The organism is Acinetobacter johnsonii CIP 64.6 (genome assembly GCF_000368045.1).
Lineage (GTDB): Bacteria > Pseudomonadota > Gammaproteobacteria > Pseudomonadales > Moraxellaceae > Acinetobacter > Acinetobacter johnsonii.
Window position 1 is genome coordinate 981,293 of record NZ_KB849236.1, and the last position, 57,671, is coordinate 1,038,963.

The 57,671-nt window shown below is 40.7% G+C and carries 58 protein-coding genes and 2 pseudogenes (1 of these 60 cut by a window edge); 44 read left to right on the plus strand and 16 right to left on the minus strand.

Features of this window, described 5'->3' with window-relative positions; genetic code table 11:
* A pseudogene (locus tag F986_RS18650) lies at positions 1 to 233 on the plus strand (RNA chaperone Hfq); the annotation flags it as partial.
* A 111-nt stretch (positions 234 to 344) separates the two neighbouring features.
* Here F986_RS18650 and F986_RS15840 read toward each other — a convergent pair.
* Both F986_RS15840 and F986_RS15845 read right to left on the minus strand, forming a co-directional pair.
* Positions 345 to 1,649 (minus strand): peptidylprolyl isomerase, encoded by a 1,305-nt coding sequence (locus F986_RS15840; RefSeq protein ID WP_004696818.1) that lies wholly within the window; start codon positions 1,647 to 1,649, stop codon positions 345 to 347.
* Positions 1,649 to 4,108: an LPS-assembly protein LptD gene (locus F986_RS15845; RefSeq protein ID WP_004696819.1), complete on the minus strand. Its 2,460-nt coding sequence runs from the start codon at positions 4,106 to 4,108 to the stop codon at positions 1,649 to 1,651. Before F986_RS15845 ends, F986_RS15840 begins: the two co-directional genes overlap by 1 nt.
* A 121-nt stretch (positions 4,109 to 4,229) precedes the next feature.
* On the opposite strand from F986_RS15845, the gene F986_RS15850 reads away from it, so the two are divergent.
* The 28 genes from F986_RS15850 (at position 4,230) to pyrF (ending at position 26,390) form a co-directional block, all read left to right on the plus strand.
* Positions 4,230 to 5,246, plus strand: coding sequence for an aminoglycoside phosphotransferase family protein (locus F986_RS15850; RefSeq protein WP_004696822.1), 1,017 nt, complete (start codon positions 4,230 to 4,232; stop codon positions 5,244 to 5,246).
* On the plus strand, positions 5,243 to 5,932 hold the full coding sequence (murU, locus tag F986_RS15855; protein ID WP_004696823.1) for an N-acetylmuramate alpha-1-phosphate uridylyltransferase MurU: 690 nt from the start codon (positions 5,243 to 5,245) through the stop codon (positions 5,930 to 5,932). The genes F986_RS15850 and murU overlap by 4 nt, the downstream gene beginning before the upstream one ends.
* An 84-nt stretch (positions 5,933 to 6,016) precedes the next feature.
* On the plus strand, positions 6,017 to 6,649 hold the full coding sequence (gene rsmG, locus F986_RS15860; RefSeq protein ID WP_004696825.1) for a 16S rRNA (guanine(527)-N(7))-methyltransferase RsmG: 633 nt from the start codon (positions 6,017 to 6,019) through the stop codon (positions 6,647 to 6,649).
* A gap of 25 nt (positions 6,650 to 6,674) precedes the next feature.
* On the plus strand, positions 6,675 to 7,457 hold the full coding sequence (locus F986_RS15865; protein WP_004696827.1) for a ParA family protein: 783 nt from the start codon (positions 6,675 to 6,677) through the stop codon (positions 7,455 to 7,457).
* On the plus strand, positions 7,454 to 8,341 hold the full coding sequence (locus F986_RS15870) for a ParB/RepB/Spo0J family partition protein (RefSeq protein ID WP_004696828.1): 888 nt from the start codon (positions 7,454 to 7,456) through the stop codon (positions 8,339 to 8,341). The genes F986_RS15865 and F986_RS15870 overlap by 4 nt, the downstream gene beginning before the upstream one ends.
* Before the next feature lie 36 nt (positions 8,342 to 8,377).
* Entirely contained in the window at positions 8,378 to 9,031 is a 654-nt protein-coding gene (locus tag F986_RS15875) for a MotA/TolQ/ExbB proton channel family protein (RefSeq protein ID WP_004696831.1), read from the plus strand.
* Positions 9,032 to 9,039: 8 nt separating this feature from the next.
* Positions 9,040 to 9,462, plus strand: a complete 423-nt coding sequence (locus F986_RS15880) for an ExbD/TolR family protein (protein WP_004696832.1) — start codon at positions 9,040 to 9,042, stop codon at positions 9,460 to 9,462.
* Complete coding sequence (msbA, locus tag F986_RS15885) at positions 9,462 to 11,189, plus strand: lipid A export permease/ATP-binding protein MsbA (protein ID WP_004696834.1); 1,728 nt, start codon at positions 9,462 to 9,464, stop codon at positions 11,187 to 11,189. The genes F986_RS15880 and msbA overlap by 1 nt, the downstream gene beginning before the upstream one ends.
* A gap of 3 nt (positions 11,190 to 11,192) precedes the next feature.
* Complete coding sequence (gene lpxK / locus F986_RS15890) at positions 11,193 to 12,197, plus strand: tetraacyldisaccharide 4'-kinase (RefSeq protein WP_004696837.1); 1,005 nt, start codon at positions 11,193 to 11,195, stop codon at positions 12,195 to 12,197.
* 8 nt (positions 12,198 to 12,205) lie between these two features.
* Complete coding sequence (gene kdsB / locus F986_RS15895) at positions 12,206 to 12,967, plus strand: 3-deoxy-manno-octulosonate cytidylyltransferase (protein ID WP_004696838.1); 762 nt, start codon at positions 12,206 to 12,208, stop codon at positions 12,965 to 12,967.
* Between the two features lie 19 nt (positions 12,968 to 12,986).
* Positions 12,987 to 13,970 carry a DNA polymerase III subunit delta' C-terminal domain-containing protein gene (locus F986_RS15900; protein ID WP_004696840.1) on the plus strand — a complete coding sequence of 328 codons (984 nt, stop codon included), beginning with the start codon at positions 12,987 to 12,989 and terminating at the stop codon, positions 13,968 to 13,970.
* 14 nt (positions 13,971 to 13,984) lie between these two features.
* Positions 13,985 to 14,326, plus strand: a complete 342-nt coding sequence (locus F986_RS15905; protein ID WP_004696842.1) for a PilZ domain-containing protein — start codon at positions 13,985 to 13,987, stop codon at positions 14,324 to 14,326.
* A gap of 26 nt (positions 14,327 to 14,352) precedes the next feature.
* Positions 14,353 to 15,126, plus strand: a complete 774-nt coding sequence (locus F986_RS15910) for a TatD family hydrolase (protein ID WP_004696843.1) — start codon at positions 14,353 to 14,355, stop codon at positions 15,124 to 15,126.
* Positions 15,127 to 15,171: 45 nt separating this feature from the next.
* Positions 15,172 to 15,786 carry a TetR/AcrR family transcriptional regulator gene (locus tag F986_RS15915; RefSeq protein WP_004696845.1) on the plus strand — a complete coding sequence of 205 codons (615 nt, stop codon included), beginning with the start codon at positions 15,172 to 15,174 and terminating at the stop codon, positions 15,784 to 15,786.
* Between the two features lie 12 nt (positions 15,787 to 15,798).
* Entirely contained in the window at positions 15,799 to 16,368 is a 570-nt protein-coding gene (locus F986_RS15920) for a type II secretion system protein (RefSeq protein WP_004696846.1), read from the plus strand.
* 97 nt (positions 16,369 to 16,465) lie between these two features.
* Positions 16,466 to 16,879: a type II secretion system minor pseudopilin GspI gene (gene gspI / locus F986_RS15925; RefSeq protein ID WP_406935416.1), complete on the plus strand. Its 414-nt coding sequence runs from the start codon at positions 16,466 to 16,468 to the stop codon at positions 16,877 to 16,879.
* Positions 16,876 to 17,496 carry a type II secretion system minor pseudopilin GspJ gene (gene gspJ, locus F986_RS15930; RefSeq protein ID WP_004696850.1) on the plus strand — a complete coding sequence of 207 codons (621 nt, stop codon included), beginning with the start codon at positions 16,876 to 16,878 and terminating at the stop codon, positions 17,494 to 17,496. The genes gspI and gspJ overlap by 4 nt, the downstream gene beginning before the upstream one ends.
* Before the next feature lie 78 nt (positions 17,497 to 17,574).
* Entirely contained in the window at positions 17,575 to 18,525 is a 951-nt protein-coding gene (gene gspK, locus F986_RS15935) for a type II secretion system minor pseudopilin GspK (RefSeq protein WP_004696853.1), read from the plus strand.
* Between the two features lie 122 nt (positions 18,526 to 18,647).
* Positions 18,648 to 19,244 carry a 6-pyruvoyl trahydropterin synthase family protein gene (locus tag F986_RS15940; RefSeq protein ID WP_004696854.1) on the plus strand — a complete coding sequence of 199 codons (597 nt, stop codon included), beginning with the start codon at positions 18,648 to 18,650 and terminating at the stop codon, positions 19,242 to 19,244.
* Positions 19,245 to 19,285: 41 nt separating this feature from the next.
* Positions 19,286 to 19,999 carry a uracil-DNA glycosylase gene (gene ung, locus F986_RS15945; protein WP_004696856.1) on the plus strand — a complete coding sequence of 238 codons (714 nt, stop codon included), beginning with the start codon at positions 19,286 to 19,288 and terminating at the stop codon, positions 19,997 to 19,999.
* On the plus strand, positions 19,996 to 21,117 hold the full coding sequence (locus F986_RS15950; protein WP_004696858.1) for an enoyl-CoA hydratase/isomerase family protein: 1,122 nt from the start codon (positions 19,996 to 19,998) through the stop codon (positions 21,115 to 21,117). Before ung ends, F986_RS15950 begins: the two co-directional genes overlap by 4 nt.
* 5 nt (positions 21,118 to 21,122) lie before the next feature.
* Positions 21,123 to 21,623, plus strand: coding sequence for a tRNA adenosine(34) deaminase TadA (gene tadA, locus F986_RS15955; protein ID WP_004696859.1), 501 nt, complete (start codon positions 21,123 to 21,125; stop codon positions 21,621 to 21,623).
* Between the two features lie 75 nt (positions 21,624 to 21,698).
* A complete protein-coding gene (locus tag F986_RS15960) occupies positions 21,699 to 22,130 on the plus strand; it encodes an SRPBCC family protein (RefSeq protein WP_004696860.1) in 432 nt (143 codons plus the stop codon).
* A 17-nt stretch (positions 22,131 to 22,147) separates the two neighbouring features.
* Entirely contained in the window at positions 22,148 to 22,831 is a 684-nt protein-coding gene (gene cmk / locus F986_RS15965) for a (d)CMP kinase (RefSeq protein WP_004696862.1), read from the plus strand.
* A 113-nt stretch (positions 22,832 to 22,944) separates the two neighbouring features.
* Complete coding sequence (gene rpsA / locus F986_RS15970; RefSeq protein ID WP_004696863.1) at positions 22,945 to 24,621, plus strand: 30S ribosomal protein S1; 1,677 nt, start codon at positions 22,945 to 22,947, stop codon at positions 24,619 to 24,621.
* 161 nt (positions 24,622 to 24,782) lie between these two features.
* Entirely contained in the window at positions 24,783 to 25,088 is a 306-nt protein-coding gene (locus tag F986_RS15975) for an integration host factor subunit beta (protein WP_004696865.1), read from the plus strand.
* 17 nt (positions 25,089 to 25,105) lie between these two features.
* The gene (locus tag F986_RS15980) at positions 25,106 to 25,471 is read left to right on the plus strand and encodes a lipopolysaccharide assembly protein LapA domain-containing protein (RefSeq protein ID WP_004696867.1); all 366 of its coding nucleotides are present in this window, start codon (positions 25,106 to 25,108) and stop codon (positions 25,469 to 25,471) included.
* Positions 25,472 to 25,709: 238 nt separating this feature from the next.
* Positions 25,710 to 26,390, plus strand: coding sequence for an orotidine-5'-phosphate decarboxylase (pyrF, locus tag F986_RS15985; RefSeq protein WP_004696869.1), 681 nt, complete (start codon positions 25,710 to 25,712; stop codon positions 26,388 to 26,390).
* A 130-nt stretch (positions 26,391 to 26,520) separates the two neighbouring features.
* On the opposite strand, the gene F986_RS15990 is transcribed toward pyrF, so the two are convergent.
* Positions 26,521 to 27,429, minus strand: coding sequence for a LysO family transporter (locus F986_RS15990; RefSeq protein ID WP_004696871.1), 909 nt, complete (start codon positions 27,427 to 27,429; stop codon positions 26,521 to 26,523).
* Positions 27,430 to 27,474: 45 nt separating this feature from the next.
* A complete protein-coding gene (locus F986_RS15995; protein ID WP_004696873.1) occupies positions 27,475 to 28,980 on the minus strand; it encodes a flavin-containing monooxygenase in 1,506 nt (501 codons plus the stop codon).
* 148 nt (positions 28,981 to 29,128) lie between these two features.
* Between F986_RS15995 and F986_RS16000 the strand changes: the two genes are divergently transcribed.
* From F986_RS16000 to F986_RS16015, 4 genes are all read left to right on the plus strand, one after another.
* A complete protein-coding gene (locus F986_RS16000) occupies positions 29,129 to 30,136 on the plus strand; it encodes an AraC family transcriptional regulator (protein ID WP_004696875.1) in 1,008 nt (335 codons plus the stop codon).
* An 85-nt stretch (positions 30,137 to 30,221) separates the two neighbouring features.
* A complete protein-coding gene (gene zapE / locus F986_RS16005; RefSeq protein WP_004696878.1) occupies positions 30,222 to 31,373 on the plus strand; it encodes a cell division protein ZapE in 1,152 nt (383 codons plus the stop codon).
* A gap of 362 nt (positions 31,374 to 31,735) precedes the next feature.
* Positions 31,736 to 33,898 carry a malate synthase G gene (locus F986_RS16010; protein ID WP_004696881.1) on the plus strand — a complete coding sequence of 721 codons (2,163 nt, stop codon included), beginning with the start codon at positions 31,736 to 31,738 and terminating at the stop codon, positions 33,896 to 33,898.
* A gap of 260 nt (positions 33,899 to 34,158) precedes the next feature.
* Positions 34,159 to 34,821: an SOS response-associated peptidase family protein gene (locus F986_RS16015; RefSeq protein ID WP_004696883.1), complete on the plus strand. Its 663-nt coding sequence runs from the start codon at positions 34,159 to 34,161 to the stop codon at positions 34,819 to 34,821.
* 5 nt (positions 34,822 to 34,826) lie between these two features.
* Here F986_RS16015 and F986_RS16020 read toward each other — a convergent pair whose 3' ends face one another.
* Positions 34,827 to 35,291: a MarR family winged helix-turn-helix transcriptional regulator gene (locus F986_RS16020; protein ID WP_004696885.1), complete on the minus strand. Its 465-nt coding sequence runs from the start codon at positions 35,289 to 35,291 to the stop codon at positions 34,827 to 34,829.
* Between the two features lie 153 nt (positions 35,292 to 35,444).
* Positions 35,445 to 35,762 (minus strand): hypothetical protein, encoded by a 318-nt coding sequence (locus F986_RS16025; protein ID WP_004696886.1) that lies wholly within the window; start codon positions 35,760 to 35,762, stop codon positions 35,445 to 35,447.
* A 539-nt stretch (positions 35,763 to 36,301) separates the two neighbouring features.
* Here F986_RS16025 and F986_RS16030 point away from each other — a divergent pair.
* Both F986_RS16030 and F986_RS16035 read left to right on the plus strand, forming a co-directional pair.
* Positions 36,302 to 37,828, plus strand: coding sequence for a TerC family protein (locus F986_RS16030; RefSeq protein WP_004696888.1), 1,527 nt, complete (start codon positions 36,302 to 36,304; stop codon positions 37,826 to 37,828).
* A gap of 245 nt (positions 37,829 to 38,073) precedes the next feature.
* Positions 38,074 to 38,805 carry a hypothetical protein gene (locus F986_RS16035; RefSeq protein WP_004696889.1) on the plus strand — a complete coding sequence of 244 codons (732 nt, stop codon included), beginning with the start codon at positions 38,074 to 38,076 and terminating at the stop codon, positions 38,803 to 38,805.
* A gap of 24 nt (positions 38,806 to 38,829) precedes the next feature.
* On the opposite strand, the gene thiM is transcribed toward F986_RS16035, so the two are convergent.
* From thiM to F986_RS16050, 3 genes are all read right to left on the minus strand, one after another.
* Positions 38,830 to 39,705, minus strand: coding sequence for a hydroxyethylthiazole kinase (thiM, locus tag F986_RS16040; protein WP_004696892.1), 876 nt, complete (start codon positions 39,703 to 39,705; stop codon positions 38,830 to 38,832).
* An 11-nt stretch (positions 39,706 to 39,716) separates the two neighbouring features.
* Positions 39,717 to 40,874 carry a hypothetical protein gene (locus F986_RS16045; protein ID WP_017397110.1) on the minus strand — a complete coding sequence of 386 codons (1,158 nt, stop codon included), beginning with the start codon at positions 40,872 to 40,874 and terminating at the stop codon, positions 39,717 to 39,719.
* 184 nt (positions 40,875 to 41,058) lie between these two features.
* Positions 41,059 to 41,316, minus strand: coding sequence for a hypothetical protein (locus F986_RS16050; RefSeq protein ID WP_004696895.1), 258 nt, complete (start codon positions 41,314 to 41,316; stop codon positions 41,059 to 41,061).
* A gap of 423 nt (positions 41,317 to 41,739) precedes the next feature.
* Between F986_RS16050 and pepN the strand changes: the two genes are divergently transcribed.
* A complete protein-coding gene (pepN, locus tag F986_RS16055) occupies positions 41,740 to 44,349 on the plus strand; it encodes an aminopeptidase N (protein ID WP_004696897.1) in 2,610 nt (869 codons plus the stop codon).
* Positions 44,350 to 44,596: 247 nt separating this feature from the next.
* Complete coding sequence (locus F986_RS16060) at positions 44,597 to 44,812, plus strand: hypothetical protein (RefSeq protein ID WP_004696898.1); 216 nt, start codon at positions 44,597 to 44,599, stop codon at positions 44,810 to 44,812.
* 66 nt (positions 44,813 to 44,878) lie between these two features.
* On the opposite strand, the gene F986_RS16065 is transcribed toward F986_RS16060, so the two are convergent.
* Together F986_RS16065 and F986_RS16070 are read right to left on the minus strand one after the other, a co-directional pair.
* Entirely contained in the window at positions 44,879 to 45,322 is a 444-nt protein-coding gene (locus tag F986_RS16065; protein ID WP_004696899.1) for a universal stress protein, read from the minus strand.
* Positions 45,323 to 45,407: 85 nt separating this feature from the next.
* Positions 45,408 to 45,851 (minus strand): universal stress protein, encoded by a 444-nt coding sequence (locus F986_RS16070; protein ID WP_004696902.1) that lies wholly within the window; start codon positions 45,849 to 45,851, stop codon positions 45,408 to 45,410.
* A gap of 301 nt (positions 45,852 to 46,152) precedes the next feature.
* On the opposite strand from F986_RS16070, the gene F986_RS16075 reads away from it, so the two are divergent.
* The 3 genes from F986_RS16075 to F986_RS16085 all read left to right on the plus strand — a co-directional run bounded on the left by F986_RS16075 (position 46,153) and on the right by F986_RS16085 (position 48,156).
* A complete protein-coding gene (locus tag F986_RS16075; protein WP_004696903.1) occupies positions 46,153 to 47,166 on the plus strand; it encodes an alpha/beta hydrolase in 1,014 nt (337 codons plus the stop codon).
* Positions 47,167 to 47,248: 82 nt separating this feature from the next.
* Entirely contained in the window at positions 47,249 to 47,593 is a 345-nt protein-coding gene (locus tag F986_RS16080; protein ID WP_026056386.1) for a DMT family transporter, read from the plus strand.
* A gap of 5 nt (positions 47,594 to 47,598) precedes the next feature.
* On the plus strand, positions 47,599 to 48,156 hold the full coding sequence (locus tag F986_RS16085; protein ID WP_004696906.1) for a TetR/AcrR family transcriptional regulator: 558 nt from the start codon (positions 47,599 to 47,601) through the stop codon (positions 48,154 to 48,156).
* A 67-nt stretch (positions 48,157 to 48,223) separates the two neighbouring features.
* On the opposite strand, the gene F986_RS16090 is transcribed toward F986_RS16085, so the two are convergent.
* The 4 genes from F986_RS16090 to aceR form a co-directional block, all read right to left on the minus strand.
* A complete protein-coding gene (locus F986_RS16090; RefSeq protein WP_004696908.1) occupies positions 48,224 to 49,399 on the minus strand; it encodes a benzoate/H(+) symporter BenE family transporter in 1,176 nt (391 codons plus the stop codon).
* Between the two features lie 125 nt (positions 49,400 to 49,524).
* Positions 49,525 to 50,175 (minus strand): leucine efflux protein LeuE, encoded by a 651-nt coding sequence (gene leuE, locus F986_RS16095; RefSeq protein WP_004696909.1) that lies wholly within the window; start codon positions 50,173 to 50,175, stop codon positions 49,525 to 49,527.
* 70 nt (positions 50,176 to 50,245) lie between these two features.
* Positions 50,246 to 51,232 carry a transaldolase gene (gene tal / locus F986_RS16100; protein WP_004696911.1) on the minus strand — a complete coding sequence of 329 codons (987 nt, stop codon included), beginning with the start codon at positions 51,230 to 51,232 and terminating at the stop codon, positions 50,246 to 50,248.
* A 92-nt stretch (positions 51,233 to 51,324) separates the two neighbouring features.
* Positions 51,325 to 52,212, minus strand: a complete 888-nt coding sequence (gene aceR / locus F986_RS16105) for an HTH-type transcriptional regulator AceR (RefSeq protein WP_004696913.1) — start codon at positions 52,210 to 52,212, stop codon at positions 51,325 to 51,327.
* Between the two features lie 99 nt (positions 52,213 to 52,311).
* On the opposite strand from aceR, the gene aceI reads away from it, so the two are divergent.
* Both aceI and F986_RS16115 read left to right on the plus strand, forming a co-directional pair.
* Complete coding sequence (aceI, locus tag F986_RS16110) at positions 52,312 to 52,737, plus strand: chlorhexidine efflux PACE transporter AceI (protein ID WP_004696918.1); 426 nt, start codon at positions 52,312 to 52,314, stop codon at positions 52,735 to 52,737.
* A gap of 217 nt (positions 52,738 to 52,954) precedes the next feature.
* Positions 52,955 to 54,069: pseudogene (locus F986_RS16115) on the plus strand (OmpW/AlkL family protein).
* A gap of 129 nt (positions 54,070 to 54,198) precedes the next feature.
* Here F986_RS16115 and F986_RS16120 read toward each other — a convergent pair.
* Positions 54,199 to 55,716 carry an acetyl-CoA C-acetyltransferase gene (locus tag F986_RS16120; RefSeq protein WP_004696926.1) on the minus strand — a complete coding sequence of 506 codons (1,518 nt, stop codon included), beginning with the start codon at positions 55,714 to 55,716 and terminating at the stop codon, positions 54,199 to 54,201.
* 240 nt (positions 55,717 to 55,956) lie between these two features.
* Here F986_RS16120 and F986_RS16125 point away from each other — a divergent pair, with 240 nt between their 5' ends.
* Positions 55,957 to 57,348 carry a 3-oxoacyl-ACP reductase gene (locus F986_RS16125; RefSeq protein WP_004696928.1) on the plus strand — a complete coding sequence of 464 codons (1,392 nt, stop codon included), beginning with the start codon at positions 55,957 to 55,959 and terminating at the stop codon, positions 57,346 to 57,348.
* A gap of 149 nt (positions 57,349 to 57,497) precedes the next feature.
* Positions 57,498 to 57,671, plus strand: the 5' end (the start) of a protein-coding gene (locus tag F986_RS16130; protein WP_004696930.1) for a MaoC family dehydratase. It continues 681 nt past the right edge of the window; the window shows 174 of its 855 coding nt (coding positions 1–174); the start codon lies at positions 57,498 to 57,500; its stop codon lies beyond the right edge, outside the window.

The following is a 57,671-nucleotide window of genomic DNA, read 5'->3' on the forward strand; positions in this document are numbered from 1 at the left end:
GCTTTGGCGGTCAACAAGGCGGCTTTGGCGGTCAACAAGGCGGCTTTGGCGGTCAACAAGGCGGCTTTGGTGGTCAACAAGGTGGCTTCGGTGGTCAAGGTGGCTTCGGTGGTCAAGGTGGCTTCGGTGGTCAAGGTGGCTTTGGTAGCCAAGGTGGCTTCGGTGGTCAATCGACTGGTTTTGATGGTGAATCAAAATTTGAAGACACTCAAGATGACGAAAATAATCGTTAATTGATTGTTAAAAAAGCCTCTCACATGAGAGGCTTTTTTATGTCTAATTCTTAGTTTTCGTCCAAGCGAAAAAAGACCAGCATTCATGCTGGTCTTTTTATGTGTTCAAATTTATGACTTGTTGTTCTTACGGTCTAAGTTAGGATCTTTAATTTCGACATAAGCTCTGTTACGTGTTTCGCGTAACCAGCTATCAAGCTCTGCATCAAATTGACGCTCACCTAAAATTTGACGGGCCATACGCTCTTGGTATTCAGCAGTCATGTCTTGTTGACGTGTTTCAGTCACTTGAAGAATATGCCAGCCAAACTGAGTTTGAAAAGGTTTACTGGTTTGACCTACCGGTGTATTTTTCATGGTTTCTTCAAACTGAGGAACCATCACACCTGGGCTGACCCAACCCAAACTCCCGCCATCACGTGCTGAACCTGTGTCATTGGAGTAGGTGGAAGCCAAAACGGCAAAGTCTTCACCTTTTTGTACGCGGTTATACAAGCTTTCGATCATTTGTTTAGCATTTTCAGGGCTAACCACTTCAGACGGTTGGATCAAAATATGGCGTGCTTTGTATTGAGGTACAATCGCTTTTTGCTCAGCCCCTTTGCGTTCAACTAATTTTAAAAGATGTACACCATCTCGTACTGTAATTAAATCTGTGGTTTGTCCCACTTGGAGTGGACTCACACGTGCTGCAAGCTCGCTAGGGATGTCAGAAAGTGCTCTAAAGCCCATATCTGCACCTTCAACTTTGGTGCCAGCAGTACTGAACTTTTTAGCGATTGCAGCGACATCGTTGTCGTTTGCTAGTACTGTTTTAACTTGCTTAGCCACAGCGTCAGCATTGTCACCTGAAACACGCACATGTAGCACATGCACTTGGTTACCGAGTGCTGCTTGACCTTGTGGGGTATTTAAGAAGTTTTTAACGTCTTGATCTGAAATCTGGATACGAGAGGTAACGATTTGCTGGCGCAAACGATTGATTGCTAAATCTTCAGCAACGCGACTACGCAAAGAAGCATAGGTTCCGGGTGCCATTTTATCGAGCTTTTGTTGGAATGCTTCTAGGCTTGTGCTACCAGATTGTTTTGCAACATTTAAAACTGCTTCATTCAAGCTTTTTTCATCAGGTTGAATGTTGTAACGTTTCACTTGCTCAAGCTGAGTCTGACGAATAATCAGTTGCTCTAATGCTTGTTGTGCCAAATATTGCTCTGGTGGGACTTGTTTCTTTTGGCTCTCAAGTTGATGTTTGAGCTCAGCCATGCTTGCTTCTAAGTCACTCTTCAAAATGACACTGTTATCGACTACAGCAACAACTTCATCCGACGCATGTACAAAAGTTGGAATAGCGGTTGCGAGAGCTAAAGCCAAAGCACTCGCTTTAAAAAATTGTTTGAACTGTTTTGTCTTCATTAACGGTCTGTCCAAGTCTGATTAATATTGTTAAAGCCTAGAATACGATTTTCTAGTAATGATGAAAGTTTACTGTTGAGTCTGCCTAGGCCTTTAAGTGTAATTTCGGCCATAATTGCACGTTTAGGTTCTACACCTGCAGCATTGACGTCATCCAAGTCGTTATAGTACTCACGACCATAAACGGAGATTCCCCAACAGCAAGACTCGTAATTGACACCAAGGAGGTATTCACGAGCGACATTGTTGTCTAAGTCATATTGAGCATGGCCCATAATACGCCAGTTGTTATGGATCGGTTGTACAAAAGATGCAACCACTTGGTCGTAATGTTCTTGACGGTCTGCAATTTCTTTACGGTAGAAATAGCCAACGTTATAGAGGTTGCCTTTATCACCCGTAAAGTAAAGTTGTAAGTCGCGTTGCGCATTATCGCCATTCGCCATCCATGCTGAGTTTGCACCGAGGGTAAAGTTTTGCGAGAGCTGGCTAGATACGCTGACAATCGGACCAGAGTGATTTTCTCTGTCAAAGACATCTGCTGTTTGGTCAAGCGTTACGCGGCGGTCTTCGAAATAATAGCTTTGGCCCACACTGGCTTTTAAGCGCTCTAGACCCACAGTATCAAATAAGCTATAGCTTAAGCCTAGTGACAAGAAGTTATTGTCTTCTAGACGGTCATGGCCATAGAAGCGATTTGCACTAAATAACTGATCATAGTTGATCGATGCTGTTGCAGAGTCAAAGTTTGGTGCGCCATCTTGATTTTTATAGGGTGCATAGGCATAGAACATGCGTGGGCTTAACGTCTGTAAGAAAGTGCCTTCTTTTTCAAAAGTTAAACCTGCATCAAAAGTCACCTGTGGCACGACATAAGATTTGTCGTTCGATGAGCGGTTGGTGTTGTCAAACTCATTGATGGTGTCTTGATCGTAGAATGTGTTCACATTGCGAATAGATACTTCAGGAATGGCGAAAGCCCACGGTGTACGGTAGTTGTAGCGTACAGAAAAGTCATTATAGACACGGGTGCCGCTTGGTTCAAAGCTATCGTTGGTATCACCGTCGATAGTCCCAAAGTCCTTTTTAAAGTAAGCTGTATCGTTGTTGAACTCGTATTCTAAGCCCAGTGCATTACCCGCTTTGTAGTTGAGTAAGAACTGTGGTAAACGCGCATACGGACGGTCAACGTAGGGGGTGGTTTCGTCTAGTGTTTGGAAGTCTTCAACTTTCAGTTGGGCTTTTAGACCAGGAATTCCATTTTTATAGTTTAACTCCCACGCACGACGCAGATTTAAGTCTGTCTTAGTGTTTGGGTTATTGCTTAAGTCAGTAAAGTAGTCTTTGTCTGAAGCATAGTTATATTCAAGGTTGGTTGAGAACTGTTCATTGATTTGCCAGTTATGTAAAAAGTGCAAATCTTTACGGTCTTCATCGTCATATTTTCGGTCAGAAGCTAAGTAACCCCCCCAAATTTGACCTGAACCAAAGTTTTCGGTTAGATAGCGGAACTCACCCTCAAACATTGGGCCGCGGTCGCTGATATAGCGTGGCGTAACAGTCGCGTCGTAGTTAGGTGCTAAGTTGAGATAAACAGGCACTGCAAGCTCGACACCACCATCATTAGTGAAGCCAAAACTTGGTGTCAAAATACCGGTAGTACGACGGTCATCAATCGGGAAGTTAAAATAAGGTACAGCTAGAACGGGTACATCTTTGACATAAAGCTTTGTACCGCGTGTTTCACCACGTCCAGTTTCTTGATTTAACTTAATTTCGTCTGCTTGGATTTTCCATGTTGGCGATTGCTCTGGTGGACAGGTGCTATAAGTTGCATTTTTTAGCGTGGTGGTCGTTTGTGACTCACGTAGGATTTGGTCAGCCCGCCCATGCGCATGTTGTTCTTCTGAAATATAGAAACTGTTTTTCAGATCGCCTTGCTGAGTTTTTAGGTTGTAATTAATTTGGTCACTTTGCGCTAATAAGCCACTTTGCGCCATTTGCACACGACCTTCAGCATTGGCAAAGGTCTGGGTTTGATCAATTGTAATTTTATCGGCACGGATTTGACGACCTTCTTGATCAATCAGGACATTACCTTCAAGAACAGAGTCACCTTGTGGGTTGTAGTGACCATAGTCCGCTGTAATGGTAGATGTCGCATTGGCTGCGTCAGCGGCTTTGGTTTCAGGGCTTACAGGGGTTAGCCATGTGCCTTGGCAATACGCGGAGCTTAAGTAACGACCTTGGCGCTGTTGAGCTTCAGGAGATGACTTATCGACGTAGTATTGTTCGAAAAACTTTTGCCCAGGATAGCTTTCTTGTAGTGCTTGTTTTAGCGATTGTTGTTCGTCTGAAATAGACGTGGTTGGTGTTGCAGCATAGCTTGTGATTGAGCTACCACAAAGAAGGGTAAATATCGCAGTCGCTAAAGGATTAAATTTAAACTGATGCTTCATGTGTCTCATTTACCAAGTATGCTTAAAACGCAATTAATTATTGTCGCATCATAGAGAAAAAGTTGATAAGTGGCTACACTTAGCACTTTAAAAACTCAGCCTGTATTAGAATTTATCGCAAATGAATACACAACGTGAACAATTGATACAAACATGGATTTCATCTGTACTTGGTTCAGATCAATTTGAAATTAACTTTTTAGCAGGCGATGCAAGTTTCCGTCGTTATGCACGAATCAAGTTGAATAATAAAACATTTATGCTGATGGATGCACCACCAGAAAAAGAAGATTGTGTGCCTTTTGTGACGATTGATGAATTTTTTGATACGAACGGTGTTCGTGTACCACATATTGTGGCGAAAGATTTAGAGCAAGGCTTCTTATTGCTTGAAGATTTTGGTGATGTGCTACTGTCTACACAGCTCGATGACAAAACTGTCGATGCACATTATGAGCAAAGTTTTAAGCAGTTGATTCAATTGCAGTCTATTGATGGCGTAGGTCATTTCCCAGCTTATTCTTATGAAAAGTTAATGACCGAAATGTCGTTGTTGACAGATTGGTTATTGCCAAGTTTACAGATTCAACTTTCTGATGATGAGTCTGCGCTGATTAAACGTACATTTGCAATTTTAGCCAATGCTGCTTTGGCTCAGCCTCAAGTGATTGTACATCGTGATTTCCACAGTCGTAATCTCATGCTTTTGGTAGATGAGCAAGAGCAAGGCGTAATTGACTTTCAGGATGCTGTGATAGGTGCAGATACTTATGATCTGATCTCAATTACACGTGATGCGTATGTACAGTGGAATTCTGAGCGCGTTTATCATTGGTTTAAAGTGTTTTATGACCTATTGCCAGCTTCTGCCAAAGAAGGGCGTGACTTTGAACAGTTTAAGCAAGACGCTGACCTGATGGCAATTCAACGTCATATTAAAATTTTAGGTATTTTTGTGCGTTTATTTGAACGTGACGGAAAATCAAGTTATCTGAAAGATTTACCACGTGTGATGTGGTATTTACTTGAAGAAAGCAAACCTTATGCAGAACTACAACCTTTCATGCAATTTATTTGCGATAAAGTGATGCCGAAATTTGAAGCAAAATATGGCAAATATGAGGTTGTTACAGCATGAAAGCAATGATTTTGGCCGCGGGGCTTGGAAACCGTATGCGTCCTTTAACACTCTATAAACCGAAACCTTTGCTTGAAGTTGGTGGCAAACCACTGATCGTTTGGCATATTGAAAAACTTAAGCAGATTGGGGTCACAGAAATTGTGATTAATTCTGCCTGGTTGGCCGATGTGTTGATTGGTGCGCTTGGGGATGGTTCACAGTTTGGTGTGACTATTCGTTGGACGCGTGAAGAAGAGGGGCTTGAAACAGCGGGTGGTATTATTAATGCTCTGCCACTGCTGGGGACAGAACCGTTTATTTTAGTGAATGGTGATGTTTGGACCACTTTTGATTTCGAAGCTTTACTTGATGTGCAGTTGGACACCGATTTTGCGCATCTCGTATTTGTACCCAACCCGACACAGCATCCCAAAGGCGACTTTATCTTGAACCAAGGGCGTGCTTATACCTTTGAACAAGAGCAGTCAGGTGAAGCACTGACTTATAGTGGTGTTGCGGTTATTCATCCACAGATGTTTAAGGGCTTGGAAGCAGGTAAGCGTCCATTGGCTCCATTGCTAAAAGAAGCGATGTCTGCTGGAAAAGTTTCTGCTGAGAAAATGCAAGCCGTATGGGTGGATGTTGGCACACCTGAGCGATTAAGTGATCTAGATCTACAGATTCGTCAAGGTATGTACGTTTAAGTGCATAATCACTAAGCGTTAGCTACTGTTCCACGGCTGAGAAATCGGTATACTTCAGTTTAATTTTATTGAGATGTCTTCTTTATGCATCCATTTTTTCAAGACTTAAAGCAAGGTAGTCAAAAGCTTGGCTTAGATTTGAGTGAAGAAGCATTAAATTTATTGCTGAAGTATCAAGACGCACTTGTGCTGTGGAACAAAGCTTACAATTTAACAGCGATTCGCGATCCTAAAGAAATGCTGGTGAAGCATTTATTAGATAGTTTAAGTATTTTAAAAGATTTGCCGAAAGGTCGTTTGCTGGATATTGGTACAGGCGGTGGTATGCCGGGCATGATTATTGCTCTATGCCAACCTGAGCGCCAATGTGTTTTGCTTGATTCCAATGGCAAAAAAATTCGTTTTTTAAAGCAGTTTATTGCAGACTTAAAATTAACCAATGTAATTGCAGTTCAAACGCGTGTTGAAAATGAAGATAGCATCCATGATTTGGGTCAGTTTGATGTGATTACCAGTCGTGCATTTGCCTCTTTAACCGATTTTATCAATGCATCGAAGCCTTATATGCACCCAGACAGCATCATTGCGTCTATGAAAGGTTTGGTTCCGCATGACGAAGTTGAAGCGTTCAAAAACGAATTTAGTTGTGACATTATTGCGTTAAAAGTTCCACGTTTGGACGAACAACGACACTTACTTTTATTAAAACGTATCTAAAAAAATTCAAAGGATTGGGCGGGTCATGGCACAAATTATTGCGATTGCTAACCAAAAAGGTGGTGTAGGTAAAACCACAACCGCAGTAAATTTGGCTGCATCTTTAGCAGTACTTAAAAAGCGGGTTTTATTGGTTGATATGGACTCGCAAGGCAATGCGACCATGGGTTCAGGCATTCAAAAAAATGACCTACTGTATTCAGTGACCGATGTGTTACTGGGTGAAGTACCTATAGAGACTGCGATTACCAAGGCGGAAGTGGGTTATAAGGTCTTGGGTGCAAATCGTGATTTGGCGGGAGTTGAACTTGCGATTGCTGAGCAAGAAGGGCGTGAATTTATTCTGCGTGATGCGTTGCAAGAAATTGAACAAGCATATGACTACATCATCGTGGACTGTGCGCCCAGCTTAAGCTTGATCACGGTTAATGCACTGGCAGCCGTGGATGGTGTGATGATTCCAATGCAGTGTGAATATTATGCTTTGGAGGGCTTGGCAGATTTAACACAGACCATTGATCGCATTCAACAAGCATTAAATCCTGAGTTAAAAATTATTGGTGTTCTACGCACCATGTATGATGCACGTAACGCGCTGACACGTGATGTGTCTGAAGAATTAGAACAATACTTTGGCAAAAAACTATATGACACGGTCATTCCACGTAATGTGCGTCTAGCTGAAGCACCTGCGCATGGTTTGCCTGTGATTTATTTTGAAAAAAGCTCGAAGGGCGCAGTTGCTTATTTGCATTTAGCAGCTGAAATGATTAAGAAAAGCAAAGTGAAAAAAGGAAGTAACGCATGACCGTTAAAAAACGTGGGCTGGCAAAAGGTCGTGGTTTAGATGCCTTACTCGGTTCCATTCAAAAAGAGAAATTACAACTTGAAGCACAAGCTCTTGATCACGGTCAGCTAAAACAAATCGATGTGCATCTATTACAACGTGGTGAATATCAGCCACGTCGTTTTATTAATGAGCAAGACTTACAAGAGTTAGCGGCATCGATTGAAAAACACGGTGTAATGCAGCCGATTGTGATTCGTCCAATTGATAATGAAAAGCACCCCTATGAAATTATTGCGGGTGAGCGTCGTTGGCGTGCGGCTCAACTTGCCGGTTTAACGCAAGTTCCAGCCATTGTTCGTGATTTAACAGACCAAGTTGCAATTGCATTGGCGTTGATTGAGAACATTCAACGTCAAGATCTTAATCCGATTGATCAGGCGATGGCATTACAACGTTTTCATGAAGAGTTTGGTTTAAGTCATCAAGAAATTGCGGATACGGTAGGCAAAGCGCGTACCACAGTAAGTAATTTGCTACGTTTATTAAGTCTAGCTGAGCAAGTTAAAGACTTTATGCAGCAAGGTTTATTAGACATGGGACATGCTCGTGCCATTTTGACTTTGAAAGGGAAAGATCAACTGAAAGTCGCAGAATTGGTGATAGAGAAAAGCTTATCTGTTCGCCAAACTGAACAATATGTTCGTGATCTCAATGCGCCTAAACAAGAAAAATCCAAAACGGAAATTGCACCAGATCTTCAACAATTGACACAGCGCTTAACAGATCGTTTTAGTGCAAATGTCAAAATTGATCATAATAAACAAGGGAAAGGCAAGCTCACGATTCATTATCATTCACTCGACGAGTTGGATGGTATTTTGAATATTTGCTTAGCTGAATAATTTTATTTTCTATTTCTAAATACTTGGGGAAGTGTTATGTGGGAATTGGTAAAAGCAGGTGGGTGGCTTATGCTGCCCCTTGTGCTCTGTTCGATCTTTACTGTTGCGATTAGCTTAGAGCGTTTTATTCGCTTGAAGAAAACTACTATTTTACCGAAAGATTTGCTATTAAACCCAGCGCAAAGCGTACAAATGGTTTTGCCTAAACTTAAACAAAATCAGGATTTACAGGCAACGACATTGGGTCGTATTTTGGAAGCTGGTTACCAAAGTAAGGCACAAGGTGAACAGTTTGCACGTGCACAGATGGAAGCAACAGCCTCTCAGGAAATTGGTTATCTTGAAAAAAACATCAATTTTTTGGGAACATTGAGTGCTGTCGCGCCTCTTTTAGGATTATTGGGAACGGTACTTGGGATTATCGAGTCATTTTTAATGATTGATATTGGGAATAGTAGTAATCCAACACTGATGATTCCGGGGATTTCTAAAGCACTGATTACAACTGCGGCAGGAATGTTCATTGCGATTCCCGCATTATTTGCTTATCGTTATTTTCAGCGGTTAGTTCAAGAGTATGTTGCTGAATTAGAACAGCAATCGACTTTATTTCATGCGGCTTTATTTTATAAGCAAACAGAAACTGTGCTTGAAAACCATGATGATGTTGTTGTGAAGCAAGCGAGCTAAGGTGAAGTATGAAATTCAAACGTTCACAAGTTGAAGATGTTCATATTAACCTTACACCAATGATTGATTGCTTATTATTTATTTTGGTGTTTTTATTGCTGACCACCACCTTCAATCAATTTAGTCGTATGAATTTAACCTTGCCTGATGCGCAAGGTGTTCCACCGAAAACATTTGATCATAAAATCGAAGTGGTGGTAGATTCCACAGGGCATTATTCAATTAATGGTCAGTCTATTGCATCGAAAGATGTTTCAGAATTAAATACCGCAATTAAACAGATTTCCAATGACCGTCGTGATCTAATGTTTGTGATTGCTGCGGATGCAAAAGCAACCCATCAGGATGTGATCCGTGTGATGGATGTGGCAGGTCAGTTGGGATTTGTAAATATCAATATTAGTACCAAAGTGCCTTCTCGAGGTTATTAGTGAAACACGATTTAAAAGTTTATCTACGTCTACTGAGCTATTTAAAACCGTATTGGGGCGTAGCGATTCTTGTGGTGATTGGTTTTGCTATGAATGCGGCGACAGAAGTTTCTGTCGCTAAATTACTTGAAAAAATTATTGAAGCGATTCAACACCGTGATCAAGGTTTTACAACCCTGTTCCCAATTTTAGTTGTTCTGGTAATGTTTTTCCGTGGACTGGGTTTGTTCATGGGGGGCTACTTTACCGCTGTCATCTCAAGAAACTTAGTTTTTAATATCCGACAAGAAGTTTTTGCAAAATTATTACGTCTTCCTTCGCAGTATTATCTGGATAATAACAGTGGTCATATTACTGCGAAGATTATGTTTAATGTGGAGCAGCTTACAGCTGCGTCTTCAGAATCATTAAAAACTATTGTTCAACAAGGTCTAATCACTCTTGCATTGCTTGGTTACCTCATATATAGCAACTGGCGTTTGACCTTGTGTATTCTGATTTTTACTCCGCTGATTGGTTTGCTTATCCGTAAAGCAGCTAAGCGTATGCGCAAGCTCTCTATTCAAGTGCAACATACCATGGGTGATGTTAATCACGTGGTACAAGAGACGGTAAATGGTCACTTGGTAGTAAAAGGTTTCGGTGGACAAGTTTATGAGCAACAGCGTTTTAGAAATACTTCTTTAGAAAATTTGCGTCGTGGTCTGAAAATGGTGGTTGTGCAACAACTGAATAGTCCGATTGTACAGTTGATCATGTCCATTGCTTTGAGCATCGTTATGTGGATTGCACTACGTCCAGAAATTATGCAAGATACGAGTGCAGGTCAATTTGTAGCGTATATTACTGCAGCAGGTATGTTGAGCAGGCCAATTAAGGCATTGACTGATGTGAATGAAAAGATTCAGCGAGGTATGGCCGCAGCGCATTCAGTCTTTGAGCTTTTAGATTTACCTGAAGAAAAAAATACTGGGACTTTAACTCCAGTACTGAAAGGTAATATTGACTTTAAACATGTGAACTTGGTTTATGTGGATGGTTATCAAGCGCTGCATGATTTTAATCTAAGTGTCAAAGAAGGTGAGACGATTGCTTTAGTTGGGCGTTCTGGTGCTGGTAAAACGTCTCTAGTAAATTTACTAGTGCGTTTTCAAGATACGACCTCGGGCCAAATCCTCTTTGATGGTATTGATATTCACGATATTGAAATCAATAGCCTGCGTACTCAAGTGGCGATGGTCAATCAGCAAGTGGTTTTATTTAATCGCACTGTACGTGACAATATTGCCTATGGGCAGCTTGAAAATGCCTCTGATGAAGAGGTAATTGCAGCAGCAAAAGCAGCTTATGCACATGACTTTATTATGGCTTTACCACAAGGCTACAACACCAAGTTGGGGGCACAAGGTCTCAATTTATCAGGCGGTCAACGCCAACGTATAGCCATTGCTCGTGCGATTTTGAAAAATGCGCCTGTACTGATATTAGATGAAGCCACCAGCGCGCTTGATAATGAATCTGAGTACTTTATTCAGCGTGCTTTCGATGCTGCAATGCGAGATCGTACCACGATTGTGATTGCACATCGATTATCCACCATTGAAAATGCAGACCGTATTGTGGTGATGGATAAAGGGCGTATAGTAGAGCAAGGTACACATGCTGAACTTATTGCAAAGCAGGGTGCTTACTATCAGCTCCATCAGCGTAATTTTGAGGAAAACTAAGTCATGTCAGGTGCACAGTTTATTCAGGATGCTTGGAACTCACAGGCAAAGTGGTTAATTGTGCTTCGTCCGCTGTCTTGGTTATATCGAGGTGGTTTTCTTCTAAACCGTAAGTTGTATCGGTGCAATATTAAAAAAGCCTATACGGCTCCTGTACCTGTCATGGTGATTGGTAATATTACTGTGGGTGGGAGTGGTAAAACCCCTCTGCTCATTCACTTGGTGAGTTATCTGCAAAGTAAGAATATTCGAGTGGGTGTGATCAGTCGTGGTTATGGTGCCAAAGGCCCATTTCCGACTATGGTGGATCTCAACTCATTGCCTGAAAATGTAGGTGATGAGCCAACTCTCATCGTGCAATCCACTGATGTACCGATGGCAGTGGGTCCAAATCGCCAAGAAAGTATTGAACTGCTTTTATCTCACTATCCCATTGATCTGATCATTAGTGATGATGGGCTGCAACATTGGGCATTGAGTCGCCAAATTGAATGGATTGTCCTAGATAATAATCGTGGACTAGGTAATGAAAAGTTATTGCCCGAAGGTTATTTACGAGAGCCAAAGTCTAGACTTGATCAAGGCATAGTGATCGAACATGCAGATCATCCTACACGTAGTATGCACATGCACTTAGAAGTTGCAGAGCCTTACTTGTTGAATAGTACTGAGGCAAAAGCTTTCAATCCGCAAGATGATTTTTATGCAGTCGTGGGGATAGGTTTTCCGCAACGCTTTTATCGTACTTTAGAGCGTATGGGAGTGCAGCAGTTCCAGTGTCATGAGTTTGCTGATCATTATGAATATGAGTTAGAGGATTTGGTCTTTGATGATGCCAATCCCATCATTACCACTGAAAAAGATGCAGTGAAAATTTTAGCGCTGCTCAAACAAAACCCTAGTTTTGCCCGCGATATTTGGGTTGTTCCTGTCGATGCGGTGTTATCGACGGCGTGTTATGACACCTTACATCAACAGCTCGCCGCTGTAGGTATTGAAATTTCTTAAGGTCTTTTATGAAGCATATTGTTATTCCTGCACGTTTCGCAAGCACACGTTTATCTGGAAAACCACTCCTTAAAATTCATGGCCGTGAAATGATTTTACGGGTCGTTGATCAGGCGAAGAAAGTGGAAGGTTTTGATGATCTTTGCGTCGCAACGGATGATCAGCGAATTTATGATCTTTGCATGGCTGAAGGTGTGGATGCGGTGTTGACTTCTGCGGATCATCCCTCGGGAACAGACCGCCTAAGTGAAGTGGCAAAAATTAAGGGCTGGGCCAGCGAAGATATCATTGTGAATGTTCAAGGTGATGAGCCTTTGTTGCCTGCAGCTTTGGTTAAGCAAGTCGCGCAACTTTTAGAGTCACAAGCCGATTGTTCAATGTCGACCTTGTGCGAACCAATTCAGCATTTAGATGAATTTAAACGTGACAGTATTGTTAAAGTGGTGATGTCGAAGTACAAACAAGCACTTTACTTTAGTCGTGCCACTATTCCATATGACCGTGATGCGGCAAAACAAGTGGAACAAACGTTGCATAACCAAGCCTTCCGTCATTTGGGTTTGTATGCTTACCGCGTGAAATTGCTCCAAGAATATGTGACATGGGATATGGGTACACTTGAGAAGCTCGAAAGCCTAGAGCAACTGCGGGTTTTAGAAAATGGACATCGTATTGCTATCGATATTGCAGAAGCGAACTTACCACCAGGTGTGGACACACAAGAAGATTTAGATCGTTTAAATGCCATGGATGTGGCTCATTTTGCATAATAGAACTTAGGTCGTATACATGAAGCAAACGCTGCCTGAGCAGATGTATCCGTGGCATCAAAATGTTTGGGAAACTTTAACCACACGCTTTCCCAATATTGGTCATGGCTTATTGTTTTATGGCAAAAAAGGTTGTGGTAAAGAGGTTTATGCTGAGCAGTTCCTTGCTTGGGTCTTATGTGCGAAGCGGCAGCCAAATCATTTGGCCTGTGGAGAGTGTGGAAGTTGTCAGTGGTTAAAGGCGGATACACACCCCAATTATGTGCATATCACTACTGATGAAGACAATAAGAAACAAAATGCCAAAATCAAAATTGAAAAAATTCGTGATCTGCTGCCTTTTGTGCAGCAAACGGTAGATGGTTGGCGCGTCATCATTATTGAACCTGCTGAGGCTTTGAACACGGCTTCGGCCAATGCTTTATTGAAAACGCTTGAGGAACCAGGGGATCGTGTTCTTATCATTTTATTGGCAGATCATTATTTAAAATTGCCTGCAACCATTCGCAGTCGTTTGCAGCATTTTGCCTTGGATCGCATTAATGAACAGCAAGCAGAGCAATTTTTAAATCAGCATTTGTCCCATAGCGATTTGGCACAGCAACATTTGTTGATGAACTTGTCCAATCATATGCCGTTGCAGGCAATTACATTGTCCGAGAGTGAATGGATTCCTCAACGTGCTGAATTTTTAAAAGATTGGCAAAAGTTGGTGATGGATAAAAATATGCCGATGGCAATTGCGACCAAGTGGAATAAAGCGCTTACATTTAGTGATTTTAGTCAAATGTTTGAGTACTTGTTGTCAGATTTGATTTGTGTCAAGCTAAATCAGCAATTAAAAAACACTGATTTGGATTTCAGTGTGCTGGCAGAACGGTATTCACTTGAAACTTTGTTTTCAATTTACGCCGAGTTGCAACAGTCAAAACAATATATTGAACAAAACGTACAAACTAATTTAGTGCTCGACCAATTGTGCATTCGGTTGATGGATGTTTAAAACAGGGGAATTTTATGCAACCACGTATGGGCGGAATCATTCAAGCCAATATTCCAGATAAAGCAACGTTATATGCAAGTTACATGCCTTTTGTGGTTGGTGGTGGTTTATTTATTCCATCCAAGCACCCTGTAAAAATGGGGGAGGAAGTCTTTGTTTTGGCAACATTGCCAGAGCAAGCACAGAAAATTCCTCTAACAGGTAAAGTGATTTGGATCTCGCAAAAGCAAAATGGAATCAAACTGCAAGGATTTGGTATTCAACTTTCTGGGGAGAAAGGGATTTATTACAAATCAGAAGCGGAAAAGTTGCTTGCAGGTCTTAAGTCTGAAGGGCGAACTAGTTACACTATGTAATTAAGTACATGAAGTAGGAAACGCCTGTGTTTGTAGATACGCATTGCCATTTAACCATGCTAGATTTAACCCCTTATGATGGGGATTTGGATTTAGCATTAGCGCAAGCACGTGCAGCGGGCGTTCATCGCTTTATGAGCATCTCGGTTGATATTGATGATCATATTGAGCTAGCAAAAATTGCGGCACGGCATGACGATGTGGGCTATAGCATCGGGGTGCATCCTTGTGAAGATCCTGAAACTATGGCTCGTGCGACCACAGACTATTTAATTGAGTTGGCACAGCCTGAAAAAGTTTGGGCAATTGGTGAGACTGGGCTCGATTATTTTCATAGTACAGATTTCATCGCTGAGCAAAAAGACTGTTTTGCACGACATATTCATGCTTCACAAGCCGTAAAAAAACCAGTTGTTGTGCATACCCGTTCTGCCAAGCATGATACTGTTGATATTATTCGCGCCGAAAAATCGACCCATGGAATTTTGCATTGCTTTACAGAAGACTGGGAAACGGCCAAAGCTGTCTTAGACTGCGGTTACTATGTGTCATTTTCAGGGATTGTATCTTTTAAAAATGCGCAAGACCTGCGTGATGTGGCGAAGCAAGTTCCTTTAGATCGCCTATTAATTGAGACAGATAGTCCTTATTTGGCACCGATGCCATATAGAGGAAAGTCTAATGAGCCAAAGTACGTTCCTTATGTAGCCAAAGCCTTGGCAGATGTATATGATAAGTCCTTGGAAGAGATGGCTTTCATCACAACACAGAACTTTGAAAACCTTCTCAACATGAAGTAAATAAATTGAAACGATAAAAGCGTATAAGAGAGTACTAGGGTGAAAATGGATCGTCAGGCTCAGTTTCGAGCAAGAGAAGCGTTAATTTTCCAAGTGGCCGAACAGTTGCTTTTAGAAAATGGCGAAGCAGGGATGACCCTTGATGCATTGGCTGCAGAATTAGATCTAGCAAAAGGTACGCTTTATAAACATTTTCAAAGTAAAGATGAACTCTATATGTTGCTCATTATTCGTAATGAGCAAATGTTGCTTGAAATGATTAAAGATACGGATAAGCAGTTCCCTGAACATCTAGCATTTTTTATGTTACATCATTTGCATCATCCTGAACGTACCGTGTTGTTTCATCAAATAGAAGAGCGATTATCGACCACGGGTGTTGGGATCTATCATTTATTTACTGAACTTTATCAAATTCGAAAGCAACGTCTACGTTTAATTATTCGTATGACCGAACGGTATTTAGAGTCGATAGAGAGTCAAATGACAGTTCGTGATTATTTGGCATCTATTTGGTCTTTGACGCATGGTGCCGCAGCGATTTTGAACTCTAGTTTTTATCAACGATATTTGGGTTCACGCGACACTTTACGCGTGGCCTACATCGACCAAGCTCTGGCGATGCCTAAACAAACGGGTGCAGCAGGTTATCTTGCTTAGCGGATAGGATGTATGAAACAGAAACCACCTTCAAGGATTCAAGGATTTACACTGGTTGAATTGATGGTGGTTATTGTTATTATGGCCATTATGGCGTCATTGGTGATGTTGAATATCAATGGAGTTGATCAACGTAAAGCAGCGCAAGCCCGTGATTTTTTTATCATGGATGTACAGAAAATTGCACGTCAGGCAAATGATCAAGCACGTGTTTTGGCACTAGAGGTTCATCCTGCCACCGATGTGGCTGATTTTTCTTATGCTGTTGTTGAATATAAAAATCCTCAATTTACCATACCCACAGAACAGCAAAATAATGCAATGCTGAATCATCAAAAATGGCAAAAATATAATGAGTTCCCACAGCAAGTGTTAGCTAAAAATGTTTCTTTTGCTGTGCAATCCTTAGACTATGATGTTTCCCAAGCCCGAAACGATGATTTAACCCAAGAGAATGCACCTAAACTGATTTGGTTAGGGAATGGTGAAGTCAAACCTGTTCGTATTCAATTTTATTATGCCAATGAGCCCGTGGGTGCAGAAATTGAAATTGATCATTTGGGTAAAATAAATGCGAGCTAAAGATTTAAAAAATAGTCTGCCGTCTTGTGCTCGCAGGAAACGTTATTTAATTAATCCTCGTACCTCAAGCATAGCTTTTGGCCTTTCTTGCGAGGCAGTGCCTCTTAGATCGAGTCTTACTCGAGTTAACCGTGTCGCAGGATTTACATTGCTGGAAGTGATGGTGGCGCTGGCTATTTTTGCTACAGCAGCGGTCGCTTTAACCAAAGTGGGTATGCAATATACTCAGTCTACAGCCCATGCCATCTTGCGTACCAAGGCACAATTTGTTGCCTTGAATGAAATTTCTATGATGGAAATCAATCGTGATTGGCTACAAGGCACGGCCTCTAAACAAATCACCCAACAAGGTGAAACTTGGCAAATTGATAAATCAGCGCAAGCAACGATTAGTGCTAATGTGCAACGCGTCAATGTACAGGTGAGCTTGGTGAATCCTGAAACTGGAAAAGTAGATTCGGGTGTTACGAGTTTAGTTTTTTTTAACCATCGTGATGGAAGCCAACCATGACAAAACGCTCAGGCTTTACTTTGGTTGAGTTATTGGTGGCAATCGCGATTTTTGCTGTGCTTTCAGCTTTGGGTTGGAAGGTTTTTGATTATCTGATCAAGATTAAAGAGCGTAATACCCAACATGAACAGCGCTTAGGTCAGCTACAAGAAGCATATCAACAAGTGTTGCGTGACACGGTGCAAATTGTACCAATTACTGCCAATGTTGCAGGGCAGGTTCAACCCGCAGTCATGTTGCAAAATGGTCAGTTAGCCTTTAGTAAAACTGGAGTGACTGATCCTTTGATGCAAGGCATACCGCCTGAAGAGCGAGTTGAATATATTTATAAAGCAGATGAAAAAAAACTGTACCGTTATAAATATAAAAATTTAAATCAAACAGGTAATGATCAACCTGAAACCAGTGTTCTACTTGATTCAGTTGATCAATTTCAAATTATGTTACTCAATCCTAATGAAATGGCACAATGGCCTGAGGTGGCATTGAGTGAAAATGATGTGACTCAGGCAAAAATACTACCGCGCGGTTTAAAAATAAACCTCACTGTCAATGAAGTGAGTTATGAATGGGTGTTTAGTTTATTAAATACAGACTTTTTAAAACAAAAAAATTAAGTTGTAGGATATGAAACTCACGGACTCTATGCAAAACCATTTTTCCTTAAATGTATTCGTTGTAAATAGGTGGATGTTTTGAAGCGCTCTCAGCATGGCATTGCATTGATCACCATTTTGGTGATGGTGGCTTTAGCAACCATCCTTGCTGCTACGATTGCGAAACATCAGCGCAATACCGCAGAGAGTACGGGTTATTTAATGCGACAAAACCAAGCTCTGTTATACGCAAAAAGTGCTGAAGCTTTTTTTTCTGAGCTGTTAGTGGATGATGCTAAAAATGCAGCAGAGGTCGATCATCTACAAGAAACATGGGCGAAGCCCATGCCTGCTTTTCCAGTGGAAGATGGTTTTGTTTCTGGGCGTTTAGAAGATGAATCGGGTAAATTTAATTTAAATGCTTTAGTTAAGTCGGATAAAAAGCCGAATGAGGCTGCAAAACTTTGGTTTGAAAAGCTGTTGGTACGTGTTGGATTGCCTGCACAGCTTTCAGAAGCAGTGATTGATTGGCAAGATGAAGATGATGAAGTCAGTGGGCCGATGGGTGCTGAATCTGCTTATTATCAAAGTTTAGCTCAGGGTTACTTGGCGCCAAATCGTACTTTTTATAATGTTGAACAGTTGAAATTGGTACGAGGTTTTGAGGGGCGCAACTATCAACTGATTGCACCTTATGTGAGTGCTTTACCGAATAATGAATTAAAGGTGAATATAAATACTGCACCTGCGCTGGTGTTGGCTAGCATTGATCCTAAGCTGGATGTATCTGCTATTCAAAATTTACAAAAGCAAAGACAGGCCAATTTGGAGCATTTTTCCAATGTTAATGAACTGTGGGAGGTTGATCCATTTAAACAAGTAGACGAGGCTCAGCGGGCTGCTGTTAATGATTTTCTCGGAGTTCAATCGAACTATTTTAAAGCCAGAATTGAAGTGTTGCTGAATGAGCGTAAGCGTCAGTTTAGTAGTGATTTGGTGCGAAAAGATCAAGCGGTATATGTGGCTTATCGGAGCATGTCACCGTTTTAAAGGGTAAATATAAGACTGATATGATTTACCAATTGGATTGAACAATAAAATAAATGAGCATAGGTTAACTTTTGCTTTATAATTAAAGTCAATTCTCAGAAAGTTTGATTGCATTACGGCATATGTTAATTCGTAAGTTATTTAAGTTTGAAAATGCCCATATTGTACGCAACTGTACATCGGATCGTTGTAAACGCTCCATTCATGGTCATAGTTATAAAGTTGAATTACTCCTCAAAGCATCGAAATTAGATCATGGTCAAATGGTTTATGACTTTGGCTTGCTGAAAGGGGTGATTAAAGACCTTTATGACTCTTTTGATCATGCGATTTGTTTTTGGCAAAACGATGATCCAGAATATATCCAAGCATGTAAAACATTTAGTGCACGTTGGGTGTCGCTGCCTGTTTCGCCATCGGCTGAACAATTTTCACGTATTTTCTTTTATCTTGCACAACAAGTACTCGCGTCGACCGTGACTCAAAACGGTGAAGGCGATGTAGAAGTGTACTCGGTGATTGTGCATGAGACTGATACGGGCTATGCGCAGAGTTTTATTGAAGATATTGAAAATACACAGATGGGGCTTTTAGATTTAAGCCAGATCGAGTTTTCAGAACAAATCCAAGCGGAATGGGCGGACACTGAAATGTATACCAAATTAAAAGAAGGTATCCAATTTCACAATCCGAATGTAGAATTGCAAGTCAAACTGTGAAATTTGTCACGGAATATACAGTAAGGGAATAAGGCGCAAGTATGTCTTTAACAGAACAACAGCAAACCAAGCTTGATAAAATTCAGCTGGATGCCAGTTGGAAACATGGATTAAGTGACTTTTTGCTTAGTACAAAGATGGATGCGCTAAAGCAGTTTCTTGTTACAGAAATAAAAGCGAATAAAGTGATTTATCCGCCAAATGCGCTGATTTTTAATGCATTTAATACGACGCCTTTGGCGAATGTAAAAGTGGTAATACTCGGACAAGACCCATATCATGGACCGAATCAAGCACATGGGCTCAGTTTCTCTGTGCAAAAGGGGCTTGCTTTACCACCATCTTTACGTAATATTTTCCATGAGTTAAATAAAGATTTAGGAATTGATATTCCTAAACATGGGGATTTAACTCGGTGGGCGCAGCAAGGAGTTTTGCTGTTAAACAGTGTATTAACCGTTGAAGCTGGTCAACCAACATCTCATCAAAAACAAGGTTGGGAAGACTTTACCGATCATGTGATTGATGTTTTAAATGAACAGCGCGAGCATATTGTTTTTATTCTTTGGGGAGCATATGCGCAGCGGAAAGGACAACGGATTGATCAAGAAAAGCATTTGGTGTTAAAGGCGGCACATCCGTCACCTTTGGCAGCAAACCGTGGTGGATTCTTCGGTTGTAAAGTTTTTTCAAAATCCAATAATTATCTTAAACAACATGGCATTGAGCCTATAGATTGGCAGCTGGACGCATGACATATTCTCCCGTTTCTAAAAACTACCATCCAGATTTGATTGTAGAAGAAGCAAAAAATGGTTGGCGCATTGTTCGTCTGAATAGACCAAAATCACTTCACGCTTTAGATGAAACGATTGTTTCAGCTTTATTTGAAGTGTTTCAAGATTTTCATAGCGATGACGCAGTAAAAGCCATTTGGTTGGATTCAACCACACCAAAAGCATTCTGTGCGGGTGGTGATGTACGTAAACTTCGTCAATTGGTGATTAACGATGAAGTTGAAACAGCCAATCAGTTCTTTGAGCAAGAATATGCTTTAGATTTGTTACTACACAACTATGCTAAGCCTGTCTTGGTGTGGGGTGAAGGTTATGTCATGGGTGGTGGTTTAGGTCTGTTTATGGCAGCGCCATTCCGTTTGGTGACACCGCATTCACGTTTAGCGATGCCTGAAATTAATATTGGTTTGTACCCAGATGTGGGCGCAACGCGTTTCTTGGCGGATCGTGGAGCAATTGGTCTGTTTACAGGTTTAACGGGTTCAATCATGACAGCTGCAGGCGCATATGGTATTGGTTGGGCAACACACATCTGTGATGCGCAGCGTAATACGGTGCTTGAGAAAGTTATCAATATAGACTGGAGTCATTATCCAGCAGGTGATTTTAGAGCCATTGATGACACATTAAACAGTATGCATCGTCCGGTAGGCCCAGGTCCATTACAGAACTCTTTGGATGTCATTCATAGTGTATGTCGTGGTGTGAACTTCGAGCATGATTATGATGCTATTGTTGGTTTAAGTGATGAGCGTAGCGATTGGCTTCGTCAAGCCAGTGAGAACTTACAAAAAGGCTCACCAACAACTGCTGCATTAACATGGTTGCTATGGCAGTGGGGCAAGCAGGTTCATTCTTGGAATGAAGTGTTCGAGCTTGAAACCCAAATTTCGGACTGGAAAATTCGTCATGCAGACTTTGTTGAGGGTGTGCGTGCGCGTTTAGTGGATAAAGACTTGTCACCAGCATGGAAACAAGGGGCTAGTAATAGCTTAAAGGGTATTTTCGCTGGTAATCCACCAACAACGAGCATTGAAAGCTGGAATGAACTCCTTAAACATTACGATGTAATCTAATCTTTATGACTGATGTTTTAAAAATAGATAGTGAATGGATGCAGCTTGCTTTAGAGCAGGCTGCTATTGCAGCATCAAAAGGTGAAGTCCCTGTTGGGGCGGTCATTGTGAGTCAAAATAAAATTATTGGTTCGGGCTTTAATGCTCCTATTACGTTAAATGACCCTACTGCGCATGCTGAAGTTCAAGCACTGCGTGATGCTTGTCAAAATACACAAAACTATCGTTTACCTGATGATGCGGTCATGTATGTGACGCTTGAGCCTTGTACCATGTGTGTAGGTGCTTTGGTGCATGCACGCGTTTCAAAAGTAGTATTTGGTGCGACAGAGCCGAAAGCGGGCTCTCTTATAAGTGCACGTAAATTATTTGAAACGGGCTATTATAATCATCAGTTCTTGGTTGAGTCGGGTTGTTTACATGAGCAATGCTCACAGCAGCTCAGTCACTTTTTTAAAATGCGCCGCAAACAAAAGCGACTATCCCGTCTACAAGAAAAGGGATGAATGAATTCGTAAAATAATAATTTCATGTAAAATGAAATGACAATAATTATTGTCAAATAAGGCGTTGGAACCACCATGAATAATATTCAGATTAAAAAAGAATTTAATGCACCCGTAGAGCAGGTATTTGATTTACTTTCTAAACATTCAACCTATAACGTCGCTTTTGCACCAGTTCAAGTGGTGCGAGTAAAAGATTCCGCAGATCCAGAACGTCCGGATGGACTTGGTTCTGTACGGCGTATGGGGTTTGGGCCAATTAAACCGTTGCAAGAGCAAATTACATTAATGAATGTGAATGAGCGTATTGAATACAAGATTATTAAAAATCCACTCATCAAACATCATTTGGGTATTATTGAGTTTGAGCCGATTGACTCGAATAAAACGTTAGTGACCTATACGATTGAATTACAGGCACGTGCACCTTTTGTAAGTAAATTAATCCTTGCACAGCTTAAATCTGCGATTAAACTAGGTTTTTCAAAACTCGCTAAATCTGTATAACAAACTTTGGGTAAGCAATGACAGTTCAAATAATCACAATTGATGGTCCAAGTGGTTCGGGTAAGGGCACACTGGCTGCAAAAATAGCAGCCCATTATCAATTTCATTTACTTGATTCGGGAGCGTTATATCGCTTGTTGGGCCTGTCATTGCATCAACAGGATTTGTTGGATGCTTTGTCAAGCGAACTGAGTCAGTGTGTCGAAATTGCTAAACATTTAGACATACAATTTTTAAGTTCTGCACAAGGCACACAAGTCTTGCTCAATGGTGAGGATGTTAGTCAAACCATTCGAACTGAGCGAGTTGGTGAGTTTGCATCAAAAGTTGCAACAATTCCTGAGCTTAGAGCTGCGCTGGTCGATCGCCAACATGCTTTTGCACAAGCACCGGGCTTGGTTGCAGATGGCCGAGACATGGCAACATCCATCTTTCCAGAGGCTCAAGCCAAGATTTATTTAACCGCTTCAGCCCAATCTCGTGCTGAACGCAGAGTAAAGCAGTTGCAGGGTATGGGGCTGGATGCTAAAATAAACGATATTTTAGGTAATATTGAGGCGCGTGATAAACGTGACATGGAGCGCGAAGTTGCTCCACTCAGACCAGCAGCTGATGCCTACATCATTGATAGTTCTGAATTGAACATTGATGAGGTATTTCAGCTTATGACGGCTTATATCGATAAGCAATTAGCAAACTAACGAATTTTTATATTCAGCAGAAGCATAGCTTGATCAGTTCAAAATGGACTATGTAGACGCTTAACTAAACCGGCCTTGTCTGATCCAAGACCGCTGACTTTATCAGGTATATCATGACCGAATCTTTTGCAGCCCTCTTTGAAGAAAGCGAATTAAACCTCAACGTTGAAAAGGGTGCTGTCATCCAAGGCGTTGTAGTAAACATCGATTCTGATTGGGTAACAGTTGACACTGGCCTTAAATCAGAAGGTATTGTTGACCGCGCTGAATTCTTAAATGAACAACGCGAACTTGAAGTTCAAGTTGGCGACACTGTTGATGTTGTTGTTGAAGCGCTTGACAACGGCATGGGTCAAACAGTTTTATCACGTGAAAAAGCGAAACGTGCTGAAACTTGGACTAAACTTGAAAAAATCTTTGAAGACGGCGAAATCGTTACTGGTGTTATCTCTGGTAAAGTTAAAGGCGGTTTCACTGTTGACATCGGTCCAGTTCGTGCGTTCCTTCCAGGTTCTTTAGTTGATACTCGTCCTATTCGTGATACTACTCACTTAGAAGGTAAAGAGTTAGAATTCAAAGTAATCAAACTTGATGCTAAACGTAACAACGTTGTTGTATCTCGTCGTGCTGTTATGGAAGCTGAATCTTCAGCTGACCGTGAAGCTCTTCTTGCTCAGCTTGAAGAAGGTCAAACAGTTACTGGTACTATCAAAAATCTTACTGACTACGGCGCATTCGTTGACCTTGGCGGTATTGATGGTCTTCTTCACATCACTGACATGGCTTGGAAACGTATCAAGCACCCATCAGAAGTTGTTGAAGTTGGTCAAGAAGTTACTGTTAAAGTACTTAAGTTTGACAAAGAACGTAACCGCGTATCTTTAGGTCTTAAGCAATTAGGCGAAGATCCATGGTTAGCGATCATGAACCGTTACCCTAAAGGTTCAATCGTTAAAGCTCGCGTAACTAACTTAACTGACTACGGCTGTTTCGCAGAAATCGCTGAAGGCGTTGAAGGTTTAGTACACGTTTCTGAAATGGACCACACTAACAAAAACATCCACCCATCTAAAGTTGTTCAGATTGGTGATGAAGTTGATGTTATGGTTCTTGAAGTTGACGAAGAGCGTCGTCGTATTTCTCTTGGTATCAAACAAACTCGTGCTAACCCATGGGAAGAGTTTGCTAAGAACCACGACAAAGGTGAAAAAGTTTCAGGTACGATCAAGTCAATCACTGACTTCGGTATCTTCATCGGTCTACCAGGCGGTATCGATGGTCTAGTTCACTTGTCTGATATTTCTTGGAACGAGCAAGGCGAAGAAGCTATCCGTCGTTACAAGAAAGGTGACACAGTTGAAGCGGTTATCTTGTCTGTAGACGCTGAAGGCAACCGTATCAGCCTTGGCATCAAGCAAATGAACAGCGATCCGTTCAACGATTTCTTAGCTGCTAACGAACGCGGTGCACTTGTAAAAGGTACTGTAACTGCTGTTGACGCTCGTGGCGCAACACTTAAGTTAGCTGACGAAGTTGAAGCGACTCTTAAAGCATCTGAAATCAACCGCGACCGCGTTGAAGATGCAACTAAGTTCCTTGAAGTTGGTCAAGAAGTTGAAGCGAAAATCATCAACGTAGATCGTAAATCTCGCTCTATCAACTTGTCTATCAAAGCGAAAGACGAAGCTGAAGAGAAAGAAGCAGTTGCTAACTTGAAGACAGCAACTACTGGTCAAGACAATGGTCCTAAGACTATTGGTGATTTGATCAAAGCTCAAATGGGCAACTAAGTAGATGTTTGAATTGTATTGTTAATGTAAGTTAACTAATACTTTTTACACAAATACAATAAACGGTAGCGTAGTATTCACTTATTACGCTACCGTTTTGTATTTAAACAGGTTATTATCAATCTATCTACAAGGTAGCTTGATAATTAAAGAGGTCGCAGATGACTACTGAAGCACTTAATAAGTCTGACTTAATAGAGCGTATTTCTCTTAAAAACCCGCACTTAGCAGAGCCATTAGTGGAAGAAGCTGTTAAGATTATGATTGATCAAATGATTGCATCTTTGTCTTCTGATAATCGTATTGAAATTCGTGGTTTTGGTAGTTTTGCACTCCATCACCGTGAGCCTCGTGTTGGGCGTAATCCTAAAACAGGTAAGTCGGTAGAAGTGGCTGCTAAAGCTGTTCCACATTTCAAACCAGGTAAAGCATTACGTGATGCAGTAAACGAGACTGCAGGCGAATAAAATTTATTGGGGTGCTTATGCGTTACGTATTATTCGCATTATTAATTGTACTGTTTGGCTACTGCCTAGCTTTAGTGCTACAAAACGGAACTGAGCTAACCGTTGATCTGTTGTTTATACAGGTTCCAGCAATGCGTTTAGGCCTATTGTTATTATTAACAATGGCTTTAGGGATTGTGTTGGGTTTGTTAATTGGTGTTCAGGTATTTCGTGTATTCCAGAAAGGTTGGGAAATTAAGCGACTACGTAAAGACATTGATCACCTTCGTAAAGAGCAGATTCAATCCGCTCAGTTGGCTGCTGCTGAAGCTGCAGCACATACAAGACATGAAAAAACGGTGTTAGATATCAATCCTAATGATCGTCCATCTACACCGCTTTAAGCCACAATATGAAGTAAGATTTCTATCTTAGAAGTATTGAAGCAAGTTTGATTTAAACGCCTTTGGATATATAGCCAAAGGCGTTTTTTATTGTGCTTTAAAATATTGATAACTATATAAAAAGTATATGAATAAAGAACTTAGTTTGAATTTTAAATGGTTTTTAGAAAAATAGTCTTGGTCGTTTTAGGCTTAATCCGTATAATGCCATAATTTTGTGAGTTTGAAGGGTCTCCCCATGAGTATTATTGTTGCCTTAGATGCAAAAAGTCATTATGACGCAATGACGATTGCTGGGCAATTAGACCCTCAATTATGCCGTGTAAAAGTCGGTAAAGAATTATTTACCCATGAAGGCTCATCTATTGTTAAAGCTTTACATGGTGAAGGCTTTGAAGTCTTTCTAGATCTAAAATTTCACGATATTCCAAATACGACTGCGCAAGCGGTATGTGCTGCTGCAGATATGGGGGTTTGGATGGTAAACGTCCATGCTTCAGGTGGCCGTAAAATGATGGAAACTTGCGTTGAGCGCTTAAAGGCAGGCAACTATAACACTCAACTGATAGCAGTAACGGTGTTAACCTCGATGGGCCGTGAAGATTTAGCCGATATTGGTCTAGATATTGAACCATTTGAACAAGTCAAGCGTCTAGCAAAACTGACTAAAGACAGTGGTTTAGATGGTGTGGTATGTTCAGCGCAAGAAGCAAAAATGCTGCGTGAGACTTTGGGTTCAGAGTTTGCATTGGTAACACCGGGCATTCGCCCTGAGGGCTCAAGTGCGGATGACCAAAAGCGTATCGTAACGCCAAAACAAGCAATGTTAGACGGTGCAACACATCTAGTGATTGGTCGACCAATTACACAGTCTGCAAACCCGTGTCAGATGCTCAAAGATATTTTAGCGACGCTTTAAGCGACTAGAAATCTAAAAAGCCTTTCATTCGAAAGGCTTTTTTATGGATTAAATTTTAAAAAGAATTGTTGGTGAGCGAAGTGGTGGCAATAGCAAAATAAAAAGACAGCATTGAATAGTGCGCTATGCTTTACAGAGCCGCCAATACGCTGACGACAATTGGTGCCAAAACTGACAGGATGAAGCCGCTCACCATGGCATGTGGAATAAAGTCATTCCCACAGGCTTGTTTGACCATTGGTAGTGTGACATCCATTGCTGTAGCTCCTGCGGATGAAATCGCAGAGCGGGGGTAACGCCAGCCAATGATATACATAAACACAATCGCAAAGATTTCTCTGAACAAATCATTCATCAGTGCAATACTGCCTAAATGTGCATTCTTTAACTCCGTGACCACAATGCCAGTCATAGAGTAGAAACCATAACCTTGAGATAACATAATCAAGTCTTTTATTTGAATGCTCGGCACAAAATAGGCCGTTACAAACGCCCCAATAATTGAACCCAGAATACAACCAAGTGGAACGAGTAGGATTTGCCAGTTTAACCATGAGCGATCTAGTGGGGAATAGGCTAAATCAAGCCCGATCAGGAACATGAAAACCAGTAACAAGTTCCATGTACTGATATGAAGGGTATAGCCGAAACCTGAAGATAGTTCTGCCAAACCATAACCTAACGCCAGTGCGATAAATGCATAACTGATATTGATTAATGATTTGCTCACAAGGCTCATGGACACTTTGCCATGACTGGGTTGATAGCCCAACAGTTTAAATAATATGTAACAACAGACAAAAGCGCCAATACTGGTCATAACTGCTAAAAGCGCTGCATGATTGAGTATCTGCCAAGGTTCGGCAATACTATGCAACGTCGTTGAAAACTCAATCGCAATTGCGATTAAGAGAATATACGTAAAATAGGGCAAGATTTGAAAGGCAAGTCGTTCAAGCCATTTGGGTAAACGACGCGCCAAAACAAATCCAAGTGCTAAACAAATAAGAAGCTGAAAAATCAACCAAAACGATTGCATGTCAAATAAAGTGTGAATAAATACTAACTTATTATGACCGCGATCTTAATTTATTGCTTGACTATCTTGCTTAGAATTTAAAAAACGATAGTCTGCAGGATTGGCTTTTCGTATTTTTAGCCAATACTTCCATGTATAGCTGGGCCATAAAGAGAAATTTTTCCCATCCGCTTGTTGATACCAGCTGACGCAGCCAGATTGCCAAATGGTATCTGTAAATTGACTTTGTAAATGCTGATTAAATTGGTCTTGAATATCTGCTTTCACAACGATTGCTTGAGATTGGGTTTTTTGTGCCATCTCGATGAGCTGTAGAATGTAATTTACTTGTGACTCAATCATAAAAATAACTGAGTTATGACCTAAGACTGTATTGGGCCCTAAAAGCTGAAATAAGTTTGGGAAACCTTTGGTGCTAATTCCATAGTAACTTTCGGCCCCATCTTGCCATACGTCTGTAAGCTCAATATGATTCAGCCCTGTACAGCTAAAGGATTTAAGATAAATACGTGGGTCAGTCACAAAACCTGTGCCATAGATGAGGCAGTCAATTTTACGCTTTTTCCCATCTTTGGTGATGATACTGTCCTCAGTTAACTCCAAAATATCATCGGTAACCAATTCAACATTTTTACGGTTAAAGCTTGGATAATATTTGTTGGAGACCAAGATGCGTTTGCAACCCATAATATAGTTGGGAATTAACTTATCTGCGGTTACAGGGTCTTTGACTTGATGGCGAATATACGCTTCTGCTAGTTTTTGTGCATATTTCATGACCTGTGGTTTCATAATGGGAACTACACGAGATTCATTCGTCCAATACAGACGAGCTCGATGAAGTTTTCGAAACCAATCAAATCGATTAAGCAGTGCTTTTTCAATGGGTAAATAACGACGTTCATCCCGAGGAATAACCCATGCAGCTGTCCTTTGTAGTACGTAGAGTTGTTTCACTTTTTCTGCAATTTCAGGAATATATTGAATAGCGCTTCCCCCAGTGCCAATAGAGGCAGCATTTTTATTGCTGAGGTCATAGTCATGATCCCACTGCAATGAATGGAAAACTTTGCCTTTAAACTTCTCGATACCCGCAATACGCGGAATTTGTGGTACATGCAGCGGACCAGATGCGAAAATAACAAATTGAGCGGTTAGTGTTTCATTTTGATTAAGGGTGAGTTGCCATAAACACTGATTTTCTAAGTAATGTGCAGCACTGACTTCGGTGTTAAAGCGGATATAAGGCTGCAATTGATGCTCAGCAGTGAGAGTTTGCATGTATTGATAAATTTCAGGTGCTTCAGCATAACGTTTAGACCAGTCAGTCTTGGGTGAGAAAGACAAGGAATAGAGATGTGACTGTACATCACAAGCAGCGCCCGGATATTGGTTTTCACGCCATGTGCCACCTATTTCACTGGCTTTTTCCAAAATTACAAAATCACGAATATTGTTTTGTAAAAGACGAATAGCCATCGCTAAGCCACCAAAGCCTGCACCAATAATGGCGATTTTTACCTGAGGGGTTGTTGAATTTGCTGCCTGCATTTGTTTTTCCTTTTTGTTTTACTTTATTGTAGAGTAACTATCCAGAAGATCTATGATAGCCCTGACAAGAAAATTGATAGATTCGGCAATTGTTGTGCGCTAGGCGGCTGTAGTAAAACATAGGCCAATATTTTGCTTTTAATTGATTATGAAACGTTCTGTACTTGGCTTGATGTATTTGATTCAAGGAATGCGTAAAGCAGGAGTCGCAGTCGATCAAAAGTTACAAAGCATTGGCTTACGTGTGGAGTCGCTTGATCCGAATGCGATCATTCATCCTGCTCTAGAGTGGGATATTTTGAAAATCATTGCAGAGGATATTGAGCCTGAGCAAGGCTTGTTTATTGGTCAGCATTATGTTTTGGCAGGATATGGCCCCTTACTGATGTTATTGATGACCAGTCCAACGACACATACCGCGTTAGAACAGGGTATTCGCTATCAGAGTTTGACGCATTTGAGTGGCTTATTGGGTTTGAAAAAACAAAATGATCAAGTCGCACTGTGTTATCTACCGAGAGACTTGCAAACACCTGTGGGTCAGTTGCGTGCACATTCTGAAATAGCGGGAACCTATAAGTTTTTACAAGATATTTATAAGATGATTGGGCTGGAAATGCCTGAGATTCGAATTACTTTACCTGTTGCACGACCTGAAGATGCGAAAAAACTGGTGCTCTATCAGCAGGTTTATGGTCAGCAAGTGAGTTTTGGTACGCAGCAAGCTGAATTTTGGTTTGATGAATGGGTTTTAAATGTGCCGATTCCTTCAGCAGATTTGATGACATTTAACGTTTATGCAGGCAAATGTCAGGCGGAATTGCAGCGTTTGGAAGAAACGGCAGAGCAACCGAGTCTGATTCAACGGGTACAAGATTATTTGGAGTTGCAACGAGGTTTACTGCCGACCATGGCTGAAACCGCGCAAGCTTTGAATTTGCCAGAGCGAACCTTAAGACATCAGTTGCAACAGTTAAATAGCAGTTATAAACAAATTCGTGAGCAATTAATGAAAGATCGTGCACTACATTTGATGGAATATCAGGAATATTCCATTGAAATGATTGCAGAGTTATTGGGTTACTCGGAGCCTGCAGCCTTTAATCATGCATTTAAACGGTGGTTTGGTTACAGTCCACGACAATATGGGAAATAGCCTAAGCATAATTATGCCAAAGTGTTATATATTAACTTTTCCACTCCGCTATAATTGATATAGCCTAAAAACAGTATTAAATGATATGTCAGATTTTAATTCACCTACCGCATTCAGTCCTTTATCTCCTGCAGAGCGCTATGCGCAAGCCTTGGCATCTGGGCAGTTCATGTCTGATGAGGCACAAGCTCAGGCCGTTCATGAGCTGGATCGCGTTTGGCATGAATTAATTCAACGTTTTAAGGCATCTAAAAAAGCATTCCGTCGTTTCCGCCGTCAAACTTCTCCCCGTGGTGTGTATATGTGGGGTGGTGTAGGCCGTGGTAAAACATGGTTGATGGATCAGTTTTATGACTCAATTCCATTTCGTCGTAAAACACGGATGCACTTTCACCATTTTATGCAACATGTACATCGTGAGCTCAACAAGCTTTCAGGTCAGCGTAACCCTTTAGATGCGGTTGCGGATCAAATTTATAAAGAAGCAGTGGTCATTTGTTTCGATGAGTTCTTCGTCTCGAATGTTACGGATGCCATGATTCTTAGTGATTTGTTCCAAAAGCTTTTTGCACGTGGCATTACCTTGGTGGCAACCTCAAACATTGCACCAGATGGTTTGTATAAAAACGGCATTCACCGTGATCGTTTCATTCCAACCATTGAAATGGTGAAACAGCAGTGTGTGATTTTAAATGTAGATGCAGGCGTGGACTACCGTTTACGTGTTTTAAAACAAGCGCAACTCTTTAAATCTCCTTTAACACATGAGCACCAACGTTGGATTGCACAGCGTTTTAGCGCATTGACACAGACCCAAACCATTTCAGATGAGCCGATTATTATTAATAATCGTATTGTAGAAACGGTCGGGCATACTGAAGATGTTTTATGGTGTGAGTATTCAGAGCTGTGTTTAAAACCACGTAGTCCTGCTGACTTTATCGAAATTGCAAATATTTATAATACTGTGTTGGTGAGTAATGTTCCGCATTTGACCGATTATCTTTCTGAAGGGACGCGTCGTTTTATTTATCTGGTCGATGAGTTTTATGACCGTGGGGTAAAACTGATTTTAACCTCAGAAGATACAATTATTGATTTGTACTCTGGTGATAAATTAGCCTTTGAAATTGAACGCACGCGTTCACGTTTATTGGAAATGCAATCAGATGATTACTTGAATGAAGCACATCGACAAATACAAGCTGAAGCAAGTAAACAACAAGAAGAAATTTAAAAATATAAGCACCCAAAAGGGTGCTTTTTTTATGTGCATTTTCATCGATTAATTTATCGACTTTTTTGAATAATCATGGCTTAATCAGGATTGAAAATAGGGAGAATATTGGTTTTAAGTGTAAAAAATATACAAACCTGCACTTAAGTCTAATTTCGGCATTTCAAAAACTTAATAAACTACTAAAGAGCATTTTGTAAATTGATAATGCTTGTGCCTTGAGCAGTATTTTATTTGGTAGTTTGTATATTTTATTAAATAAAAAATGATCACTATTTCGCACGGTGATATTACTATTCAGCCAAGTTTAAATCGGTATACTAGAATCTCTTGTATAAAAAGTAGCAATATCAGGAAAGACAATGACTGCACGTATTCAAAAAGGCAAGTTAGCGATTGCTAAAGAACTTTACGATTTCATCGAAAATGAAGCACTTCCAGGTTCAGGTTTGGACAGTGAAACTTACTGGAAAAACTTTGAACAAGTCGTTGTCGATCTTAGCCCAAAGAACAAAGCACTATTGGCTAAGCGTGACGACATTCAAGCGAAGATCGATGAATGGCACCGCAACAACAAATTTGAACTTGGAGCTTACAAAGCTTTCCTTACTGAAATTGGCTACTTAGTACCAGAAGTAGAAGATTTCCAAATCAGCACAGAAAATGTAGATGAAGAAATCGCATTATTGGCTGGTGCGCAATTGGTAGTGCCTGTGCGTAATGCACGTTACTGCTTAAATGCTGCAAACGCGCGTTGGGGCTCTTTATACGATGCACTTTACGGTTTTGACGTGATCCCTGAAGACGGTGGCGCGGAAAAAGGTAAAGGCTATAACCCTGTGCGTGGCGACAAAGTTATTGCATTTGCTAAAAACTTCTTAAATGAAACCTTCCCATTAGCGAATGGTTCGCATGCTGAGGCGACAAAATATGCAGTTGAAGGCAAAAAGTTAGTTGTGACGTTAAAAGACGGTTCGACATCGACTTTGGCTAAAGAAGCACAATTTGTTGGTTTTAATGGTGAAGAAGCTGCTCCAACAGAAATCGTACTTTTAAACAACGGCCTACACGTTGTGATTGAAGTTGATGCGAACAGCCCAATTGGTAAAACAGATGCTGCTGGCGTAAAAGATTTAGTTCTTGAAGCTGCTGTAACGACTATTCAGGATTTAGAAGATTCGATCGCTGCCGTAGATGCAGAAGAGAAAGTTGAAGGCTACCGTAACTGGTTAGGTTTGATGAAAGGTACACTTTCAGAGTCTATCGAGAAAAATGGTAAAACCGTTACGCGTACTTTGAATAAAGACCGTACGCACAAAAACTTGATTGGTGGTGAAACGAAACTTCATGGCCGTTCATTGATGCTTCTTCGTAACGTGGGTCACCTCATGACCAACCCTGCGATTCTTGTAGATGGTGCTGAAATCTACGAAGGTATCATGGATGCATTAATCACTCCGCTTTTGTCTTTTGCAGACATTAAAGGTGAAAACGAAAACAAGAACTCCCGTAAAGGTTCTATGTACATCGTTAAGCCAAAAATGCATGGTCCTGAAGAAGTTGCTTTTGCAGTTGAATTATTTGAACGTGCAGAGCAAGCATTAGGTTTACCTGAGAAAACGTTAAAAATCGGTATTATGGATGAAGAACGTCGTACATCTGTAAACTTGAAAAACTGTATTGCGCAAGCAAAAGACCGTACCATCTTCATTAACACTGGTTTCATGGACCGTACAGGAGATGAAATCCATACCTTTATGGAAGCAGGTCCATTTGTTCGTAAGGGTGAAGTGAAATCACAAATTTGGTTCCCAGCATATGAAAATCGTAACGTGATGATCGGTCTTCAAGCGGGCTTACGTGGTAAAGCACAAATTGGTAAAGGCATGTGGCCAAAACCAGATATGCTTTTAGACATGTACAAAACCAAGATTGAACATCCAGAAGCGGGCGCAAGCTGTGCATGGGTTCCTTCTCCATCTGGTGCTGTCATTCATGCGATTCACTATCACCAATGCAACGTGTCTGAGCGTCAAAAAGAATTATTGAATACTCAGCCTTTATCATTAGATGATCTATTAACACCGCCTTTAGCGACAGACACAAACTGGACTGAAGAAGAGAAAACCAAAGAGCTTGAAAATAACCTTCAAGGGATCTTGGGTTATGTTGTGCGTTGGGTTGACTTGGGTGTAGGTTGTTCGAAAGTTCCAGACATCAACAACGTTGGTTTAATGGAAGACCGTGCAACTTTACGTATTTCATCTCAACACGTTGCAAACTGGTTGCGTCACGGCATCGTATCTGCGGCGCAAGTTGAAGAAGTGATGCAGCGTATGGCGAAAATCGTAGATGAGCAAAATGCAAACGATCCGCTTTACACCCCTATGGCGCCAAGCTTCGATGGTTATGCATACAAAGCAGCGTATGACCTAGTGTTTAAAGGTGGTGAGCAGCCATCAGGTTATACAGAACCACTTCTGCATGCTGCGCGTTTGAAGTTAAAAGGTTATACAGGTGACTAATCTGTAAAGCTAAAAAAGCCTCTTCGGAGGCTTTTTTATTGGCTGAAATAAGTCGTACTGCGTTTATATAGGAAATGCATAAGACTGATTTAATTTCGGGTAATAGCGCCCTATAGATTAGCACTTGCTTAGAGCTATGAATGGGTTTAAGCCTAGTGTGAAATAAGTATCTCGACTAGACGCTGCGGATAAAAGCCTTATACAATTCACTATATAAAGCTCATCATACTATTGTTAACCATCAAGTTGGATGAAAATCCATGTGCGCTAATTTTAAACCTCTAACCCTTGCTCAAGTACAACAGTTTGGTCTCCCTGAAATTCCTTTTGATTATGTCGAAGAAGTCTATCCTGGTTATGAGTTGCCTTTATTGTTCAAATCAAATTTAGGATTTGAGTGGCGTAAGGTACATTTTGGTTTAATACCGAAATGGGCTGAAGATAAGAGTATTGCAAGCAAAACCTATAATGCTCGAAGTGAGACACTTCTGCAAAAGGCCAGTTTTATTGAAGCGACTTCCAAATATCAGTTTGGGGTGATTCCCGTTTTTGAATTTTATGAGTCCAAATATATAGAACAAAAGCCGCAGAGATGGGGTGTCAGACGACAGGATAGGCAGGTCATTTTTGTTGCTGCACTATATGAAATCTGTCGTATAGCAGGCGAGGTAGTCCGTTCAGCCACCATGATTACGATGGATGCCATAGATCATCCAATGATGCGGGAGTTTCATGAGCCGGGGGATGTGAAGCGCTCAGTGATCGTGATTCCACATGAACGCTTAGAGGACTGGCTCAGCTGGAAATCACCAAATATTCAATCCTTTGTACAAGGCTTTCCTGTTGAAGAGTTTGAATGTTCACATGTGCCGAAAATAAAAGTCGAAAAAGAGAGTCCCCAACTCAACTTTTTCGACTTTTAAACGGTTTAGCGAGCTAAATTTTTAAACACGTGTTTTAAGCTTTCCATCATTTTTTCAATTTGCAAAGGCGTTAAGCCTTCAAATGATTGCTCAAGCACAACACTGGTGAGATCATTGATCTTATTGGTCATTTCAACACCTTTTTCGGTGAGAAGAACACGGGTGATACGTGCATCATCTTCACAAGAATAAGTTTCAACCAATCCTTCATCCTTTAAGCGATAAACAATTTTGGTGGTTGTCGACATTTTAGAGACCACCATGTCAGACAAATCAGAAACACTGGCATGTGGCTTTGAATCTAGAGCCAGTAAAATACGACGACGTGAGTTATCTAAACCATACTTTTTTAAAGCGTGATCGACATTGAGTACATACTGTGCATGTACTTGTGTTACCCAGTAAAATGGAAAACTTTCTAAAGAAAAATCTTCAGAACCTGGTAGGAACTTACTGTACTTTTTGGTCATATGACGGATTCCCCGTGAATCGTATTTTTATTTTATAGATCATTTGAACACATTTTATGTGAACACTCATACACTTATCAATACAAAATTACTGGATTTGTCATCATAAAGGAAATCTGTTAAAAGAAAGCCTTGGCCAGTAATCAAGAAAAGTTAAGCGTGGTTGTTTAGAAGAGACAGGGTATAGCCGTCTTTATCTTGATGGAAGCTCACAATACTTTGAGCAAATTGTACAACTTCATCTTCGACTTCAGCATTCTGGTGAGAATCTAAAGAGAGTTTAGCCATGGGAACACCGTCCTGTAGAACGATAGGCAAGTGCATTTCAAACTTTTGGTTATTATGCGAAACCACAACTTTAACTTGATGCTGATCAAATGAGGAGTCTAAATGCAGATATGCGCCTTCATAGCTAGTATTGGCAAGCATTTTTGACGTCTTATTGAAGGTCAATGCTTTTTCATTGTTCATAGCGATGAATCCTGTCTTCGATTACTTTGATCGGATTGTCAATCCGCGCATCCTTGGTTTGGGTGATTGACCACTTTTACAACAATGCTGGTCGTGTTTCATTTTAGTGAAAAAAATGGATTTGTGAACTAGTGTTTTTAACAAAAAGTGTCATTTGTGGAAATCATAAATGTAGTGAATTGATATTTTTTAACTATTATTAAAATAAATAATTAAATAAAAACAATTATTTGGTTTTTATTTGCGATGGATTTAATTAGAAAAACTAAAAAATGACCGTGGCGTCTAATCTTTATAGAATGCGACAATTGGCATTAAGTGACAAAATTTCAAACAGTGATTTCGATATTTTTATGTATTTTTTGCATAATAAGTGGTCGAATATTAAAATTTTGTTAAAAACCATAAAAAAATTATTACAAGCCAAACATCTCAGGCATAATTATTTCATCTTTAGTTGAACAGGTCACAAATATGGATCCGTCGCCGTGCAGGTCTATGCTTTTAAAACAGAAACATAATTCTGGGGTAATGAAATAATGGAATTTTTATTAGATCCGGGAATATGGGTAAGTTTACTTACGCTTATTATATTAGAAATTGTTTTAGGTATTGATAACCTAGTCTTTATTGCCATTTTGGCTGAAAAACTTCCTCCTGAGCAACGCGATAAAGCGCGTGTCATTGGTCTTTCGCTTGCACTTTTAATGCGCTTGGGCTTGTTGTTTATCATCACTTGGTTAGTCACGTTGACTCGACCGCTGATTACTGTGTTGGATTGGACATTCTCTGGGCGAGACCTGATTCTTTTATTTGGTGGCTTATTCCTAGTCTATAAAGCCGTTACCGAATTGCATGAAAAAATTGAAGGTAAGCCAGAAGTTAAGCTGACCACCAATGTGGTTTATGCGGGTTTCACCGCAGTTGTGGCACAGATTGTGATCCTTGACGCGGTATTCTCACTGGATTCGGTGATTACAGCGATTGGTATGGTCGACAACATTAATGTGATGATGGTGGCTATGGTCGTTGCCATGGTGGTCATGCTGTTGGCGTCGAAACCATTAATGACTTTTGTAAACCGTCATCCGACTGTGGTCATCTTGTGTTTAAGCTTCTTACTGTTGATTGGTATCAGCCTGATTGCGGAAGGTTTTGGCTTCCACATTCCTAAAGGTTATATCTATTCGGGTATTGGTGTTGCCATTGCAATTGAAGCCTTTAACCAGTTTGGTGAGCGCAATGCGGCAAAACATGAAGCGAAAATTCCACTGCGTCATCGTACTGCGGATTCTATTTTAAAACTCATGGGCGGCAAGCTCCAAGCTGAAGACCCTGATCAGCTTCAAGCGCAAGAAACTTTTGCGGATGAAGAGCGTTATATGATTGGTGGTGTACTGACATTGGCTGAACGTTCAGTCGCGTCGATCATGACACCGCGTAGTCAAATTTCGTGGGTCAATCTTGATGATTCACCTGAGAAAATTCGTGAACAGGTATTGTCTGTGCCGCACAGTTTATTTCCTGTGTGCCGCGGTAGCTTAGATAAAGTGATCAGCATTGCGCGCGCCAAAGAATTGCTCGATGTCTTAGATGATGAAGAGCAATTGAAAGACCTGATCAAACGTCATCGTCCAATTTACATTTTTGAAAAAATGAAAGTCATTGATGCGATAAATACGCTAAGAACGTCTAAAGGTTCATTGGTTTTGGTGAGCGATGAGTTTGGTAATGTGCAAGGACTCGTTTCACCGCTTGACGTATTTGAGGCGATTGCTGGTGAATTTCCCGATGCCGATGAGCAACTTGATTTGGTAAAGGTAGATGATCAGACGTGGAAGGCGACAGGCATGCTGGATTTATATCAGCTTGAACTGGAACTCGGGATGATCGATTTGGTTGAAGAAGATGCAGGTTATATCAGTGTTGCCGGTTTAATCTTAGATAAAACTCATGGTGATGTACACGTTGGAACTCAACTGGACTACCGAGGTGTTCACTTTGAAGTACTTGAGTTGGATTCAAATCGAATTAAGACAGTAAATATTACTTATCGTACTGCTTAATCATTGCAAAAATAGATTGTGAGAAAAATGTCAGCCTCGTGCTGGCATTTTTTCTGCTTATAAAATAAGCGCTATGCACTTAAATAAAAAGCAGTTATTCTATGCCCGCAATTGGGCTGTCGTATTTCGTACTTGAAATTACCTGTTTGGTGAAGACAGCTTGTTTCTATCCCTATGGTCATCAAAGCATTGCATTTAGACTATAGCAGTAAAACAAGTGATCAAAATAAGAACGGAAATACTTCATGCAACTTATGGAAAAGGTCGTTGATTTTAAAAAGCTTTCAGTAGAGAAAAAACAAGTTCTATTTGAAGAGCTTGAAACTTTTGATCGACAAATTTTCCCAAATGCAATCCCAGCAGAACTGCATCAATTGGTGTATAACCCTGATGTAGTGGCATTACCTATTATTCGTTTTTATCATCGCGGAAAAATAGTTGGGCAAAATATTATTGTCATCTTGAAGCTTAAGACAGCGCATCAACCCTTATATATTCTTAGCTCGCGTGCCGCTTTTTTACCTGACTACCGAAATCAAAACAGAACACTTTTATCTGCAATTCGAGTGACCTTAGGTTATCGTTTAAAATATCCTACGCGTCAGTTATGGTTTGTTTCGAGTTTGATGCAGCCAAAAGTATATCGGCTGTTTGCTTCACGTTCAAAACGTTTTTATCCACGTGCAGAAGTGCCAATGCCTGAGGATTATTTACAGGTTCTTGATCTCATACAAAACCGTCATGTGAATGTGCAACAACGCAGTGAGGATGTGTTTGTGCATCCTTGTGTACTGCCACAGACCACGCCTGAACAATTGATACGGCTTCGAAATCGGGCCAGCCGTCATATCAACTTTTATATGCAACATACGCCTGATTATTTTATTGGTATGGGCTTGATGTGTATCTGTAAATTAGATCTGTTGACTCTGCTGGAAGCGGCGATGAACGTGCTTTTAGGGCGAGAAGTTGCTTAAGCAGAAACTCTCGCCATACTTTATTTAGGCTGAGGTGCGGATAAGCTGTATATCCGCATATTCATAAATGGTTTCAGCTTTCATTTGATGAATGTGATCCATAAACGCTACATTAAAACTTCCTGTGCTTTGGCTTTGGGTATAAGCAAGTTGCCCCGCAATGGCAAAGTGGACATGCGCAGACAGCGCTGCAATGACAGGATTGGTGACTGCGCTATAGGCTGCAATTAATGCACCAAGGGCACAACCTGTAGCAGTAATTTTGGGTTGTAAATGCGAACCACCATTGACTTGGATTACAGCATCAAGTTGTTTTGAGAGAATGTAGTCAAACTCGCCAGAAATGGCAATGACTTCAGCCTGTGCTAAAAGTGTTTTTGCTTGATGGTAGACATCGGCACTGCTTGCCGTACTGTCAACGCCTTTGGTTTCGATCTGATTCCCCGCAAGTGTACTGATTTCCGATGCATTGCCACGAATAACGGTAGGTTGAAAAGCCAATAGCTGATCGACCATTTCAGAGCGCCATTTTAAAAATGGCCCATATCCTACAGGGTCTAATATCCACGGAATGTTTTGTTGCTGCGCGGTTTGTGCCGAGATTTGCATGGCTTGCATTTGTTCAGAGGTTGGCGTACCTAGGTTAATACTGAGTGCTGCACTAATGCGTGTGAAACTTTCAGCTTCAAAGGGATTATCAATCATGGCAGGAGAGGCCCCCGCAGCCAATAAAACGTTGGCTGCATAGTTGGCAGCGACACTGTTGGTGATACATTGTACCAAAGGTTGTTGCGTTTGCAGGGCAGTCCAAGCTTCAGCAACATATGCCACCAAGACATCGGTTTGGTCTTGAATCGATTGTTTTGTGTTAAGCAAGGACAGGTCTAAAAGCTGGGTCATAGTGGATGCCCTTATTTGGTGAAATAGTGGTCTTGATGCTTACATTTGCGACAAAATAAAGTCACATATTGGTCGGCATCATAATCTACGGTGAGCTCATTTGAACCGCAGTACATACAGCGTTTTTGTGAGTAGAAACTCAAACGTGGTTCAATTTTTTGCCATGAACGAGAGACAGGCTGAAAGAAAATGGCTTCGTCATAGCCTAAAAATCGGAAAAATAAGACTTCGCTCATTTTGCTGAATGGTAGGTTATGCGGTCGAGGCAGCGTTGAAGTTTCCCATTTTTCAGCCACACTGCGTTCACGATATTGTTGTAAGGTTTTTTTCAACAAGTTGGTATTGATGAAGTTTTCATTTCTGGGTTGTAAGGCTTTACGTTCATATAAATACTCCAATGCAGTTTGGATTAAATAATAAATTTGTCCGACCGCGAGTACATCGAGTAAACGATAACAAAACACTTGGAAGCTGTTATTTCCTGCAATTTGAATGCCCCAAGTGCGGCAGTAAAACTGCATAAATTGGATAATTTCCTGATAGAGCAATTGGTACAAGGCATTTTTGACTTCATCCGCGGTCTTAAAAGGCACACCAAGGCTAAGATTTTCATAGAACCAATAACGTAACTGCTGAGTAACACTAAATAGGCTGGGTTCAGAATAGCCGTCCAAACGCACATTAATATAGTACTGATGGGCTTCACTGGCAAAATCTTTGGCAACGAGGATTTGTTCTTTTACCAGTTGTTTGACGAGACTATTTTGAAAGAGATAATTGGGAGTGATGCTAAAATATTTGATCTGTTCCCAATCAATAAACTCTTGATGCTGTGTATGTTCTTGTGCGTAGTCATCTAACAGGGCCAATAAAAATAATTTATGCATAAAACTGAGTTGACCCAGTTCAAACTCATAAATGTCCTTGGTTTTGGTTTTACGTTGTTCTTGCTGACGAGTTTCTTTCAATATTTTTTTGCGCTGCGCTAAGCAACTGTCGCAGTGGCAATTTAGATTTGAATTGCTAAAAACACGATGTTGGCAGTGGCTACATTCATGAAAGTTAATTTCTTTGTCGTATTGTTCAGCATCCACCCAAAACATGGCCGCCTGACAAAGTGGACAAGGCGTGCTTTCATCAAGTTGTTTGTGCAAAATTTGAAGCGACATAAGATGAATTTGAGACTCAGGATTTTCTCAAATTATACACGCTAAAATTTCAGAAAGGCGTTGTAAATTGCAGTGTAATTGAACAAGCAGAGGTGCTTTGTAAACGCTAGACGGGTGAAGCAATGCAGTGGCGAATATAGGGCAAAAAAATACGGCATGAACCGTATTTTTAGACCAGTAGAATTTAAACGGGGCAAGGTAGAGAGTCATCTTCCATACCTAATTTTTTAGCTTCAATCATGGCTTGAACTTTTTTGCTCGGCAACTTTTTACTCCCTAGTGTGTCGTAGTGATTTAAAATGCTACTGACATCGTGTGCTTGTAAAGGCATTCCTTCACAGCTCATGAACAGGGCAATGACTTTATGATCAATTTTTGCAGCATGCATGGCTTGCAGCATTTTTATATTTTCGACGCGGACGATATGGTCTTTTAAGTACATCTCACACCTCTATTTGTTTTGCTTAAGTTTTATCATGCGCTATGCATATTTAGATACAAGCAAAAACTGTGCACAAAATGTAGCCGATTTGAAAATTAAGTTAGATATTTGAAAAGAGCTGGCTTTATATCTTATCGATGTCTTTAAGTTTGTCAGCGCTAGAATGGTAGAGAGCTAATGGCACTGTTTAAGTGTAAAGGCTGGTGCAAATATTGCTAAACAAGCACGGCACGATAAGGGCGTTGACTGTTTCTTATTCACTTGGTGCAATCATATGAGCGGGATAAGACAAATAGAATTGAAAAGCCTATTCAACGTGCCCATATAATTATCATTCAACATACACAGACAGCATGGCAAACTTGTCGTATGATCAAAACATACACAATATAAAGCTGTAGACCAATAGCATTAGGACATGACATGAATATTGCGGCAAATCCAATTATTGAAGCAGATCAAACCGTCTATTTAAAAGACTATCAAAAACCATCTTTTTTAGTAGACAGCATTCACCTCGATATTCAAGTCTATGATGAGCATAGCCAAGTTGATGCTGTACTGGAGCTGACGCGCCAAACTGAGGGTGATTTGGTTTTACTTGGGCGTGATTTAGAGCTGAAAAGTTTGGTGCTGAATGGTCAGCAACTCAGCCAAGAGCAATATGTACTCGATGCTGAGCAGTTGGTGATTTGTAATGCACCAAATCAGATCAAGCTTGAGACATCGGTGATCATTCATCCTGAGTCAAATACACAACTTGAAGGTTTATACCAAGCCGCATCAGATTTGTTTGTTACCCAAAATGAGCCTGAAGGATTCCGTAAAATTACCTTTTACCCAGACCGTCCAGATGTCCTTTCAGTTTTCACCACCCGTGTAGAAGCTGACAAAAAATATCCAGTGCTCCTTGCTAATGGTAACTTGATTGAAGCGGGTGAGGCTGGCGAAGGCCGTCACTATACCATTTGGCAAGATCCAACCAAAAAACCAGCGTATTTGTTTGCTTGTGTGATTGGTGATTTGGCTGTTCTAAAAGATCATTATGTGACCTCTGAAGGCCGTGATGTGGCTTTGGAAATTTATGCTGAAGAAAAAGATATTCCGAAATGTCATATTGCGATGGAAGCCTTAAAGCATTCAATGCGTTGGGATGAAGAACACTATGGTCGTCCCTATGATTTAGACAACTATATGATTGTGGCTACCAGTGCTTTCAACATGGGGGCGATGGAAAATAAAGGTCTCAACATTTTTAATACGTCATGTGTTTTGGCGGATGAAGAATACACGACAGATGCCGCGATCATGCGTGTACAGTCGGTGATCGCACATGAATACTTCCATAACTGGACAGGTAACCGCATTACTTGCCGTGATTGGTTCCAATTGTGTTTAAAAGAAGGCTTAACGGTTTTCCGTGATCAATCTTTCTCAGAAGATTTACAGTCTGCTGCGGTTCAACGTATTGACGACGTTGCGGTACTCAAAGCGCATCAGTTCCCAGAAGATTCAGGCCCATTGTCTCATCCACCGCGTCCAGACCATTTTGTGGAAATCAATAACTTTTATACTGCAACGGTCTACGAAAAAGGTGCGGAAATTAACCGCATGATGGCAACCTTATTAGGCAAAGAAAAATTCCGTAAAGGAACTGATGAATACTTTGAACGCCATGATGGCCAGGCCGTGACAGTTGAAGACTGGGTAGCCGCTTTAACCGCAGGTTCAGGCGTAGATTTATCCAATTTCTTAACATGGTATAACCAACCGGGTACACCCAAGTTAGAAGCTGAGGGGCACTATGATGCTGCTGCACAAACTTATAGCTTAAACTTTAAGCAAAGTTTAAAAGCACATCCTAAGTATCCGAATCTAAAAGCTGTTCCAATTCCTGTCGCTTTAGCACTGTTCGATGCTGCAACAGGTGAGCAATTGGTTTTAAAATCTGATAGCTTATTTGAAAATGCAGTCAAAGACGGCGTGTATCTTTTTGATCAAGACCAAGCCAGCATTGTGTTTAGCAGTTTAAGTGCGAAACCTGTCGTGTCATTACTGCGTAATTTTTCTGCGCCCGTCAATTTAGAATTTAACTATACCGATGAAGAGTTGGCGTTCCTGATTCAATACGAAACCAATGGTTTTAACCAATGGCAAGCAACGCAAACACTGCTTGAGCGTATTTTACTCAATGGTCATGATGCGCATATTTATATTCAAGCCATTAAAAACACGCTGCCAGATCTTGTTGAACAAGATCCACTCTTGGCATCACGTTTATTTGATGTGCCAAGTGAAGGTTATTTAGGTAGTCGTATTGACACTGACTACGAACCTGCGAAGATCCAAGAACAGCGTAATGCTTTAATTGAAAAACTGGCACGTGAGTTAGGTGATTTCTGTAAAGACACGTATTTGGCTTTAGACCCAGATTTGCAAAAAGAGTTCTCACAAGCCATGGGAGTCCGTGCGCTAAAAAACATCATGCTCAGTATGATGGCACGTCAAGGTGATGAAACCGCTTTTGAACTGGCATATCAGCAATATGAAGCTACAGCCAATATGTCTGAACGTTTAGGTGCCCTACGTGTCTTGGTTTGGAATGATGCACCGCAAGCAGAAGCGGCTTTACATGATTTTTATCAACGTTTTAAAGATGAGGCTTTGTCACTAGATCAGTGGTTCACACTTCAAGCGGCACATCCTTGTGCTACGACGGAAACCATTCAATACCTCACTTCACATGCCGATTATGATTTGGGCGTGCCGAACCGTATTCGTTCAGTGAGCGGTGGCTTAAATGCAAACCCAGTGAACACATGGAGTTTTGGTGTGGATCATTTTATTGGACTAGCAAAATATTTAGATGAGAAAAACCCAATAGTTGGTTCTCGTTTACTTCAGGTTTTGTCACGTTGGTACACATTGGCAGAGCCACAGCGTAGCGAAGTGAAAGCAAAGCTTGAGGCTTTAAAACCACAAGTGAAATCTAAAAATGTCAGTGAGACTTTGAGTAGCATGTTAAGTATTTAAGTGATCTACGCATAAAAAAAGCCAGTCTACTGACTGGCTTTTTTTATGCAAACTGAAGAATGACAGCATGAAGAGCTCACATTGGTATTTTTCTAAATAATGAACATTCATGTGAATAGTGTGAAATGAATCGCATTTTATGGGTATAATGTTATGGCATAACAGATGATTAGCTCAATATTCTGTATTTTTTTCGGCTTATGTATACAGGCTATTGGGCAGACAAACATGTAGAGTGTAAACAGATATGTTAGTTAAAATTGAAGATGGGTTTTATTTAAATACCGTTCATATTATTGCTATTCGTATTGCGAAAAGTGCTGAACTGGGAACATTTCAAGTCAATGTTGAGTATAGCCCGCATAACCATCAGGCTTCGGGTTTATTTCAAAAAACTTTTATGCAACAGTCGGCAGCAGAGCATTATTTGCAAAATTTGCATCAGCAGATTAGTAAAAGCTAATGAAGTGAACGAGTTCTGCTAAACAAAAAAGACTGCTTTGGCAGTCTTTTTTGTTTAAAACAATACTTAAACTTTTACGATCAGCACAGGTATCGGAGACTGTGTGAGAACATTTTGCGCCACACTACCTAACATCATCTTTTTAAAGCCTGTACGGCCATGTGAGCCCATCAAAATCAGGTCTGCACCGACTTCATCGGCCACATGAATAATACCTTCAGAAGGAGAGATGCCGCGAATCACTTTGGTATCCACCTCAATTTCATCACGGTCAAATGAGAGCTTTACTTCGGCTAAACGGTCTTGAGCGACTTTTTCAGCATGTAGGAAATAGTCGGTGATGGCTGGTGCAACTTTATAGAAGTCGACACCGACAAATGGATCGACCGCAATCACACTCATGAGCGTTACACGACTATTTAAATCTTTGGCTAACTCAAGTGCTTGTTCAACAGCAGCATAAGACATCGGGGATTCATCGACGGCAACCAAAATGTGTTTGTAGCTCATTATTTTCTCCTTAAGGGTACGTCTTTTTGCGGATCATTTTGCAGTACATGCGAAATCAGCTCACATAAAGACGCGTTATGGTTGATTAAGCTTTAACAATGAGAACTGGGAGCTCAGTAGACTTGAGAACATCTTGAGCAAAGCTGCCTAATAGGAATTTTTGAAAGCCTTTACGGCCATGTGAACCCATCACAATCAAGTCATTTTTTAGTGAAGCAGCCGCTTCGACCACAGCATCCTCAGAGACTTCACCTTTGATGATTTTAGACTGAGCTGTCACACCTTGTTCTTGTGCAATTTGAACTGCATCCTGAAGGGCTTTCTCAGCATTGTTATAGGCTTGTATGAAATAGTCTTTCATGATTGGAGACGTATAGTAAAAATCAGCATCTTTGAGAGGGTCTTCAGCAACTAAGCTAATCAATGTGAGTTGACTGCCAAAAACTTTGGCAATTTCAGCCGCTTGCTTAACCGCAGAAAAAGAAATTTGTGAACCGTCAACAGGGACTAAAATATGTTGGTAAGCCATCAGAGGGACTCCTTTTTGTATAAGATTTAGTTCTTGATTTATTGATAACACACTGCCATTAAATGTTCAATTTTGATCGGGCTAAAAATTGAAAATTCATGAAATTTAAAGAAAATAATTCAAAAAAAGCCGATTTACGTGTCCAAAATCTTGAGTGAAAAACTCAAGTTTCAGATTTAAAGCAATATTCTTTAAAAGATGCTTCTAGTGTTTAAATGAGGCTGAAATGTGACCTGTTTAATCATGCGGTGTGATAGAGATTGTATTAGAATCATTTGAAAAAAGGGTGGAGCCGAACAGTATGATTTTTCAATCAATAATAAAAGTACTTAGTACTGTTTTCATGATTGTGCTATTGAGCGCGTGTCAAAGTGTAGAAAAGAACACCAAACTGATTGCGGGTACATTTAACACAGCAACCAATATTCAAATGAAAATGCTGGATCGCTTTGCGCCTCCCGATGTCATCATACACAATAATATTCTATATCAAGCCAGCCCTGAGCTGAATATTGATATCTATCAACCCAAAAATATTGAACAATTAAACGCAGTGCCCACGGTGGTTTGGATTCATGGCGGCGGATGGGTTTCGGGCTCAAAAGAGCATGCACGAGGTTATTTCAAACTTTTGGCCAATCAAGGCTTTAACGTGGTCTCTGTACAGTATCAGTTTGCACCTGAGGCGATTTATCCCACTCAGTTACAGCAAGTCGATCATGCACTGAATTTCTTACAATTGAATGCTGCTCAGTATCATATTAACCCGAACCAACTGTATCTAGCAGGAGACTCTGCTGGAGCCAATATTGCCAGTCATTATGCTGCGCTTTTGACGAATCCAACATTTGCTCAAGCATCCAATTTTAAGCCGAGTATTCAGCCGAAGCAGCTTAAAGGGCTAATTTTGCACTGTGGTATTTATGACTTATATCGCTTTGTGAATACAGCACCTGAGGAACTTAGGCTTATTGAATGGGGCGTCTATAACCTGGTTCAAGCTTATACGGGGGAGCGTAAAGAGGATGCAGCTTTTTTAAAGTCAATTTCAACCAGTGAACATATTACGTCACAGTATCCACCTGTATTTATCAGTGGGGGAAATAAAGACTTTTTAACCAAGAGCCAGTCTTTACCTTTCGTCGAGGTGTTGAAGCAGCATCAGGTTGCAGTGACGGAGGCTTTTTATCCAGACTCTAAGGAGTTTTTGGTGCATGAATATCAGTTCATGATGAGCAAACAAGCGAGTCAGATCACCTTTGATCGAACCATTGATTTTATAAAACAGACCTCAAGGTCGGCCGAAACAAAATAAAAAAGTATACAGAAAGACTTGTTTAGTTTTTGCTATTTTAATAACATACCGACCGTTCGGTATGTTTATTATTGAGTTCCTGATGAATCCTATATTAATGGCTTATGCTTTGCTGGCGATGGCAATTATTTCTGAAGTGATTGGTTCGACTTTTTTGGTAAAGTCGGAAGGTTTTACCAAGCTATTGCCTTCACTGGCGGTGGTGGTTTTATTTTCGTTGGCATTTTATTTATTGTCTCAAGTGATTAAAGTGATTCCATTGGGTATTGCTTATGCGATTTGGGCTGGTGTTGGTATTGTTTTAACCGCTCTGATTGGTTACTTTGTTTTCCGACAAAGCCTAGATTTCGCAGTAATGATCGGTATTGCACTGATTGTTTCTGGTGTGGTCGTAATTAACTTATTTTCAAACTCAACAGGGCATTAAGTTCGATGCAACAAGCAAGTCCACGTAAAAAGGCACCAGAACAGGTTCGCCAAAGTATCCTACAACATGCGATCTGTTTGGCTGCTGAAAAAGGTGTGACTGGGGTTTCCATACAAGCTGTGGCTGATTTGGTTGGTGTGAGTAAGGGCGGGGTTTTTCATCATTTTCCAAACAAACAAAAGCTACTTGAAGCGATGGTTGTGGAACAGCTTGAACAATTAGATCGTGTTGTTGATGAGTTGATTAGCCAAGACCGAGATCGTTTTGGTTGCTTTACCCGAGCCTATATCGAGATTACTTTGGAAAAGCAGGTACTAGGTTTAGAGCATTCTTGGTCAGCTATTTCGATGATTATGCTGACGGATCGTACCTTTAATGAGTATTGGATTGAGTGGCTAGAAAAACGTTTAGCGCGACATCAGGATACAGACAATGATTTGGAGCTTAAAATTCTACGCTATGCTGCGGATGGCATTTGGCTCACAGCATTTACTGAGGTGGAAAATTTGTCTGAGACGATGCAGCTTAAGCAAGAATTGATTCAACGAAGTTATCAGCATTAATTTTTCAAGTTAGCAATATTTGAAAATAAAAAAAGCACCCTCGATGGGTGCTTTTTTATATGAGGGCTTAAACTTTTTTGGCTTTAAACTTAAATATAAGCATAACTGCAAAACCAAAGAATAGTCCCCAAAAGGCAGAACCAATGCCAAAGAACTGTACCCCAGATGCGCTGAATAAGAATGTCATGAGGGCTGCCTCACGGTCTGATACCGCTTCAAATGCAATCGCGATGTTATGACTAATCGTGCCAAACAAAGCAATACCAGCCAAGGCTGTAATAAAGATTGCAGGGAAAGACAACAAAAGACTGGTCAGGGTTGCTGCGAATAGTCCCATTAAGATGTAAAAGAAGCCGCAGCTCATGCCCGCAATATAGCGTTTTGATGGATCAGGGTGAACTTGTTCATCTAAACTGACGGCTGCACTAATTGCTGCGGTATTGACACTATAACAGCCAAAAGGTGCGAGTAAGGCTTGAGCGGTACCTGTCCATCCAATCAATTGATTGACATGTGGGTTATAGCCATAGCTTTTAATCATGGCAATACCCGGTAAGTATTGGGATGCCATATTGATCACAAACAAAGGTAGCGCTAAACCTAAAATAGCAGACATGCTGAACTCAGGCGCCATCCAAACAGGTTGTGCTAAGCTCCAAGTGATTTGAGGCGTGTGGAAGTCTAAGAATAACGGACAGAGCAACAAGCCTGCAATGACTGTAATGACAATGCAATAACGTGGGGTAAGTCGCTTAGAAACAATATAAGCCGCCAGCATGGATAAAATAAAACCCCAATGGTCTTGCATACTGGCGAACAATGAAATACCAAACTTCAATAACACACCCGCCAGCATGGCACTGGTCAGGCTTTGAGGGATATACGTCAGTACTTTTTCAAAGATACCGAAAAAGCCCAAAATGGCAGTAACCAAACCACAGACCAAAAATGCGCCAATCGCTTCATGCAAACTATAACCACTGCCTGTCGCAATAATTAAGGCCAGTGCTGCCGTAGACCATGAGGTCGATACAGGATATTTAAGTTTCCAAGATAAAAGCAGGCCACTCAAACCAATACCTAGACCTAAAGCCCAGAACCATGAGTTGATTTGCGCGGTATTTGCACCTAAGACTTGGGCGGATTGAATGACCAAGACTGAAGACACACTAATGCCAATGAGGAAGGTAATAAAACCTGCGAATACAGCTGGAACTGAGAAATCTTGAAATAATTTTTGCATGAAGATCAAAACATAATCTGAATGAGTGAAAATTACTATTGTTCGAGGATCATACGCTGGTTCTTGAAAAATAAAACAGCACACTATGGATTTTTTATCGAAAATAATGAGATTATTCACGAAAATTACAGTGTAGAAAGTGCCAGTTTTAAGCCGAAGCCACAAAACAGCAGACCGACGGTCGCCACCGCAACGGCTGCAACTTTAAACTGACGATTGAAATAGCTCGCCAGCTTAATACCTGAAAAAATCAGGATACTAAGATAGGCCATGCTGATGATTTGTAGAATAATGGAAAGTAAGGCAAAGCTCAGTGCTGGGTAAGCATAATTTGGGTCGACAAACTGAACAAAAAAAGACAGATAAAACAAAATAGCTTTTGGGTTTAAAAGGCTAATGGTCAGCGCTGAACGAAAAGGATGTAAGGTTTGCAACGTACTCTGATCTGTACTTGCTGCAAGCTGTTGTGGGCTAGAGTTCCAGGTTTTGACTCCTGCAATCAAGAGCTTTATACCTAAATATGACAGATAAAGTGCGCCTACAATTTTTAATAAAATAAACAGCCAAGGAAAAGCATGTAAAAGAGATGCTGCACCCAGCACGGTACATAGAATGAGGATCAAATCGCCTGTGAAAACACCTAATGCACCCCAGTAACCTGTCTTAATACCAAATCGTGAGGCAATGGACATCACATAAAGAGAATTTGGGCCTGGCAAAATCACAATTAGAATTGTACCGATGATATAAGTACCGATGTCGATAATACCAAACACAACGTATTCTCAATAAAAAAGCCGATGTTGCATGATAACAAAATCGGCTTTTAAAAGAAGAAAAATCAAGTTAAGCTGAAATTTCTTCATCTAAACCAAAAGACTGACGTAACAGTGTGTTCAGCTGTTGACGAGCTTTAATAAATCCATCAATACCCCCTTGTAGCAGTTGCGTTGCCATGAGGTCATGTTCAATTTGATCTCTAAACTCAGTTTCACCGAGTACGTTAAGTGCAGTTGTCGCTGGTGCAATATCACTTGCTGACAGTTGTGCTTTGACTTCACGCGTGTCTTGTTCAAGTGCAGCCAATAAATTAGGTGCAACAGTCAGCAGGTCACAGCCAGCTAGTCCCAACACTTGGTCAATACTACGGAAGCTTGCGCCCATAATTTCTGTTTCAACCCCATGTGCTTTATAGAACTGGTAAATTTGCTTCACAGACAGTACGCCAGGGTCTTTTTCAACGGGATAGCTGTCCACGCCTTCGGCCTTTTTGTACCAATCTAAAATACGTCCAACAAAAGGTGAGATTAAAGTGACATTTGCTTCCGCACAAGCATGTGCTTGATGCACACCAAACAAAAGCGTTAAGTTGGTATGGATGCCTTCAGCTTCCAGCACTTTCGCTGCTTGAATGCCTGCCCATGTCGAAGCAATTTTAATTAAAATACGATCTTGATCTACGCCGTAGTTTTTATATAGCGCCAGCAGCTCTTTGGCTTTTTCGATGGTGGCATTAGTATCATAAGACAGCGCGGCATCCACTTCTGTGGAAACACGACCTTCGATCAACTTGAGAATTTCAACACCAAATTTGACGGTAAGAATGTCGATTGTGCGTTCAATAAGTAAGTCATCTTCGAAGCCCTCCGCTTTAGCTTGAGCGAAAGCGTCTTCAATCAACTCTTTATTTTCAGGTTGACTTGCAGCAGCTGTAATTAGAGAAGGATTGGTGGTTGCATCGAGCGGGCGAAATTGGTTAATCGCCGCTAAATCGCTACTGTCGGCAACAATGGTGGTTAAGCTTTTTAATTGGTTTAATGCGGTTTGTGTCATTGATCGTTAGTTCTTAAAGTTATTACCCGTAAAATATTTATAACACAAACTGCTTTTAACCCAAGTAGATTCGGACGTTTTAACAGCAGTTATTATACTTTTTTACGCTGATTTCGGATGTATTGGATTAAAAAACGCGCAGCCGCGCCCAATTCACTTTCGCGACTCCAGACCAAGTCCACAAAATATTCAAACTTCGGGGTGAAATCTAGCAGATCTAATATTTTGAGCTGTTTTTTGAGCTGAGGGTTTTCATTCAACATTTCTAAGGGTAAAACACCCCAACCAAAGTTTTGCATGATTAAAGCGCAAGCTGAGTGATGGTTGTCTGTCCGCCAATACTGTTTGGAATACAGCAATTCTGGCTTAATGCTTTTATCGCGACTGGCAACCACGATTTGACGGCTATGTTGAATTTGTTCAAAGCTGACTTGTGGAAATTGAGCCAGAATAAAGTCCTTATTGGCGACGGGAACTAAAGTTTCGAGTTTTAATTCTACAAACTGTTCGCTGCTTTCCAGTTGCTCACGTTCAAACATCAGCGCCAGTTGTGCTGTGCCGTTGAGTAACATTTTCTGCGCATCTTCTTGAGGTGCAGAAAAAATATTGATTTGTAGACTGGGAAATTCGGCCTCTAATATCGCGATGTAGTCGATCCATTGCATATGTAGAAGCTCAGATACCACTACAATGTTGAGCGAGGACTCCAAACTGTGGCTTAGGGCATAGGCATGCTGTTTCCATTGATTCATTTCGGTCAACAGTTGCTCGGTCTTTTCGTACAAAGTCATGGCTTGCGCAGTTGCTGTGGGCTCACGTCCTTCACGTAAAAAGAGTTGTAAGTTTAAGTCTATTTCCAAGTTAGCAATTGACATACTCACGGCCGATGGTACTTTACTCAACTTGCGTGCAGCAGCTGAAAATGAGCCTGACTCAATGACGGTTTTAAAAATAATCAGTTGCTCTTGATTGATATTCATAATTTTCTATCTTTCAATTTTATTGAAAGAACCTAACTCGATTAATCAATATTATAAAAATAAACTAGCCAACATCCAATCATGAAAGAGTAATTAAAAATGTTGATTTCCAAAAGAAGGATTATTCATGCGCTCAGCTATGAAATCATCCTATTGGTGATCATTGCTGTTGCCTTAAGTTTCATATTCCATATGCCTTTAGAAGTCACAGGTGTACTCGGTATTGCCATGGCTGTCACTTCGGTCATATGGAATATGGTGTTTAACCATTTTTTTGAAAAGTTTGAAGCGAAAAGAAAGCTAAAAAGAACCATCGGTGTGCGTGTTCTTCACGCGATTGGTTTTGAAGGTGGTTTGATGCTTGCAACCATCCCAATGGTCGCATATGCAATGCAAATGAGTATTTGGCAAGCCATCGTGCTCGACTTCAGTTTAACCATGTGTATTTTGGTTTATACCTTTATTTTCCAGTGGTGTTATGACTGTCTAGAAGAACAGTTAGGCTACAAACCAAAATATCATTAATAATTAATTAAAAAATCCATTAATTAGTCATAAAGGCCTTATCTGATAAAGTAAGGCCTTTATTGATATTAAATACTTTATATTTTAACAAAAGATAAAAATTGATCACAATTTGATCGTATAAATAACTCCATTTATTACATAACTTCTAAATATAAAAACAAAGATGTGTTTTTATAAAACTTAATAAAAAATATATCGTACAAGGAGTTAGACGATGAAAATAGGCGCTTTAGTTATATCTATAGCTTTACTGAGTGTTACACAGTCAGGCTTTTCAGCTACAGGTGGAAGTTTTAAACGGTTTTCTGTTTCTGCGGGGTGGTTACATGCTATGCCTCAAGGAAAGGCCAATCCATTTAATATTTGGACTCCAATTGCAAATGGTAGGAATGCAAATATTGGATCGGTCTCATTGAATGCTGTTGTTAATTCAATTGATCCTTCGGATGTAAATGCAGATGCTATGAAAAGTATTCTTAATATGCTTGGAGATATATATAAAGAAAATCCGAACGAACCTGAATTGAGCCAGTTCTTTGAGTTAAAAAATGTGAATGGCACAGATGAGGTCTATTTAAAAGATGCTTTGTCAGGTAGTGCAGACTTATACGGTTTAGAACAATGGACAGCAGGGGGAGTGGCCTTGAAGTTCAAGATGCAGATACGCTCGGTTTAATGATGAATTATTATGTAAATGATAATGTTTCATTACAGCTGATTGGAGGAATACCGCCAAAAGTCGATATTAAAGGAAAAGGAGAAATATTAGCGCCTATGTCAGGTATAAGCCATACAGGTATAGGTCTTGATTTGCCTTTAGCACAAGATATTCCAATTACAAATTTAGGAAGTAAGTCTAAAGTTGCGACAGTCCGTGCTTGGACTCCTGCATTTGAAGCACAATATCAGTTTGGTCAGTCTGGGATAAATAAATTCCGCCCATATGTTGGCTTAGGCATCATGTATGCACATTTTGGTAGCATTAAAGTGAATGGAGAAACCAAGGCTGACTTAGTGGCAGCAGGCCATATGATTCAAAATATTCTAGATGGGAAAGCTGGAGCCGCTCTAGATCGGGGGCAATCAAGTGCATCCCCTTATGTAAAAGTAAAATCTGAAGATGCCTTTGCTCCAATCGTAAGTCTTGGCGCAACATATGACATAACTTCTAATTGGTACGGCGTGGCGTCTGTTTCATATTCAAAATTAAATAATAAAACGACGATTGATGTTATAGATAGAAATACAGGAAATCGTTTAATTCATTCTTCTACTAAAATCGATATCGATCCTTTAATTACTTACCTTGGTGTAGGTTATCGTTTTTAATCTAATCAGCGAAGAAGCATTTAGGAATGCTTTTTCTAACCATAATGTTTCATTTCAGCTATAAAAAATAAAAAGACCCTTGGAAGTACAATTTCCAAGGGTCTTTTTTTCAAAAGTGAAAACAGTTAATTATTTTTCAATAATTGCCGTTACACCTTGGCCACCAGCAGCACAAATTGAAACAAGTACGCGACCTGAACCTTTTTGGTTGATCAGCTTCGCAGCAGTGGCAATGATACGGCCACCCGTTGCAGCAAATGGGTGACCTGCTGCAAGTGAAGAACCTTTTACGTTGAGTTTAGTGCGGTCAATTGAACCGAGTGGAGCATCTAAACCTAAACGGTCTTTACAGAATTTTGGATCTTCCCATGCTTTCAAAGTTGAAAGAACTTGCGATGCAAATGCTTCATGAATTTCGTAGTAGTCGAAGTCTTGAAGTTTAATGCCAGCGCGCTCAAGCATACGTGGAACTGCATAAGCAGGTGCCATCAATAGGCCTTCTTTTTTCTCAACGAAATCAACAGCAGCCGTTTCTTGGAAGGTTAAGTAAGCAAGTACTGCGTGACCGTTTGCTTTCGCCCACTCTTCGGACGCTAAAAGCACACAAGACGCACCATCCGTAAGTGGTGTCGAGTTACCTGCGGTCATGGTACGCGCATCACCTTTACCAAAAGCTGGTTTGAGCTTAGCAAGTTTTTCAACAGTAGAGTCAGCACGTAAGTTGTTGTCACGCTCTAAACCTAAGAATGGTGTGATTAGGTCATCGAAGAAACCTTCTTCGTAAGCCGCAGCCATTTTTTGGTGTGAAGATGCAGCAAGTTCGTCTTGTGCTTCACGTGCAATACCCCATTCAAGCGCAGTAATAGCTTGGTGATCACCCATAGAAAGACCTGTGCGTGGCTCACCATTTTTCGGTGCATCCATTAAGTCTTTTAGGTTGATTTTTGTTAAAGCTTTTAAACGGTCTTTACCCGTTTTTGCAATGTTGAGTTCAAGCAATGCTTTACGTAAACCATCACCAAACGCAATTGGTGCATCAGAAGTCGTATCTACACCACCAGCAACACCCACTTCAATTTGGCCCAGTGCGATTTTGTTGGCAACTAAGAAAGCTGCTTGTAAGCCAGTACCACATGCTTGCTGAATATCGTAAGCAGGTGTTTCTGGTGCAAGTGCAGTGTTTAATACACATTCACGGGTCATGTTAAAGTCACGGCTGTGCTTAAGAACAGCACCAGCAACCACTTCACCGAGGCGTTGACCTTGAAGGTTAAAACGTTCAACAAGACCGTTTAGCGCTGCTGTGAACATATCTGTATTCGAAGCGGTGAAATATGCGCCATTTGAGCGAGCGAAAGGAATACGGTTACCACCGATAATAGCCACGCGGCGAACAGTGTTTTGACTCATGGTTTGATCCTGTTGAACAGCAGTTTGAGTTTTTGGTTTTGAAGCATTTGTAGAAGAAGCAGGGCTTTTACTACGAGTTGACGCAGCACGAGTGCGAGTCGGCTTAGTCGTATTATTTACTGATTGGGTTGTTGTGCCAGTACTTTTAGTTCTACGCGGTGTACTTTTTGATGTATTTGACACAGTTTCCGTAGCAGAATTTTCCACTGCTGGATTTTCTTGAGTTGTTTTGCTCATAAGGCTTTTCCAAGCATGTTAATCTATTCTTAGGGTGTACATTAGCATATTATAAAAAGGGCTGAATTGACTAGAATGACATTGCAACAGGCTTTCAGGTCAAGACATATCATCTATAACTCAAGTATGATTCTATAGAAACCGATGGAACTATTGAAATATAAGACTCTAGACATCACTTTGAAGTTAAAAGGATATCTTTGAATCCATCAACAATTAATTTGTATGAGAGATAAAAACATGACTGATCAATACCAAACATTCGCAAAATCTCCGATTGGTAAATTTGTCATTAAAAATTTGGGTTTACCTGCACCAACTTTTTTAGACCGTTTTGAGTCAGCAACGCCTGTGATTAAAGGTGCTGTTTTACTGGGTGCAGCAACAAACAGTTCATTGTCTAGTGCAATTGCGCAAGTTTTGGCAAATGTTCACGCCAATAGCTATGCAGGTAACAATGCACAGTTACAGCAAGCTGCGGCTAAAGTGGGCTTAAACTTAAGCGCATTTAATGCAGGCGACAAAGAGTCTAAATTCAAAGTTGTTATTTTTGATGCATCTGGCATTGAGTCATCAGAACAACTCAATGAGTTATATAACTTCTTTAACCCGATCGCACGTCAAGTGGCTGCTTCTGGTCGTGTGATTGTGGTAGGCACTACCCCTGAAACTGCGGGTAGCGTGAAAAAAGCGATTGCACAGCGCTCACTTGAAGGTTTTGTGAAGTCTGTCGGTAAAGAGTTTAAAAAGGGTATTGCAGCACATTTGATTTATGTGGATGCAGGTGCAGAAGCAAATCTTGAGTCAACTTTACGTTTTGCAGCATCTCCACGTTCTGCTTATGTCTCTGGTCAAGTGATTCGCGTATCTAAAGCTGATGTTGTAGATGTAGATTGGGCTAAACCACTGGCAGGTAAAACGGCTGTAGTAACAGGTGCGAGCCGTGGTATTGGTGAAGCGATTGCACATGTCTTGGCACGTGATGGTGCGCATGTGATTTGTTTAGATGTACCACAGCAACAAGCAGATCTTGACCGTGTTGCAGGTGAGATCGGTGGTTCAACACTGGCAATTGATATCACGGCAAACGATGCAGGTGAAAAAATCAAAGCTGCGGCAGCCGCTCAAGGCGGATTAGATATTATCGTGCATAACGCAGGTATTACTCGTGACAAAACGTTGGCAAATATGAAGCCTGAGCTTTGGGACTTGGTGATTAACATTAACTTGTCTGCGATTGAACGTGTGAATGATTATTTACTTGCGAATGAGGGTTTAAATGCCAATGGTCGTATTGTTTGTGTATCATCAATTTCAGGTATTGCGGGTAACCTAGGTCAAACTAACTATGCTGTGTCGAAAGCAGGTGTAATTGGTGTAGTTAAATTTACTGCTCCAACGTTGACGAATGGCATTACCATTAACGCCGTTGCGCCAGGTTTCATTGAAACCCAAATGACCGCTGCAATTCCATTTGCAATCCGCGAAGCGGGTCGCCGTATGAATTCGATGAGCCAAGGTGGTTTACCTGTAGATGTTGCTGAAACCATTGCTTTATTTGCAGCGACAGCATCGACTGGTTTAAACGGCAACGTGGTACGCGTTTGTGGTCAAAGCTTGTTGGGTGCTTAATTTAAAAGCTTGAATTTATCTCTCCTTTAGAGGGGGATAAATTCTTTATATTATAAGTGGGATGGTGTTTCTCCCTCATCCTAACCTTCTCCCTGAGGGAGAAGGAGCTTTCAAAAAATATTGAAATAAAAACTTCTCAAAGGTTCAGTATGAAGACTCGCCATTTTAGTCAACTTCCAAAACCATATATGGCTTATCCGAAAGTCATTCAAGGTTTGATCTTTAAAAAGCCAAAAGGTGAAAAAGTCTTACCGCAGGTTGAGTATGTGGTGGATTCTTTTAACGTCGATCAAAAGCATTTGAAAGCTTATAACCAAGTGTGT

Excerpts from the sequence above, each read along its gene's own strand:
- F986_RS15915 (WP_004696845.1), top strand. The coding sequence starts at position 15,172 with ATGGATCGTCAGGCTCAGTTTCGAGCAAGAGAAGCGTTAATTTTCCAA.
- F986_RS16085 (WP_004696906.1), top strand. The coding sequence starts at position 47,599 with ATGCAACAAGCAAGTCCACGTAAAAAGGCACCAGAACAGGTTCGCCAA.
- F986_RS15950 (WP_004696858.1), top strand. The coding sequence starts at position 19,996 with ATGACATATTCTCCCGTTTCTAAAAACTACCATCCAGATTTGATTGTA.
- rsmG (WP_004696825.1), top strand. The coding sequence starts at position 6,017 with ATGCATCCATTTTTTCAAGACTTAAAGCAAGGTAGTCAAAAGCTTGGC.
- F986_RS15900 (WP_004696840.1), top strand. The coding sequence starts at position 12,987 with ATGAAGCAAACGCTGCCTGAGCAGATGTATCCGTGGCATCAAAATGTT.
- F986_RS15880 (WP_004696832.1), top strand. The coding sequence starts at position 9,040 with ATGAAATTCAAACGTTCACAAGTTGAAGATGTTCATATTAACCTTACA.
- F986_RS16015 (WP_004696883.1), top strand. The coding sequence starts at position 34,159 with ATGTGCGCTAATTTTAAACCTCTAACCCTTGCTCAAGTACAACAGTTT.
- pyrF (WP_004696869.1), top strand. The coding sequence starts at position 25,710 with ATGAGTATTATTGTTGCCTTAGATGCAAAAAGTCATTATGACGCAATG.
- thiM (WP_004696892.1), bottom strand. The coding sequence starts at position 39,705 with ATGACCCAGCTTTTAGACCTGTCCTTGCTTAACACAAAACAATCGATT.
- F986_RS15920 (WP_004696846.1), top strand. The coding sequence starts at position 15,799 with ATGAAACAGAAACCACCTTCAAGGATTCAAGGATTTACACTGGTTGAA.
- F986_RS16070 (WP_004696902.1), bottom strand. The coding sequence starts at position 45,851 with ATGGCTTACCAACATATTTTAGTCCCTGTTGACGGTTCACAAATTTCT.
- gspJ (WP_004696850.1), top strand. The coding sequence starts at position 16,876 with ATGACAAAACGCTCAGGCTTTACTTTGGTTGAGTTATTGGTGGCAATC.
- F986_RS16060 (WP_004696898.1), top strand. The coding sequence starts at position 44,597 with ATGTTAGTTAAAATTGAAGATGGGTTTTATTTAAATACCGTTCATATT.
- lpxK (WP_004696837.1), top strand. The coding sequence starts at position 11,193 with ATGTCAGGTGCACAGTTTATTCAGGATGCTTGGAACTCACAGGCAAAG.
- F986_RS15940 (WP_004696854.1), top strand. The coding sequence starts at position 18,648 with ATGTTAATTCGTAAGTTATTTAAGTTTGAAAATGCCCATATTGTACGC.
- F986_RS16080 (WP_026056386.1), top strand. The coding sequence starts at position 47,249 with ATGAATCCTATATTAATGGCTTATGCTTTGCTGGCGATGGCAATTATT.
- rpsA (WP_004696863.1), top strand. The coding sequence starts at position 22,945 with ATGACCGAATCTTTTGCAGCCCTCTTTGAAGAAAGCGAATTAAACCTC.
- F986_RS16120 (WP_004696926.1), bottom strand. The coding sequence starts at position 55,716 with ATGAGCAAAACAACTCAAGAAAATCCAGCAGTGGAAAATTCTGCTACG.
- F986_RS15975 (WP_004696865.1), top strand. The coding sequence starts at position 24,783 with ATGACTACTGAAGCACTTAATAAGTCTGACTTAATAGAGCGTATTTCT.
- F986_RS15850 (WP_004696822.1), top strand. The coding sequence starts at position 4,230 with ATGAATACACAACGTGAACAATTGATACAAACATGGATTTCATCTGTA.
- F986_RS15980 (WP_004696867.1), top strand. The coding sequence starts at position 25,106 with ATGCGTTACGTATTATTCGCATTATTAATTGTACTGTTTGGCTACTGC.
- F986_RS16025 (WP_004696886.1), bottom strand. The coding sequence starts at position 35,762 with ATGAACAATGAAAAAGCATTGACCTTCAATAAGACGTCAAAAATGCTT.
- cmk (WP_004696862.1), top strand. The coding sequence starts at position 22,148 with ATGACAGTTCAAATAATCACAATTGATGGTCCAAGTGGTTCGGGTAAG.
- F986_RS16075 (WP_004696903.1), top strand. The coding sequence starts at position 46,153 with ATGATTTTTCAATCAATAATAAAAGTACTTAGTACTGTTTTCATGATT.
- F986_RS15990 (WP_004696871.1), bottom strand. The coding sequence starts at position 27,429 with ATGCAATCGTTTTGGTTGATTTTTCAGCTTCTTATTTGTTTAGCACTT.
- F986_RS15840 (WP_004696818.1), bottom strand. The coding sequence starts at position 1,649 with ATGAAGACAAAACAGTTCAAACAATTTTTTAAAGCGAGTGCTTTGGCT.
- ung (WP_004696856.1), top strand. The coding sequence starts at position 19,286 with ATGTCTTTAACAGAACAACAGCAAACCAAGCTTGATAAAATTCAGCTG.
- zapE (WP_004696878.1), top strand. The coding sequence starts at position 30,222 with ATGTCAGATTTTAATTCACCTACCGCATTCAGTCCTTTATCTCCTGCA.
- F986_RS15870 (WP_004696828.1), top strand. The coding sequence starts at position 7,454 with ATGACCGTTAAAAAACGTGGGCTGGCAAAAGGTCGTGGTTTAGATGCC.
- kdsB (WP_004696838.1), top strand. The coding sequence starts at position 12,206 with ATGAAGCATATTGTTATTCCTGCACGTTTCGCAAGCACACGTTTATCT.
- F986_RS15875 (WP_004696831.1), top strand. The coding sequence starts at position 8,378 with ATGTGGGAATTGGTAAAAGCAGGTGGGTGGCTTATGCTGCCCCTTGTG.
- F986_RS15995 (WP_004696873.1), bottom strand. The coding sequence starts at position 28,980 with ATGCAGGCAGCAAATTCAACAACCCCTCAGGTAAAAATCGCCATTATT.
- F986_RS16000 (WP_004696875.1), top strand. The coding sequence starts at position 29,129 with ATGAAACGTTCTGTACTTGGCTTGATGTATTTGATTCAAGGAATGCGT.
- F986_RS16065 (WP_004696899.1), bottom strand. The coding sequence starts at position 45,322 with ATGAGCTACAAACACATTTTGGTTGCCGTCGATGAATCCCCGATGTCT.
- aceI (WP_004696918.1), top strand. The coding sequence starts at position 52,312 with ATGTTGATTTCCAAAAGAAGGATTATTCATGCGCTCAGCTATGAAATC.
- tadA (WP_004696859.1), top strand. The coding sequence starts at position 21,123 with ATGACTGATGTTTTAAAAATAGATAGTGAATGGATGCAGCTTGCTTTA.
- tal (WP_004696911.1), bottom strand. The coding sequence starts at position 51,232 with ATGACACAAACCGCATTAAACCAATTAAAAAGCTTAACCACCATTGTT.
- F986_RS16045 (WP_017397110.1), bottom strand. The coding sequence starts at position 40,874 with ATGTCGCTTCAAATTTTGCACAAACAACTTGATGAAAGCACGCCTTGT.
- F986_RS16035 (WP_004696889.1), top strand. The coding sequence starts at position 38,074 with ATGCAACTTATGGAAAAGGTCGTTGATTTTAAAAAGCTTTCAGTAGAG.
- F986_RS16125 (WP_004696928.1), top strand. The coding sequence starts at position 55,957 with ATGACTGATCAATACCAAACATTCGCAAAATCTCCGATTGGTAAATTT.
- F986_RS15960 (WP_004696860.1), top strand. The coding sequence starts at position 21,699 with ATGAATAATATTCAGATTAAAAAAGAATTTAATGCACCCGTAGAGCAG.
- murU (WP_004696823.1), top strand. The coding sequence starts at position 5,243 with ATGAAAGCAATGATTTTGGCCGCGGGGCTTGGAAACCGTATGCGTCCT.
- aceR (WP_004696913.1), bottom strand. The coding sequence starts at position 52,212 with ATGAATATCAATCAAGAGCAACTGATTATTTTTAAAACCGTCATTGAG.
- F986_RS16090 (WP_004696908.1), bottom strand. The coding sequence starts at position 49,399 with ATGCAAAAATTATTTCAAGATTTCTCAGTTCCAGCTGTATTCGCAGGT.
- F986_RS15905 (WP_004696842.1), top strand. The coding sequence starts at position 13,985 with ATGCAACCACGTATGGGCGGAATCATTCAAGCCAATATTCCAGATAAA.
- F986_RS16030 (WP_004696888.1), top strand. The coding sequence starts at position 36,302 with ATGGAATTTTTATTAGATCCGGGAATATGGGTAAGTTTACTTACGCTT.
- F986_RS16010 (WP_004696881.1), top strand. The coding sequence starts at position 31,736 with ATGACTGCACGTATTCAAAAAGGCAAGTTAGCGATTGCTAAAGAACTT.
- F986_RS16020 (WP_004696885.1), bottom strand. The coding sequence starts at position 35,291 with ATGACCAAAAAGTACAGTAAGTTCCTACCAGGTTCTGAAGATTTTTCT.
- pepN (WP_004696897.1), top strand. The coding sequence starts at position 41,740 with ATGAATATTGCGGCAAATCCAATTATTGAAGCAGATCAAACCGTCTAT.
- F986_RS15865 (WP_004696827.1), top strand. The coding sequence starts at position 6,675 with ATGGCACAAATTATTGCGATTGCTAACCAAAAAGGTGGTGTAGGTAAA.
- F986_RS15845 (WP_004696819.1), bottom strand. The coding sequence starts at position 4,108 with ATGAAGCATCAGTTTAAATTTAATCCTTTAGCGACTGCGATATTTACC.
- F986_RS16050 (WP_004696895.1), bottom strand. The coding sequence starts at position 41,316 with ATGTACTTAAAAGACCATATCGTCCGCGTCGAAAATATAAAAATGCTG.